This window comes from Corallincola platygyrae (assembly GCF_039544265.1).
Lineage (GTDB): Bacteria > Pseudomonadota > Gammaproteobacteria > Enterobacterales > Neiellaceae > Corallincola > Corallincola platygyrae.
Window position 1 is genome coordinate 57,672 of the sequence record NZ_BAABLI010000033.1, and the last position, 56,483, is coordinate 114,154.

Below are 56,483 nucleotides of genomic sequence, written 5' to 3' on the forward strand. Positions count from 1 at the left end.
AAACGACGCTCCCTGCCCATAAAAGTGCAGATTGCATCTTCAAACAGATCTCGGTTGAAATCCGGCCAAAGAGACTCTGTGAAATACATTTCAGTGTATGCCATCTGCCAGACAAGAAAGTTGCTGATACGACAATCACCGCCAGTTCGAATCATCAGGTCAGGATCACCTTGACCACGTGTCGTTAAACCGTCGCCAATTAACTCTTCCGAGATCTGCTCAGGTGCCAATTCACCATTTGCTACCTGCCTGGCCAGGGACTGTACTGACTGAACAACATCCCAGCGCCCACCGTAGTTGGCAGCAATGTTTAGTGTTAAACCAGTATTTGCAGCAGTGAGCTGCTCAGCAGCATGAATACGCTCCTGCAAGCGGTCACTAAATCGGGAGGTGTCGCCGATGATGCGTAGTCTGACATTGTTCTTATGAAGGCGTTTAGCTTCACGTTGCAGAACACTCAGAAACAGCTCCATTAGCAAGCTGACTTCTTTGTCAGGGCGGCGCCAATTCTCGCTACTAAAAGCGTACAGCGTTAACGCCTTTATCTGCCATTGAGTCGCTAAGCGAACAGTTTCACGAACCGCACCAACACCCGCTCGGTGGCCAAGAATACGGGCCTTATTACGCTGCTGCGCCCAGCGCCCGTTGCCGTCCATGATGATGGCAATGTGCTTTGGTAAACGATCGACACAGTCGCCGAATGGGTTTTCCTCAGACATTCAGACTTTGCACTCTTCCTAAGTGAGGATAAAAAAAGAAAACGCCGTGCCCTTCACGACACGGCGTTAGCCTTGTTACGAAGGAGTTATCGTCTTTAACAGACGATTTAAAACTCCATTAGTTCCTGCTCTTTCGCTTTAAGCAGTTCATCTACCTGCTTAACGTAAGTATCGGTGATTTTCTGAACGTCATCATGACCTTTGCGATCTTCATCTTCAGAGATCTCTTTTTCTTTCAGAAGTTCTTTCAAATCACTATTGGCATCGCGTCGAATGTTACGTACAGCTACACGCGCATTTTCGGCTTCAGCTCTAACTACCTTAATCAGGTCTTTACGACGCTCTTCCGTCAGAGGCGGCATAGGAATACGAATGACCGTGCCTGCTGAGTTTGGATTCAACCCCAAGTCTGACGCCATGATAGCCTTTTCAACCGCGCCAGCGAGTGACTTATCGAATACGGTCAAAGCCAGCGTACGTGAATCCTCAACCGTTACGTTTGCCAGCTGCTTGAGTGGTGTAGGTGCACCGTAGTAAGACACCATGATGGAGTCCAACAGGCTTGGGTGAGCGCGACCAGTACGTACTTTGGCCATCTGACTTTTAAGCGCTTCAATACTTTTAACCATCCGCGCTTTTGCATCTGCTTTGATATCGTTGATCACAGCAAGTTACTCCATCAATCTCTATTATTCTGGTTTTTCTGGTGACTCAGGCTGATGACTGATGAGGGTACCTTCATTTTCCCCCATGATCACCGCTCTAAGCGCGCCAGGCTTATTCATGTTGAATACTCGAATCGGAATGCTATGGTCTCTGGCCAGCGTGAAGGCTGACAAGTCCATTACTTTTAACTCACGATCCAGTACTTCGTCGTAGGTCAGTGCACCGTGCAAGGTCGCGTTGGGGTCTTTTACCGGGTCGGCAGAAAACACACCATCCACCTTCGTACCTTTCAGCACGACATCCGCTTCAATTTCGATGCCACGCAGACACGCTGCAGAATCAGTGGTAAAGAATGGGTTTCCGGTACCCGCAGAAAAGATGACCACGCGGCCAGTTTTCAGCAAGCTGATCGCTTCGGTCCAGTTGTAACTGTCACATACACCATTCAGCGGAATAGCTGACATTAAGCGCGCGTTCACATAGGCACGATGAAGGGCATCTCGCATCGCCAGACCATTCATTACTGTGGCCAGCATACCCATGTGGTCGCCCACTACACGGTTCATACCTGCTTCAGATAGTTTTTGACCGCGGAAAAGGTTACCGCCACCTATCACCAATCCAACCTGAACACCTAACTCAACCAACTGTTTAATTTCGGTTGCCATGCGGTCAAGCACTTTCGGATCAATACCGAACTCTTCATCGCCCATCAGGGCCTCACCGCTGAGTTTTAACAAGATTCGACGGTAAGCAGGCTTTGGATTAATACTCATAGTTCTCTCGGATAATTTGGAGACGGAAAAAAGGCAGCCATTTGGCTGCCTTATCTTACAACGAGTTAGGCTTTCTGTGCAGCTGCAACTTGTGCCTGAACTTCTGCAGCGAAATCATCTTCCGCTTTTTCGATACCTTCACCCACTTCAAAGCGAACGAAAGTAACAACATCAGCATTTGCTGCTTTCAGCAGTTCGCCAACGCTTTGCGAAGGATCTTTCACGAAAGGCTGACCAGTCAGGCTGATTTCGCCGGTGAACTTCTTCATACGGCCAACAACCATCTTCTCAGCGATCTCAGCAGGCTTGCCGCTGTTCATCGCGATCTCGATCTGGATCTGCTTCTCTTTTTCTACAACTTCAGCAGAAACGTCTTCAGGCTTAACGAACTGCGGGTTGCTTGCAGCAACGTGCATGGCGATATCTTTCGCCAGTTCTTCGCTTGCACCGTTTGCAGCAACCAGAACACCGATACGTGCGCCGTGGATGTAGCTAGCTACAACGTCAGCACCTTCAACCAGAACAACGCGACGGATGTTGATGTTCTCACCAATCTTAGCGATCAGGTTAGTACGAGCTTCGTCAACCTTAACACCGTCCAGTTCACACGCAAGCAGCGCTTCCAGAGATGCAGTTTTGTTGTCCAGTGCCAGAGATACCAGCTTGTCACCAAACGCCAGGAAGTTTTCGTCACGAGCAACGAAGTCAGTTTCGCTGTTCAGTTCGATCATTACAGCGACGTCACCTGCGCTCTTAGTCAGGATGATACCTTCTGCAGCAACACGACCTGCTTTCTTAGCCGCTTTCGCTTGGCCAGACTTACGCATGTCTTCAATCGCTTTTTCGATATCACCTTCAGCGGCTGTCAACGCCTTCTTACAATCCATCATGCCAGCGCCAGTGCGCTCGCGCAGTTCCTTAACCATAGCTGCTGTAATTGCTGCCATCTGTCAATCCTCGCCTTGCCGGAGTTCCGGCACAAAATAATCCAGTTCAGTTTAGAAGAAAGGGGCCTAAATGCGGCCCCTTTTCAGCGTTTGTTACCTTAGCGGTAAAAGGGGTGGTTTTATGACCCTAATTACTCAGCTGCTTCTTCAACGAAGCTGTCGCCTTCGGCGCCAGTAGCACCCTGTGAGCGACCTTCAGCTACAGCGTCAGACGCTGCAGTCAGGTACAAGCTTACAGCACGGATCGCATCATCGTTACCTGGGATGATGTAATCAACGCCGTCAGGGCTTGAGTTGGTATCAACTACTGCAACTACAGGAATACCCAGGTTGTTGGCTTCCTTAATTGCAATGTGTTCGTGCTCAGCATCGATAACGAACAGTACGTCTGGCAGGCCAGCCATATCTTTAATACCGCCCAGGCTCTTTTCCAGCTTTTCCATTTCGCGAGTACGCATCAGCGCCTCTTTCTTGGTCAGCTTGTCAAAAGTACCGTCCTGGCTTTGAGTTTCCAGGTCTTTCAGGCGTTTGATTGACTGACGCACGGTCTTCCAGTTAGTCAACATACCGCCCAACCAGCGGTGGTCAACGTAGAACTGGCCGCAACGCTGTGCTGCTTCACGAACAGCTTCGCTTGCTGCGCGCTTAGTACCAACGAACAATACTTTACCTTTCTTAGCAGCAGTGTTGCTGATGAAAGACAAAGCTTCGTTAAACATAGGTACAGTGTGCTCAAGGTTGATGATGTGAACCTTGTTGCGGGCACCGAAGATGAAAGGCTTCATCTTTGGGTTCCAGTAACGGGTTTGGTGACCGAAGTGGACACCCGCTTTCAGCATGTCACGCATAGATACGTTAGGCATATTTCTTTCCTCTATGGGGTTAAGCCTCCACATCCCCCATGTATTCGACCTTTTCAGGCACCCCGAAACATGTGACGGAATGTGTGTGTGGTATTTAGTGCCGTAACCATTTACGACACCTATTTTCGGCGCGCTTTATACCATAAATCTACCCACTCTCGCAATTAACGACGTGTGAAATTGTCAGTTCTTTGGCGTAATGCTCGCAAGACGGTCAATTCAACGTCTGATATACTCTCGCACCGGAATCAAGATGTGTTATTGGACATTGCATGAGTATTGTAATTAAGACCCCGTCTGAAATAGAAAAAATGCGAGTTGCCGGACGCCTTGCAGCAGAAGTATTAGAGATGATTGAACCCCACGTTAAAAAAGGGGTAACAACAGACGAGCTGAATACTATTTGCCACGATTACATAGTGAACGTCCAGCAGGCTATCCCTGCACCACTGAACTACCATGGATTTCCAAAGTCCATCTGCACCTCAATTAACCACGTTATCTGCCATGGCATCCCATCAGATAAGAAACTCAAAGACGGCGATATCGTCAACATAGATATCACCGTGATTAAAGATGGTTACCACGGCGACACCAGTAAGATGTTTGTAGTGGGTAAACCTTCAATCCTGGCGGAACGTCTGATTCGGGTAACCCAGGAATGCCTGTACAAAGGTATCGAACTGGTAAAGCCAGGCGCTTACCTTGGTGATATCGGTTTTGTTATTCAACAGCATGCAGAAAAACACGGCTATTCAGTCGTAAAAGAGTACTGCGGCCATGGCATAGGTAAAGAGTTCCACGAAGAGCCACAAGTACTCCATTACGGTCGCAAAGGCACAGGCGACCAACTTGAGGCTGGCATGTGCTTTACCATTGAGCCAATGATTAATGTCGGCAAACCGCACTCCAAGCTACTGAAAGATGGTTGGACCGCCGTGACCAAAGACAGAAGCCTGTCAGCGCAGTGGGAACATACACTGCTGGTAACTGAAAACGGCTGCGAGGTGCTCACACTCCGCGCCTGTGACACTATCGATCGCATTATCAGTCACGATTAGTTTAGGGAAGTAGTATGTCGACAAAGGAACTGAAGGAGATTATCAACGCCGTAAACGACCTGGCAGATCAAGGCCGGGTTGCAGAGTTTCGCCAGGCCAACACCGACTTCCTGACCTGGCTCAAAGCTCAATATCAAGCCGGCGAATCGGTAAATAATCTGGTTCTTGGTCGATCTCGCTTTGTCGACGCACTTTTATCGGCGCTTTGGCAGCGTTGTGGCTTAGATCAGGTAAAAGACTTAAGTTTGATTGCTGTCGGAGGCTACGGACGCGGCGAACTCCACCCAAACTCCGATGTCGATATTCTGGTATTGGCAAAAAGACAGATCCCCGAATCAGCAAAGTCGCAGATCAGTGAATTTATTACCTGGCTTTGGGATGTTCGACTGGAGATCGGTCAAGCGGTACGCTCAGTCAAAGAGTGCATCCAACTAGGCAAAAGTGATATCACCATTGGCACAAATTTGCTTGAATCCAGGCTTATATGTGGTGCCAGTGAGCCATTTGATAAGCTTCAGGATGCCGTTCAATCAAAACGTTTCTGGCCTTCGGACGCACTCTATCAGGCCAAGTTAGAAGAACAGCTCAAACGTCATGAGCAGTTTCATGACACCGGCTACAATCTGGAGCCTAATGTCAAAAGTAACCCAGGCGGTCTGAGAGATATTCAAACGATTGGCTGGGTAGCCAAGAGCCATTTCAACGCGAACAGCTTGCAAGAGCTAATCGGCCATGGCTTTTTGACCGAAGACGAGCATCAGGAATTGATGGAGTGCCAATCTTTCCTTTGGCAGGTTCGTTTTATTCTTCACATCACCACTGAACGCTCTGAAAACCGCTTGTTATTCGAGCACCAGCCTAAGGTAGCCTCAGCCCTCGGCTATTGCGACGAAGGAAATGTCGCCGTCGAGAAAATGATGAAGCGGTTTTACCAGACCATCCGCCGAGTGAGAGAGTTAAACGACATGCTGATGCAGTTGTTTGACCAGGCTATTCTGGGCTCTCACAACAAAGCGAAGATCTACCCCATTGACCAGGGTTTTCAGCGTCGTGGCGAAATGATTGAGATTCTTGACGATGGCCTTTTCCAATCTCGTCCTGAATCGATGTTAGAGCTGTTTCTTCATATTGCGGACGACCCGGCGATCAAAGGGATCAGTGCCCAGACTATTCGCCAACTGCGCATCGCCCGCCGCAGTTTCTCAGGATACCTGGTCGACCACCCTTCATTTAGAAGGCTGTTTAATCAACTGCTCAAACACCCAAGAGGTATGGGAAGGCCGATAAGCCGAATGCATAAACACTCTATGCTGGCGCTTTACTTCCCGCTTTGGCAGCAGATTATGGGGCAGATGCAATTTGACCTGTTCCATGCCTATACCGTTGACGAGCACACCTATCGCCTGCTGCAGAACATGTATCACTTTCTGCGGCCTCGCGAGCAGCACAACTTCCCGCTGTGCAGCGAGCTGTTGAGGAAGATGCGAAAGCCTGAACTCCTTTTTCTTGCGGGTCTGTTCCACGATATTGCTAAAGGCCGCGGCGGAGACCACTCGGAACTTGGAGCCGTCGATGCAAAGGCGTTCTGCCTTCAGCACGGCTTTCCAGAAAAAGATGCAGATATAGTTGCCTGGTTGGTCGAGAGCCACCTGCTGATGTCTGTTACCGCACAGAAACGGGATATCTACGACCCAGACGTAGTAAAAGAGTTCGCAGAAAAAGTCGGCGATGAAAAGCGCTTAGACTACCTGTATTGCCTGACAGTTGCAGACATAAACGCGACCAATGACAACCTCTGGAATACCTGGAAAGCTGCCTTGCTGCGTGAGCTGTATTTTGCAACTCAATCCTTATTCAGGCACGGACTGGAACAACATTACGATGCAAACGCACAGCAAGTCAGTGCAACACGTGATGACGCCAGGGCCGCACTCATTCAGCGCTTCCCTGAAGGCCGTGTTGATGAGTTGTTGGGAAGGCTATTTGATGACTACTTCCAGCGCCACACGGCGGAGCAGATCGCCTGGCACGGCAGAGAGATTCTGAATCACACTGGTAGCGAACCTCTTATTCTTATCAGCAAACAGATGACCCGAGGTGGGACCGAAATATTCATCTACACCAAAGATTGCCAGGGGTTGTTTGCCAAAACCGTGGGACTGCTCGATAGAAAAGGGCTGAATATTCACGATGCACAGATCATGAGTACCCGTGATAATCACACGTTAGACAGCTTTGTCGTGCTAGAACAGGATGGTGAGCCACTGACAGCTCCACATCGTGTTGAAGAGATAAAAACAGAACTTCTGGAGGTGCTGGTATGCGACTCAAAGAGTACAGAGGCAACCCGGCGGCCACCGCGCGCAATGAGGCATTTCTCTGTGCCTACTCAGGTAAAGTTCCTCGACACTGAGGACCATAGCCGGACCATGTTGGAGCTGGTAGCACTCGATTATCCCGGTTTATTGGCAACCTTAGGGGATATTTTCGAAGAACATGAGGTCTACCTCCAGGCAGCGAAGATCACCACTATCGGCGAACGCGCAGAGGACTTTTTTATATTAACTGGTGCTAAAGGTGCAGGCATGGAAGCGTCAGCCCGAGACGCACTGCAGCAAGCATTAGAAGAAAGAATTAACCAATCAATTGAGTAAATTTTGTTTATAACCGGAGACTATTAATGACTGAACTACAGGCCATTATTGAAGCGGCGTTTGAAGAGCGTGAAAACATCACTCCTTCAAGCGTTGAGCCACAGGTAAAAGCCGCCATCATTGAAGCGATCGAAATGATTGATCATGGTAAGGCGCGTGTTGCCGAAAAGATTGCCGGCGAATGGGTTGTGCATCAGTGGTTAAAAAAAGCAGTACTGCTTTACTTCCGTATCAATGACAATGCAGTTGTTGAAGGCGCTGAAAGCAAATACTTCGATAAAGTACCAATGAAGTATGAGAACTACACAGAAGAAGACTTCAAGCGTGATGGCGCGCGTGTCGTTCCTCCAGCAGCTGTTCGTAAAGGTTCATTTATCGCCAACGATGCAGTACTAATGCCTTCTTATGTAAACATCGGTGCGTACGTAGGTGAAGGTACCATGGTTGATACATGGGCAACTGTAGGCTCGTGTGCTCAGATCGGTAAAAACGTACACCTTTCAGGCGGTGTCGGCATCGGTGGCGTTCTGGAGCCACTGCAGGCTAACCCTACTATCATCGAAGATAACTGTTTCATCGGAGCGCGCTCAGAGGTTGTTGAAGGTGTTATCGTTGAAGAGGGTTCTGTGATCTCTATGGGCGTTTACATTGGTCAAAGCACCCGTATCTTTGATCGTGAAACCGGAGAAATCCACTACGGTCGAGTTCCTGCAGGTTCAGTTGTTGTAAGTGGTAACCTGCCTTCCAAGTGCGGTAACTACAGCCTGTACGCTGCGATTATCGTTAAAAAGGTAGATGCCAAAACTCGCTCAAAAGTGGGCATCAATGCCCTGCTGCGAAGCGCAGAGTAACCATGGAGACTAACGCGTAACTATCCTGAAACGGATCGTTGCACGTATGTTTACCAAATAAAAAAACCGAGCTATTTGAGCTCGGTTTTTTTATTTGGGTATCAAATCACTGTTAGCGGAGATTCTTTACCGACTCGATGAAGATCTTTCTAGCGCTTCTAGAGCCGGCTCTTTCAGCCTCTTCAACAAGCTTCATAGCCTTATCGATCTCATTGTTGGCAACAGCCTTTTCGATCAGCTGATTGTAAAGGTCCTCAGTCTCAGGGAGCATTGATACATTGCCGCTCGCAACATTGGATGTGAGTCCTGGCGTAGGCGAACTGTCGGGCACTTCGTCAGGGTGTGGCACATCCACATATTCCTGCACTTCGCTGTCACCGCCGAACATGTTGGAAAAGAATTGATCGACAGGATCGTCCGTTGCCAAGCTGCCATGGCCAGAGTTTATCGATAAGCTTAACTTGCCTATGGGTGAATGCTTCGCGATGGGATCTGCAACAGCTGGATCGGCTCTTCCCTGGCTTTCAGCAAACACTCGGAGCTGATGTTTCATCTGCGTAAAGCCATTCAAATCAGCCTCTGTAGTAAACACCAAGAGGTAAACTTCAGCCCCCGGGCTTTCTGGAGGCAGGCCATTGAAGCCTATATCCAAACTGACATTATCTGGATCAAGCATTCGTGCGGGTGTGTAGGTAAATGTCTTTGAGGTGAACACCCTGGTTGGCGAAAAGTTTGCGTTTAATACAATAACGTTGGGACTGAATAAAGTAGTTTCTTCGTATACATCACTACGGATACTCAGAGAGTATGCACCGACAACACTTGGCAGTCTGTAAGACTTAACAAAACTCTTGCCTGTTTTAAATTCAAAGATCTGAGCCGATGTATCTACCGTTGTGCGTAAACGAGAGCCAGGTTTAAGCGTCTCGTACCTAAGTTGAGATAAAGATTCACAGCAAGGCTGCCCATTAAACAACTCCCACTTAGCCTGTTCCATGTCAGCAAGAGGCTGTTCAGTATCATCTTTTCCGCTAAACCAATCTAGCCAGTCAGCACTTGCAGATGAGATAGAAAATGAAATGACTAAAACGCCGATAGCCAATGACCGCAAAATACCCATTACGCTTTGTACACCTTAAATTGTGCTAAATAAAAAAAGTTGGATTCGTAACTGAAAACGCACCGAAGAGGGCTCACCGTATATAAAAAGCCCCCGGATAGCAAGCTACCGAGGGCTCGAGTTTTGCACTAAACAGCTAGCTGTTTAGTAACAGGTTGTGCTTACCACCAAGCTTCAACCTGTGCGCCGAAACGGAAGTTACCGTCATCGCCGTCTGCAGTGCGCTGCTCAGCTTGCTCACCCCAGAAAGAACCTGCGTACAGGCGGATTTGAGGACGAGCCCAGAAGCTCTTACCTGCAGACCAGTTCTGAGAAACCATAACTTTGTACAGGTCGTACTCGCCGTTATCGCCTTCCCAAGGATAGCCTTCGTCATCGCTGTAACCGAATTCTACAGCAGTGCTCATTACGTCGTTCCACTTGTAAGTAGGACGCGCAACAATTGACAGACGCTTCAGGTCATCGTAATCGCCATAAGTTTCAGCAACTTGGTACAATACTGAGTAACCCATTTCCAGGTCTTTGGTCAACTTGATTACACCAAAGTCCATGATACGGACTGAAGTTTCTTGCTGACCATCCCACCAAGGGTTGTTCAGAGACTCACCACCGCCGTGGTTAGCCCATGCTGCGTGACCCATTGAGTCAGCACCGTACTGAACAACGATCTTGTTGAAGCCACCCATCAGAGGATGAGAGATTTCAGCAGTCAGGAAGTAACCGTCGTCGTCGCCGTAGTCAGCATCATCTTGGGCGTCAGTCAGGTCAGCGAAGCCGTAGATACCGATCAGTTCTAAGCTTGCGCCAGACCACAGAGGGATACCAGAGAAACGAACGTCAAGTTTGTTGTTCTGGATAGTAGGACCGTTTGCTTCGTCACCGCCTTGGATGCGAGAAGGAGTGTCGAAGTTAGTCCAAGCAAATGACATCTTACCTGGGCCTACATCAACACCTTCAAGACCAACACCGTAGCCAGAGTTGTTCACATAGAACAAATCCAACCAGTGAACGTCTTTACGCTGATAGAAACGCTTACCAGCCCACAGAGAAGCTTCTGGAGCCCAACCGATTACACCCTTACCAGTTGCGAAGAACTGACGCAGAGCGAAGTCGCCTTCACCCCAAGGTTCGTTTTGGTTTTGCAGGTTGCCATTTTCGTCAAGAACAGGCTGACTACGCTGCAGAGACTGGTAGTCATTACCTTGGTTCTGGATGTCAGTTGCCCACATTGCTTCAACACTGAAGACTTTACCGTCGCGGTTGTAAACTTCTTGTTGAAGATCCAACTCGATGTACGTGTCACACTCATCACCCAGACGACCAACCCAGTGGCCACCTGCGCCTGAACCGTAGCAAAGCTGCTCACCGCCGTCACCGGTAGTAGACAGGCCTGCACGAGCATAACCGTGGAATTCAACTGCAGAAGCGCTTGCAGCAGTCAGAGCTGATGCGATCGCTAATGCGATTGGAAGTGCTTTGATTTTAGCCATGAGACTAATCCCTTTTATTTGTTTATTACTTCGTTATTTGAGAAACCAACATTCCCTTGGGAGAGTTAGCTAACTTGCCTCTATGTGCTCGTTTAGTTAATTCTCCGATGTTCAGCTTAAGTGCCTGTCGCTGACCACCTGACTTTAATCACCCCCCGGCGTCCAAAGTCAGGGCAGATGCTAAACCCGGCTACTTAAACTTTCTGTGATTCCCTTCACAAGATAGTTACAAGTGTAGAACCTAATGTGAAAAATGTTACTGAACATTCGCTCTAATGTTCGCCCTTATATACAAATACAGGCCGCATGTTAACTGGGTAAAATGGGTTTATTACATTTTTGTGCGCCATGTATAAAAAAGACAAAAGGCCGCAAAGTGCGGCCTTTTGTCTGTAATATTTTTTCATTTACAGTTTCAAACAGGTGTCCAATTTTCTCGTTCCAGCAGCGCAAGCCAGTTGGCTGTCCATTCGGCCTCGGCTGACACTGTTCTTCCACTCAGCGGATGCTCAAAACTAATACTGGTTGCTCGAAGCAATAGTTCGTGGCATTCAAACTCATTTCTAAACAAACGATTATGTCTACCATCGCCATGGGTTGTATCGCCGACAATGGGGTGTGAAATATGTGCGAGGTGGCGGCGCAATTGATGTTTGCGACCAGTTTTTGGTTTTAATCGAAGCAGCGAATACCTCGCTTCGGGGTATTTCCCTACGGGGATGGGAAGCGTCAGATGTTTTAAAGCGACATAATCAGTCACCGCGGATTGTGCTTCTTTTTCCCCTGAGGAAAAGCGGTCAGCCACCTTATCCACCTTAGGTTTAAGCGCATAGTCTATGGTTCCACTTCCGTTAACATATCCTCTAACAATTGCATGGTATTCCTTGTTTACTTGATGCAACTCAAATAACTGCGCCAGCCTATTTGCCATTTCAGAATTCAGGGCGAAAACCAAACAGCCAGACGTTGGCTTATCTAACCTGTGTACAGGGAAAACATGCTGACCAAGCTGGTTTCGCAAAGTCTGCATTACAAAACGCGTTTCATGTTTGTCCAAAAACGAACGGTGCACCAACATACCAGCGGGTTTGTCGATAATAACGATATCTTCATCTTGGTAGAGTATGGGGAGTGGTCTGTCGTCCATACCTTAAGCACCCTGCCCTTGTAACAAGCTGTCAAGAGACCTTAACTTAGCGACCAGCGCCTGAACATGAGGATTGCTATTGTCCAAAGTATGCTCAGCCATAGGGGCAATATCACAGCGCACAGGTAATGGTTGCTCTTGCTCGATGATATGATTCATCTTGGGCAAAAAGACAAATTGCAGCCATTGTTCAAATGGCATCGAATCACAGCAGAACGGTTGACTGGACTGCAACGCCGCTTCTGAAGGCGCCTCTGAACTCCACAAGTTGGCGTCACGAAGTTGGTGAGCGATCTCTCCCAGATAAATCTTAACCTTCAGTTCCATTAGCCTACCTCCACTTAATGCCATGGATAACACAGCCCTTGAGGCTGCAATGAGGAACTATATAATAACCGCCGCTTTCGCAGAGGAACACAAAACATGGGTGAACTGGATATTTGTTGTACACAGCTTGGCATCAAACTGGCTGCGTATAATCTGGGACGTCGGGTAACACGCCTTTCACAGGCTGATTTCAGCCAGCATCAAATGCAGGCACAGCCCTATCCATATCCATTACAGCAACACGCACTCGTAGCAATCACGTTAGAGCACCCTTCAGCACCTTTTGAGCCTGCGATTTGGTGTTTAAAGTTGCCATTAGATGAGCAGGGGTGCATCGACTTCCCTTCTGTACACCATATTGCCGGCTTGCTGCAAAACAGCTTTAACCATGCAGTGGATGGTGAGGAGCGGGAAAGTATGCTGAAGAACAATCCGTTTGCTATTAGCCCGTCGCAGCAGCAACTTGCTTTACTGACGTCACTTATCCGTAAAGACAAGAAGCAACCCGCCAGTAAATACTATGAACAGGTCGCAGAATATTTTTCCGGCCAAACAGAGATAAGTCAGTGGCAAAACCTTTCGCTGCAGGGTATCGCAGACCTTGCAACACGCCGTGATGCCATGACTTTTATGCAAGCGGAGCAATTGAATCGTTTTCCGCCTGAAGCTATCGCGGGTTTCGCCGCGGCAGCAGAGCAAACAGGCGTATCATCAAATCAAGCGGAGCAAATCTCAATTGCACTCATGGCTGAAAAGGACCTGCAACGTCAACTTCTATATGTGCGCTGCATTCTGCACCCGGAGAATCACAACCTGTTAGAAAAAGCGCTCGATAAACTGTTAACAGGCTCCCTGGGAGCAGAGCCCGACCTGTACATTCTCATAGCAGGGCGAGGCTGGGAGTTGCTAAAGGGCCAAAACCTTAAGATTTATCTGGAACGGTTAGCGGCATTGGAAGACATTCCCCTGTTTGTCAGTCTACTCACCGACTTGTTTGGCATCCCAAGCCTTAAAGCCGAACTGCATATGGCGATTCGCTCACCAGAGCGAAGTGCTGAGCTGGCAAATGCTATCGGACACTTTTTTAAAGCGGTAAGGGGTTAACAACCAGGCATTAGCGGGAGCTGATGCCTTTCATATGTTTGTTTAGTCGCCCGGTCAGGAAATCAAACAGCATCCGCCAATCCCCCAAAAAACTGTACAACGGGTATTGAAAAGTTGCAGGCCGGTTCTTCTCGAAACCAAGATGGCCTATCCAGGCAAATCCATAACCGATTAGCGGCAAAACCAACAACCAAAGCCAGCTGGCAGTAACAATCACCCAAGCCAAGCACACTATCACCAGGCAGCTACCTATATAGTGCAGCGCACGGCACCGTGGGTCCTGATGTTCAGACAGATAATAGGGATAGAACTCGCTAAAGGATTTATATCGACGCGCTGACATTTGATCTCTGATTCTGAGCTTGCACTTATCCTGAGTCTATACTGATTGGACAGTCCGACAAGTTAATCCATGTGATGACAGAGGAGCCACCATGTATACATCACCACATGATCTCAGCGCTCTTTTTAACCAGCTAGGGTTGCCCAACGATAATGACAGCATCAAGGAGTTTGTCGTTAGCCATCGCATTCCGGAAGGGAAAAATATTTCTCAAGCATCGTTTTGGACTCCATCTCAAGCCAGTTTTCTGCAGGAAGCGGTGTCAGATGACGCAGAATGGGCTGAAACCGTGGACCAATTAGACGCCATGCTAAGAGCATAGCGATTGAATGGTTCACTTCATCAACCTATTGCTCGACAATAGGCTGAAACAGCCCATGTAGATGAATAATATGGACCAAGAATTAATCGCGGCTTTGAAAGAGATTTTGACCGCTGGCAAGTCCCCCTCTGTTGCACTGCTTAAGGGGCGTGTGAGCAGACGTTACAATATGCATGATCTTATCTCTGCCGTTCAGGAAGCCAAAGCCTCCCCAGACAAGTTCTTATCAGCGGAGATAACGTCGACCAAAGTCGAAGTGAATAACACACAGACAACTGAACATGATGTCCCTGATAAAGGTGACGTGCACGCTGAGTTAAAAGCGATCCGCCAGGAGCTGGCGGAGATAAAGCGTTTACTGCAAAAACCGAACTGAACTAGCTTCGAAGGCGCAGCTGCGAAACAAACTCAACAAGCGAGTCAGCAAGTACACTTGCGGGCTCGCACCCCACTCTCTCCTTAACAACCCGGCCGGTGTCATTTTCTACGCTGACAATAGTGTCATCGTCGATACAGCCGATGAATAAGGTGATCGACTGGTTCAATCGCTTTTTCATCAACACATGGCCTATCAGGTTTTCCTGCAGTCCTTCAAAATCCTCATCATTCCAGGGCTGAATCAGATCCAGAGCCAGCCCCCCAAACTGGGCGGGTATAATGTTGGAATAATAATTCTGATAAAGCTGCTTCACGTCGACATGAATTGCTAACTCAATCGCATTCTCCACATTATCGAAACTAGCAGGTTGTTCGCGTTTAACCGGCAGCCAACGACACACCTCGCCTGCCTGCTCTGGCTTTCCCTGAATACAGGGTGAAGGCCACTTAGGGTCCCAATGCGTCTGCGGCAACAAATCAGGCTGTTCTATCAGTCGATTAAAAAAGCTGTCGATCGCTTTGTTCATGTCAGACATGCTGCCTGAGTTCCTATAAATGAGTACAATACGGGCATACTAACGAACACCATACCACCATGACCAGTAGCTACGATAATCACCCCGATTTACAAAACCTCTCCTTGGGCGAAAAAACTGACTACAACAGCGGGTATGCACCTGACTTGCTTCAAGCAGTACCACGATCATTAAACCGTTCTCAGATCGGACTGGATGAAGATAACTTACCCTTCGATGGCGGAGATATTTGGACAGGTTACGAGTTGTCCTGGCTTAATAACAAAGGGCTGCCTCAAGTCGCCGTGGCAGACTTTGTACTCCCCTGCCAATCGCCGAGCCTGATTGAGTCAAAGTCTTTTAAGCTGTATCTGAACAGTCTCAATCAACATAAATTTTCAGATTGGCAGCAAGTAGCGGCAACGCTGGAACAGGATCTTTCTAAGTGTGCAGGAGCAAACGTCAGCGTCACACTGCACAAGCTCGATGAGTATGACGGCCAGACAATCCGAGGTTTTGATGCTATCTGTATCGACGAACAGAACATTGAAATAACGGATTACAACTATGCCCCTGATTCACTCAGTTCTGATAACGGCCAAACACCACTGAAGAAAGTCAAAGAAAGCCTTCAGAGTCATCTTCTCAAATCAAATTGCCTGATAACCAACCAGCCTGACTGGGGGTCTGTACTGATCAGGTACGAAGGACAACAAATAGACAGAGAACGGCTGCTTCGTTACCTAATCTCGTTCAGAACCCACAACGAGTTCCACGAACAGTGCGTCGAACGGATCTTTATCGACCTGAAAACACACTTTGAACTTGAAAAACTGACTGTGTACGCCAGGTATACCCGTCGCGGTGGACTGGATATCAATCCTTTTAGAAGTGACTTCGAGCAACTTCCTGACAATTTGAGAATGGCGCGTCAATGATATCGCTCGCAGTGACGAAAGATTCAATCTAACATGCAAGCACTTTATTAAGAGCTGATGTTTATCTTGTTGAGATCTCTAATTTTAGCTTTGGCTTTGCTGTTCCCGTTTTATTCACAGGGCTCAGTCAACGAAAACAAACTAGCGGAAATGCGAAGTGTGCTACCACAACAGCCGCAGATTGCGCGCAAACTCGCAACAGACTGGCTTGATAGCAGCGATACCTCGCTATCCGCGGAACATAAGGCTGGAGCTAACCTCATTATTGCTAGCAGTTATATTGAGGAGAAATTGTCCCCATCTCTTGCCAGAAAGCACTTAATGTTTGCCAGAGAGCAACTTTCTACGACCTTCAACCCACACCTAACGGCGGAATCCCACCTTATCTCGGGGCGCATTTCGGCCTATTTTGATAACAATGTTTCTCTGGCAGTTATCGAGTTCGATAAGGGTCTTGAGCTATTAAACCGCGCGACAACACCCGCGCCAAGGTTACTGAAACACGCGCTCCATGAAGCATTGGGAAGAGCGTACAATGATCAAGCCAAGTACAGCCTGGCCAGTCAGCATATGCTGGCTGCATTAGCGCTTACCCAGAAAGAAGATGACCCAGCCTTAAAAGTCTGGACCAGAGTCTATCTGGCACAATCCTACAAAGGGCTACTCCAATCCCAACAGGCAATCAAATATCTACTGGCTGCGCTGGCAATCTCAGATCGGGCGGAGAATAAAAACCTATCGGCTTACATATACGGAAGGCTCGGGCTGGTATACAAACAACTGTCTAACTTCGCCAGAGCACAAGACTACATTGAGCGCGCAGCGGAGCTCTATCAACAGCTTGGTGACCAATCCAATCTGGCACATACCCTGAACTTTCTCGGTACTGTCTTTGAGCAGCAGGGATTGTATGACACAGCACTACTTCATTATCTGAATGCCCTTGAGCTGACACGAAAGAACCCTTCACCAACGAAAGTCGGCCTGCTTTATCATAATATTGGACAAGCCTACTTGCACTTGAAGGACTATTCGAACGCTCAAAGCTATCTTGACCACGCACTGCTCGAGCTATCCCAGGCTGAGAACGCCCATTATTTAGGAGCGTCTCACCTGCTCATGGCCAAGCTTCAGTTCCAACAAAGGTTCAACGAACAAGCGCTCTTTCATGCAAATGAAGCGCTTTCGCTCTCCTCGGATGGAGATTATCAATACACGCCAGCAGAGGCCCACGAACTTTTGGCGCAGCTGTACGCGGATAAGCAAGACTATGAGCAGGCTTATCGTCACAAAGACAATGCCAGCCGCTTTAAAGCACCACAGCAGGCTTTGCTGCCGCCAGCAGATAACTCTGAAGAGTTCTATCAACAGCAGCAGTTGCAACGTTCGATACAAAACTTGCGTCACCAGCTAGAGGATACAACGGATAACCTCTCCTCATCCCAGAACTGGCTCCGCTTAGCAGTTGTATTCGGTCTGTTATCAGTTTTGTCTTTGATTCCATTAACACAACAACTGTTTAAACGAAGCCGTCAATTGAACCAGGTAAAAGGTGAACAAGACAAGCACCCAACGACCGGACTAAAAGGACGCAAAAAACTGCACGGGTTCCTGCTCGAAAGCGTGCGAAACTCGTTAAAAGAACACGAGCAGTTCTATGTTGATAGCAGCCAACCCATTGAAGGTTACCGGCAGTTTTACTTTCTGATAGAGATGCCGGTTATGCGACAACTCTACTATTCAAAGGGGTTCAACTACGGCCGAGAGTTTGAAGAGAGACTCGGGGCTTGCTTAGCCCAGGAGGAAACTCCAGAGTTAGTCATCTATCACCCCAGGGACTATATTCTGTGCGCAAGCTTAAGCATGGAATCTCATATATCCGAGAAGCAGGCCATCTACCGAATAACCAGTATGCTAGAGCATGTTTTTGACCAGCTTGAACTGAAAGAACAGCAGCGCATTATTTCGATTGGTGCCATTGCAATTCCATTTCTATCCAAGTCAGCAAGAGCCATCGATGGAGAAAACCTGCCTGAATTATTGCTGCTGGCGCTAAGTGGCGCCAATCAACTGCGAGTAATTAAAGGCGAGACTGCGTGGGTTGCCTTACATGCGCTGGATGCGGCTCCTGGCACATTATTCAATAGCAACGCACGCACAGGGTGTCTACTTGGGCTTCGAAAGAATCTGGTCAAAGTATTGGCATCACACAATAAGCAGCTGATTGAATGGCCAAAAGACTGATGTTTGATTTAGAAAAACAAACAGTTGGAAAAAGCGCTATGTTTATAGTTGAATGCTCAGTAAATGTTATAGTCGGCATCCAATAGAGATTCAGGAAGAGTGAGATGACGAGTTCAGCTCAAGGTGGCGCGAACCTTGATTTACTTAACAGAAAGTTAAAGGACTCCCACCAAGCCTATCAAAAGCTGGAAGTTCGTTATAAGCAGGAAGCAGCCACGCTCTATAAGCTGATCAATAAACTCTCGAGAGCCTGCAAAGGACAGAATATTGAGCTGGATAACAAGCTGGCTCAGCTAAGAACCCACCTTGCTGATAATCTGAGTGTCGAAAAAGCAAACAGCCTTATAAATGGCATCGATCAGCTACTGAATAATCATACAAGTCACATTGAGCAGAAGCTCAATCTGACCAGAGACACGTTCGTATCCTCAGGCAAAAACTTACAGCAATGGCGAGGTTTACCCCCTCAGCTCCGCCGAGACTTAAGAGCGCTGCTGGACGAAAGCAACAAGCCCGATCAAACCGTCTACGACTTTCTCCCCCATTTGCAAAAGTTAGTAGAGCTATACAACAGTGCCTATCAAGCTGCAGATGGCAGCCAAGAGGGTCAGGCGGTTGAGACGCTCAAACGTGAATTTACCGATGAGCTGTTAGCACTGACGACAGACATCGAATTTGATGCATCTGCAAATGAGAAGCTCAAGCAACTGAAGCAGAGAATTGGCATAGCTGGCAAAGCAAACGAACTGCTTGCGGTGTGCATAGAACTAATCAAGCTGCTGATTGACGGTATTCAAAGCGAACGTAAATCTTCTGAAGCGTTTCTCACTCAGCTAAACGACGCGCTCAGTACTGTTTACAGTGCAGTTGCCAAGTCACTACAGGACTCACAGTTCATTACGGAGCAGAGCCGTGAAGTCAATGCAGAACTGAAACTGCAAATCGAAAAGCTGGGTCAGGAAGTAGATGAAGCCACAGATCTGGACTTGCTGAAGAAAAGTGTCAGAACCCATCTTGCTGAAATTGCAGATGCGATTGCCCGCAGAGAGAAACTGGCAGAAAAAGAACAGACCCTTAACGAGCTGCTCAAAGGGATGCAGAGCCGGGTAAACACTCTCGAGGTCGAAGCCAAGGAGTATCGGGCGCGACTAAACGAGCAACGCCACAAGCTGTTCCTCGACAGCTTGACCCAACTCCCTAATCGCGCGGCGTTTGATGAACGCCTGGAAATAGAATACCAGCGCTGGAAGCGATATGGCGGCGAGTTATCTATCGCCATTATGGACTTGGATCATTTCAAGCGTATCAATGATACCTATGGCCATGCTGCTGGCGATAAAACATTGCAGGTGGTTGCACAGTTGTTGAACAAAACTGTGCGGAAAACCGACTTTATAGGCCGGTTTGGGGGTGAAGAGTTTGTTTTAATCCTGCCAGAACAGGCATCAAAGAATGCCGCAGCCCCAATGAACAAGTTACGGGTTGCCGTGTCTAAACTTCCATTCAAGTTTAAGGGCCATAGTGTCACAGTAACCGCATCCGTTGGCCTATCTACCTTCAAAAAAGGTGAAGATATCTCCACTGTTTTTGAGCGTGCAGACCAAGCGCTTTATCAGGCAAAAGAAGAAGGCCGTAACAAGCTTTGCATTAAATAGCACGCATTCCTCAGCACCGCCTCTGCGCGGGCTCATAAAAAGAGAGGTGCCTTATGATCACCCAGATTAGTCCCTCAGGCAGCATGGAGCTGCTATCACCGCTGGAAGTGGAGCGTCTGAAAGCCAGCTCCACCAGCCAGCTTTACCGTTTGTACCGAAACTGCTCCCTGGCAGTACTCAATTCAGGTAGTAAAACAGACAGCAGTAAAGAGACACTGGAACGGTATAAAACCTTTGATATCAATGTGCTTCGCCGTGAGCGAGGCGTCAAAATTGAGCTCATAAACCCACCCGATGAAGCGATTGTCGACGGGGAAATCATACAAGGTATTCAAGAACACCTGTTTGCTGTACTAAGAGACATTGTTTACGTCAGTGACAGGTATGCGAGTAATAATTTCCTCAACCTTACGAATTCTCAGCACCTGACCCATGTTGTGTTCGATATTTTAAGGAACGCAGGTGCCCTCCACTCCCAGTCAGATCCCAACATGGTTGTCTGCTGGGGTGGACACTCAATTTCAGATATTGAACACCAATACACACTGGAAGTTGGTCACGCACTTGGCTTGCGCCATCTCAATGTCTGCACAGGATGTGGTCCTGGCGCGATGGAGGGCCCCATGAGAGGGGCAGCTATCAGCCACGCGAAACAACGAGTTAGAAACGGCCGCTACCTCGGTTTGACTGAGCCAAGCATTATTGCGGCAGAGCCACCCAACTCTATTGTTAACGAGCTGGTGATCCTTCCCGATATTGAAAAGCGTCTGGAAGCATTTGTGAGAGTCGCACACGGCATCGTCATATTTCCAGGCGGGGTCGGTACCGCTGAAGAATTACTCTATCTATTGGGGATTTTGCTGCACGACGAAAACAGTAAACAACCTTTCCCCATCGTGCTTACCGGTCCAGAAGAATCAGCTGAATACTTCCATCAAATTGATCAGTTTATTGGTGCAACCCTTGGCCCTGAGGCCCAAAACAAGTACCGCATCGTAATTGGTGACCCCTCTCTGGCCGCAAGAGTGATGAAGGAAGCCATGCCTGATGTCCGTGCTTATCGTAAAACGATTGGAGACGCGTATCACTTCAATTGGTCTTTGAAAATCGAACCAGAGTTTCAACTGCCATTCGAACCCAGTCACGAGAACATTGCACAGCTGAATCTTCACAAAAATCAGAATAAGGCATCCCTGGCGGCGGATCTGCGCCGGGCATTTTCTGCGATTGTTGCGGGGAACGTGAAAGCAGAGGGTATGAAGTCAATCGAAAAGCATGGTCCGTTCGTCATAGACGGTGACCCAGAGCTGATGAAGATGCTAGACCGGCTGTTACGCTCTTTCGTCAATCAGCAGCGTATGAAGCTACCTGGTACCGATTACGTCCCCTGCTATACCGTTCAATCCTGAAGGCCAGCACTATAGTGAAAGGGAAGCTACTGCTAATTGATGGCATGAATCTAATCAGGCGGATCTACGCCGCCTGTGAACGCAGTAACTCATCGCAGCCTGTAGAGCAGGCGATCCAGCGAAGTAAGCAAACGCTTCACCGCTTACTTCAGCAACACCGCCCCAGCCATGCCCTTTGTGTATTCGACGGGCAGGAAAAAAACTGGCGCACCGAGCTACTCCCCAGCTACAAGGCGAACCGCAAGCCCATTCCTCAACCACTCTCCAATGCATTGGATCAGTTCCAACAGGCGTTTTGGCAACTTGGCGTTGATTCTCTGCTATCAGAGTCAGATGAAGCCGATGATCTGATAGCCACAATAACAGCCAAGGCGAGCAATCACCTGCCTGTGGTGATTGTCTCAACCGATCACGGCTATGGTCAGCTAATAGGGGCGGCGATTTCTCAATGGGACTGCTTTTTGCGCCAATATCTTGATGAGCAATTTTATCGCGAAAAGTACGCTATTCAGCCCGGTTTACTTCCGTTGTTTGTGTCACTGGTAGGTAGCCACAGTCATAACATCAAAGGCGTTAAGGGCGTCGGAAAAAAAACTGCCGCAAATCTGCTGCAACATATTCAAGAGCCGTCCGATATTTGGAGAGATGTGATTGATGATCCCAAGTTGGCGCAAAAACTGAGAGAGAGTGCAGATATTATCGATATCAACTTTCGTATTTTGAATTATAAGAAAGATATCCCCTTAGGCTTTTCAATGAGTGAAATACGTTATTCAGGAGCAAAGGATGCTTGAAACAACAAATGTGCTTATCACCGGAGCCAACCGAGGCATCGGCTTGGAGTTTGTAAAATACTATTTGGCTCAGGGTGCTAATGTGATTGCCTGCTGCCGGCATCCATCTGAAGCCCATGAGCTTGTCACGATAAAGCGGGAACAACCAGACAAACTCGCTATACAGACGCTCGATGTAGCAGATCCCGAAAGCATTGAGCAGGCTGCAATGAAATTAGCCAACCTCTCTATCGACATACTGATCAACAACGCAGGAGTATATGGGCCCAAAGGCTATAGTTTTGGAGACGTTGAAGCGGATGTTTGGCAACAAGTACTGCAGGTAAATACCATTGCCCCACTCTTAGTCAGCCAAGCTTTTCTACCCCATTTGAAAGCTGGAAAACTTAAAGTGCTAGCCTGCATCACCAGCAAGATGGGAAGCATGGCCGATAATGGCTCCGGTGGCAGCTATATCTACCGCAGCTCCAAAGCAGGGCTAAATGCGGTGGTCAAAAGCATGGCAATCGACCTGGCTGCTCACCAGATTAAAGTGGTCGCACTCCACCCCGGCTGGGTGAAAACCCAGATGGGTGGCAGCAATGCATTGATCACAACTGAGCAATCAGTCTGCGGCATGACTCAAGTAATTGATAAATTAGATAATGAAACCTCTGGCCTGATGATAAACTTTGATGGAACGGCTATACCTTGGTAGCTGATATTGCGGTAAGTAGACAGTTTGCAGATGTCCGACTCTGATAAATCTTTACATATTAAACATCCAGACACTCTATATCAGGGTGTTTACAAACTGTTTGTTATGGCCGAAGTGCCAGATAGGACAGGCTTTGCAAAAGCCGCATTGGCCCTGGCAAAATCTATCTATCATGGATACCCGGTCGACGCCCCTGTGATGATTGCGCATTTGTCCCTGCACAATCACCGCTACGCCCTGTCAGTCAACGAAGCGCTCAACTGCGCGATCCTTACCTGCGCGCTTTGTTATCAACGCCGATGGCCAGCTCAGCTCAGTGTGCCTTTGATTGCCGCTGCTTTGACCAGAGATATCTCACATCTGGCAATGAGTGATAGCCGATTCGATGGCACACGTTTTACCGATGAACAAGCCAACGTTTGGCTGCAACGGGGCCAACATAGCGCAGAGTGGTTAAAACAAGCGGGGGTCAAATCCTACATTTGGCTGAGATCGGTACAGCTTCATAACACCCGTATGAATGGCAAAGGGACACCAGCGCTTGCCGGCTATCAAATTAACCCTGCGGCACGGTTACTGGCATGGTGCAGTTTTTTTGCAGAGCAGATCTGCCCTAGAGAAAACCGCTCAGGTCTGCGTCCGCGCCAGATTATTCGCTATGCTATCGGCCGTGGCAGGCTTGCGTTTGATAGGGACCTGGTCAATCTAACGGCTAGAATTTTCGCGCCTATTCAACCTGGCGCAGTGATTAAAACCGATGATGAACAGCTGGCAATTGTTATCGGCCGACAGAATCGCAATGAAGCGTTAATCACTTCCATAGAAGCTAAAGACCTTTCTGTCGCGCAGTGTAATGTTGAACAGATCGTTCGTCGCTACCCGACTCAACTAGAAAAAGGGCGCCACTTCCTAGCCCGAATCATTCGGGGCTGGCAGCAGATGCAAGCGCAATCTGTAGTCCTTCTCGACGGATTGAAGTTGCCTCGACAAGATACCCTATCGCCCGAAGAGATTGCAGAAGCGGCGTACTTTTTTAATCAAGAAGAGCCGAGTGTTAATGAGCTCGCCAAACTGCTTGAACGTCATCCTGCACTGCAACGGCGGATGGCCAAACAGGCCAGCCTTATGAGCAAGCGCCAGCGGGACATTACTGACGCCAAACAAACACTGATGATGCTTGGACTAAAACGCGCAGCACCACTTGTCCAGAGAAGTGCCATTTTGATGGCGCTGGACAAAGACTCGGGCCCTTACCTACCCTCGATGTCGACCATTGTCGAAAACTATTCTGGATTAGCCTCTTTACTCGCCGATGCGACCCGGTTTGCAGATCCTGAAAAGATCAGAGTTGCAGCCACGGTTCAGTGCTCTGGCCTGCATTTGGCCCCAGAAATGTACTCTAACAGACCAAAATGGCATGACATAAATGCAGAAAACCCCAGCGGTTGGTTTAAGTCGAATGATCCTCAGCGACTCTCGTCGTTAGGTCTGGCCTTTGCATCTCGGTGGCAGCTGCCAGAATTTACCATTCATGCACTAACGTTGGCGGCAGATCGCGCCAGTCCAAACGCATCACGTAAAGCGATGGGCTATGCCTATCTGCTGCGATTAACCAGTTTACTATTCAGTCAGTTATGGGTTGAAGGCGAGCAATTACAACACGATCGGCTTAGCTCCTTGATGTCTGCTTTACACATCGAGCAATCACAAATTGCTAAGTGTCTGACAATATTCACAGAAAAATATCACCCACACTGTAGTCTCGATTAGCTTGATGATTTTATGAACAGTGGTAGAATCTGGCCTGTCGGATATGGAAGCCGGCAGAGATAGGAGAAGTAGCTTGCTGACATTGATTCGTTGGGTTTTCTGCTTGCTGAGTCTAGCAGCGACCGCCCTTTTTGTAGTTGACGGTGCATTACGTGCTAACCCAACTTTACCCATGGCGATATATATCGCAGTTATCATCTGGGGTATTGCGGGCGCATCGTGCTTTGCCCGCGATTGGAATATTGGTGCAGCTTACGCATTTCGTCCTTTCATGCTCTCAATCCCGGTAGGCTTGGGCCTCTGCATCTGGGGTTTCTGGACCGCAGACCATGAGCCAATGAGGTATTCTGAACTGCCTCGCCTAGCTAATGCTCAGCCTGTTCTGCATGATGAGAGTTATCAACTGCCTGATTACCAGGATCAGCTAAAACCTCAAACCTATCGCCCTAAGTTGCAAGCAGTACCAACACAAAAGCAGCCAGCACAAAAAATTATATCGATTGTGGCCAACGATTGTGACCTGAATACAGATCAGCAACGTTGGTGCCGCGGCTTTTACTTCGATTCAGGGGCTCGCCCAGAGCAAGAGTTGGTGGCACATGTTGCCAAACAGCCCATGCTAGAGATAGGCCCCTGGCCGGAAGATGCCTGCCCCAGTTACAGCGTGTTTGACGGCAAACACAAGTATGGGCAGGTGGTGAACATTCGTAAGGGTGAGGTTGAATGTGGCGTGGCGCCTGCCAAACATGGTCAAGCGCCTGTACAGGTTTGCCTGCAGTGGTATCAATACGATTGCATCGTGCCAGGCGCAAGCGCCTGGGCAGCTAACGATCGCGACGAGGCTCCCGACGTAAGTGTACAGTGATCTCCTCACGGTCATGATATAGATGCTTGGCCGTGACCTGATACCTCACACCCTCATCCCGCAAGTATTGTTTCATCAAATCAAGACAGCGCTCAGCTTCTGAAAACCTCTGTTTCATTGGCAATTTCAAGTTAAAAATTGCCTCTTCACACCAGCGGTTAGCGAGCCATTGGCCCATAAGTCTTGCCACACGGCCAGGCTTCTCAACCATGTCACACACCAGCCAAGTGACATTTTTACGCTTGGGCTCAAAGCCAAAACCATCTTCCTGAAAATGTTTAACCTGGCCGGTATCCATTAAGGCCTGATCCATTGGACCATTATCGACCGCAGAAACCATCATGCCCCTTCGAACCAGCTGATAAGTCCATCCTCCCGGGCTAGCACCTAAATCAACCGCGTTCATTCCAGATGTGACCCTTTTCTCTGTCTCTTCCGGTGGCACAAAGGTTAGAAATGCTTCTTCAAGCTTTAAGGATGAGCGGCTTGGCGCATCCTTGGGATGACGGAGCCTGGGGATCCCCATTTCAAAGCGGCTATTGTTACCCGGAATAGAGTAACCCAGCATCATCTCAGTGCCGCTGAGCACGCACAGGTGCATCACTGGCTTATCGGCTTTAGGTTTATCGGTCAGCTTGTTGTGCTTTCTCAGCTTCTGACGCAGCGGTACTGAAAACTTCCGACAGAATTTGCTAAGCTCTTTCCCTTCATTGGTATCAGTGGGCTCAACAATCAGTTCACCGCAAAGAGGCAGGGACTGGGCCGCTTCAAGTACTTCTGCGACGCGATCATCAACCGATATATCCTTTAAATGTGCCGTACATGCAATCATCTGTCGGGCAAAAATCAGTCGCCAAAATTGCAGACGACGCACCAGGTACTCAGCATCACCTTCAGTAAAACACTTGTATAAAACATATCCGGTGTTCGGTTTTGCTTCTGCATATCCAGCAGCCACGCTCATTGCCCTGTGTTGGATCTCTGCAGCACACTCCTTTTCAAAACCGGGGCGGCAATACAATAACAGTGCGTTCATGACATCTCCTGCCAGATTTTCTTTGCGGATAAAAGCCAGCCCAAAATCATCGCAGAGCCGCCTATGGGCGTCACCATGCCAATGGTACGCACCCCAGAGAGAGCGAGCAGATAGAGGCTGACGCTAAAAATTAACGCGCCAGTGACTAACCAGACGGCTTCAGCTTTCAGTCGAATACCGCTGAAAAGAGAAAGCGCCACCAATACTAATACACCTAGCCCATGATATATCTGATACTGCACTCCCGTTTGGAATGCAGCCAAAAGCTCTGGTTCAAGTCTGGCTTTCAAGCCATGGGCGGCAAAAGCACCTAATGCAATACCGCTCGCCATCATCAATGCACCTATGGTGGCAAGATTCTTCATGCTATCTCATTAATCCTGTTTTATTCCGGATGTTTATCAGCACGCGAGTTTTGACTTGATAAACCTAGCGGTTTGCTCAGCAGCAAACACTATGTTGTCGTCCTGCGTGACACCAGACTTCTTCGTTGGCTTAAAACTGTGTTCACCATCTTTTACGGCGACCAATGAAACATGCTCGGGTAACTGAAAACCAGACCATTCATCACTCCGGCCAAAAGGGTCTCGTTCACCCTGCAAAACGAATATGTCAGCAGCGCTTGCTTCAAGCTCGTCTCTGCGTAAACGCTCTGGCTTACCCGGTGGGTGAAATGGATAACCGTAGGCAATAACACCTCTGGCTGACAGCCCTTCAGCAACCAGACACGCCACTCGGCTTCCCATCGATTTGCCAGCAACAAACAAGGGCAGATTATGATCAAGCTGTTCCCCTACCCGAGTCATACAATCAACCAGCTTGGGCAGACGATCCGGAGGGCGTTTTTTCTGCTGCTCCAGTGCCTGCACCATATAATCAAAATTGAAGCGTACGACCTCAAGATGTTGATTCGACAAGGCCTCAGCCAGCCGTGACATGAAGTCATGAGACATGCCTGCACCGGCACCATGGGCCAACAGCAGCCTTGCTATCGGCTGTTCAGCGCCGTTGACCAGTATGTTAGGGTTTACATCACAAGCTGAGCAGTCAGTCATGATGGCTGCCTGCTACTGCGACTTCCTCTTCAGGCTGCATGCCTGCAAGGTAGTTCTGTTCTGTCGTTACCCTGTCCATGACCCACTCTTTAAACGCCACCACCTTAGGGTTATCCGCATCTTCTTCCGGATAGACCAAATAGTAGGAATCACGGCTGAGCATTGCCGTTTTAAATGGCACAACAAGGCGTCCACTTTCAATATCCGGGCGAGCCAACGTTGTATGTCCCAGGGCAATGCCCTGCCCCAGAATAGCGGCCTGTAGTGCCATGGTTGAGTGACTGAATATTGGCCCTACATTGGCGTTAACCTGTTTGGCACCAGCTTGCCTCAGCCATCGCTTCCAGTCTTGGCGAGAGCCATCGTGCAGCAGGGTCCTGTTGACCAAGTCATCAGGCTCTTGCAGCTTGTCTGCACCTTTGACAAATTCAGGCGCACATACCGGGATGCGGTATTCAGCATGTAACTTACAGGACTCGTAGCCAGGCCATCTTCCACGACCGTAGAAAAATGCCACATCAACATCGTCTTCCAGCGGGCCAGACTCTCTATCAATCGCCTTGATTCGGACATCAATTTCAGGGAACTTTGAACTGAAGTCGCTTAATCGAGGCACCAGCCAACTGATAGCAAAACTCGGTGTCATGCTCACCGTCAGTGCACCGCTGGCACGCCTTGCCAACATGCGTTCGGTTGCCTCAGACAAACTTCGTAATAACGGGCTGATCGCCTGAAAGTAACTCTGGCCCTCTTCTGTCAGTAGCAATGCGCGATGCGCTCTGCGAAACAGGCGGACACCGAGATAGCTTTCCAGCGATTTGATCTGGTGGCTCACCGCAGCCTGGGTAACAAAAAGCTCTTCGGCGGCACGTGTAAAGCTGAGGTGGCGCGCGGCCACCTCAAACGTTCTAACAGCATTGAGCGGGGGAAGTTTGCTACTCATCAAGCAGAGGTATCAATCTCAGGTAATGACTTCACAACCTCATCCACCGCCTTCACGTGGGAGAGGAAGGATTCCAGCTTAGACAAGGGCAATGCGCTTGGGCCATCACAACGTGCATTGTCGGGATCTGGATGAGACTCGAGGAACAGTCCTGCCAAACCTACTGCCATACCTGCACGCGCAAGCTCTGTCACCTGAGAACGGCGACCACCGGATGCTGCCCCCAAAGGATCACGACACTGGAGCGCATGGGTCACATCGAAAATCATGGGAGCGTTGTCACATGCGTCTCGCATCACACCAAAGCCAAGCATATCCACGACCAGATTGTCATAGCCCATGCAGCTGCCACGTTCACACAGAATGACTCGCTCGTTGCCACACTCACCAAACTTCTCGACGATATTCTTCATCTGGCCAGGACTTAAAAACTGGGGCTTCTTGATATTGATTGCTGCTCCGGTTTTAGCCATAGCCTCGACCAAGTCGGTTTGTCGGGCCAGAAATGCCGGAAGCTGAATCACATCGACCACTTCTGCAACAGGTGCAGCCTGAGATGGCTCATGAATATCTGTGATAACAGGCATACCAAAAGTGCTTTTCAGCTCTTCAAAAATCTTTAAGCCTTCATCCAGGCCTGGACCACGATAAGAAAACACCGAGGAGCGATTCGCTTTATCGAAGCTGGCTTTGAATATGTACGGAATGCCCAGCTTCTCTGTCACTTTGACGTAGTGCTCAGCCGCCTTCATGGCTAAATCTCGGGACTCCAGCACATTGATGCCGCCAAACAAGACAAATGGCGCGCGGTTAGCTACTTCAATATCACCAATCTTAACGACCTGTTGTGCCATAACCTTCTCTCTTCTCTTTTTATTCGGGCCAGCGATTTCGCGGACGGAAAACAGTTCTAAGACTAGTGGAACACAACCTGTTCGCTAGCCATTTGACGCATTTGGGTTTTCAACAGCGGTGCCGACGGATCATCTGGGCATTTGTCCAGAAAGAACTCAAAGTCCTTTACTGCTAAAGGAAAGCATTCCAATTGCTGAAGCAAAAAGCCTCGGTCACGAACCTCAAATGGATCATCACCATTCATGGCCAAAAGGCGCTCACTACAAATCAGTGCTTCAGCGAATTTTTCTTCACGGATATAGGCGGCCTTTAATCCCAGCAACAAACGACCCATTGCCTCATCTTCAGAAATGCCTTTAAGCATCTCTGAATCCAATCTTGCCAGGTCGCCCTTGATACCTCGATACCGGGCTTCCATTTCACTAAAAGAGAGTTCACGCCCTTCGGTTGCATCAATATAACGATAGCCTTGCTGGGGATCTGCAAGCTTCACCAATACCGCGCCAGGGTACTCGACCAGTTCGCCACTAACTTCACTGTATTGAAGCAGGTATAGATAGAGCATAGACATGACAATAGGACTGCCCGCCTGTTGCAACAACACCTTATCAACCAGGCCATTGTCAGGACTCAAGCAGTTCTCGGCCTGAGCTTTAAATTCCAATTCGCCATAAAAGAACTCATTGAAAGCGGCCAATCGCGCGTCCAGCGAATCATAATAGGCGGTTCGCTGCGCAACATCCCATGCCCACTTATCTAGCAGCATCAGGGTTTTAGCGGTAACGAATTTACGTTGCAATCGGGAGGACAGTTCAAGGGCCTGTCCGGTCACTGATTTGATATCAAACGTCGCAGTCAAATTTACTTCTCTACTCACGAACGGGTTTAACCAAGAATAAATGGCGCTTTTGTTCTGGCCATATACAAAATGGCGCCAAAGGTAGCCACTGCACAAGCAAAACAGATACGTTTGATGGTGGCAGTTTTACCCCATTTCAAGGCAAACATGCCCAAAACAATATATAGGATCAGCAGCAGGATCTTCTCTGTCAGCCAGGCATGCACAAAGGGGTATTGCTGTATTGCAATGGCAATCATTGCAGCAGAGACCAAAAGCAGCGTATCGTTAATATGAGGCACGACTTTGAGCAGTTTGGCATTGGCAAATCGGGAGTTAACTTGCTGCAATACAAAACGAAGCACAAACAGAAAGATGCTGATCACAGCAAACATCATATGCATATGTTTCAACATCAGGTAGTTCTCAGCCAACATCAACTCATCCCCTTTGTATTCGGCTCACTAAGCGTTAAATTGGGCTAACGTACAACGCGGGTTACCACCCAGATCCTTCTTGGTTTCCACCGAGGTAAATCCGGCCGAGCTCAATAAAGCCCTGACCGCTTCCCCCTGTTGCCAGCCATGTTCGATCATCAGCCATCCATCTGCAAGCAGGTGTTTCTTTGCCTGCTCTATGATGGCAATGATATCTGCCAGCCCAGCGTTTTCGGCAACCAAAGCAGACTTTGGTTCAAATCGCACATCGCCCTCTGACAAATGCGGATCATTGGCATCTATATAGGGCGGATTAGTGACAATCAAATTGAATTTGGCGTCAACGTCAAAAGCCGATAGCCAATCGCTCTGCAAAAAAGCCACCTGGCGCAGGTTCAGCCGGTTTGCATTCCGTTTAGCAAGCTCGACGGCTGACATTACGCGGTCACATCCCCATATCTGCCAGTCCGGTTGTTCTGAGGCCAGCGCCAACGCAATTGCCCCCGTCCCCGTTCCCAGGTCAATTACTCGCGCGTCAGCTGCCAATGGCAGTGCCAACGCCAACTCAATCAACAGCTCGGTATCAGGGCGCGGGATCAGAGTATCGGCCGACACTTCAAATGGCAGACTCCAAAACTCCCGATAGCCTGTAATGTGTGCAATTGGCTCGCCTGCCGCACGCCGCTGCAATAACGCCACAAATGCATCACGCACCTCATCAACAAGCACTTTTTCTGGCCAGGTAAGCAGATAACTGCTGGGCTTACCCAGTAGATGGCAAAGCAGCACATCTACATCCAGCGCGGCCGTATCTGTCAGCCCTTTTAACTGTTCACGCCCCCACTTTCTGAGGGCTGCGATACTATTTTCCGGGCTACTGGTCGCCGAATCGTAATCAGGCATCTTGTGCCAGAGCGGCTAATCTATCTGCCTGATCTTCCTGAATGATCGGCTGTAACACAGCGTCTAATTCGCCTTCCATCACTTCTGCCAAGCGATACAGGGTGAGGTTGATACGGTGGTCACTCACTCGCCCTTGCGGGAAGTTGTAGGTACGGATTCGCTCTGAGCGATCGCCACTTGCAACCAGGCTGCGACGCATGGTGTCCTCTTCCGCCTGCCGCTTTTCATCTTCCGCCGCTTGCAATCGCGCTTGAAGCACGCTCATTGCTTTGGCTCGGTTCTTATGCTGCGAGCGCTCATCCTGACACTCAACCACCACGCCCGACGGGATGTGGGTAATTCGGATCGCCGAGTCGGTTTTGTTCACGTGCTGACCACCCGCCCCACTGGCGCGGAAAGTATCCACTTTCAGATCGGCAGGGTTAATCTCAATCGCTTCGGCCTCAGGGATCTCAGGCATCACAGCAACTGTAACCGCAGAGGTATGAATACGCCCTTGCGATTCTGTTTCCGGTACTCGCTGCACACGATGGCCGCCAGATTCAAACTTCATACGGCCATAAACACCATCACCTGTGACATGGGCGATCATTTCTTTGTAGCCGCCATGCTCACCTTCGTTTGCGGTCACGACGGCGATCTTCCAGCCCATCTGCTCGGCATAACGGCCGTACATGCGGAATAGATCGCCCGCAAAAATGGCGGCCTCATCACCACCGGCACCCGCTCGAATCTCAAGATAAGCGTTGTTATCATCTTTAGGATCACGAGGAATCAGTAGGATCTGTAATGCCTGAGCAAGTTCTTCTACTGCGTCCTTTGCCGCTTTGAATTCTTCCTGAGCCATCTCACGCATTTCAGGATCATCATCCTTGAGCATCTCTTCAGCTGCCTCAAGATCCTGCTCTGCCTGCTGGTAGTCGTTAAAACTCTTGGTGACCTCTTCCAGCTGCGAATACTCTTTCGAGAGTGCGCGGAACTTGTCCTGATCACTAATAACCTCAGGTTCACCAAGAAGGGCCTGAACTTCTTCATGACGCTCAGCAAGCGCCTCTAGTTTTGCGTAGATAGATGATTTCATCGTTTCCCAGAGAGATTAGCCGTGCTTGATCAGATCCAGCCCAAGCACATCTCTTATTAGATTGAGCTTATCCATCTCACCGGCCTGACCCGCATCGGTCAGCGCTCTGGTTGGCGCATGAATAAGTCGATTAGTTAATTTGTAGGCCAGCTCGTTTAGCACCTGCTCTGGTGCACCGCCGCCCTGAAGGTTTTTAAGTGCACGTTCTAACAGCTCATCCCGCGTCTCTTCGGCCAAATGACGATAAGAACGAATAGTGTCAACCGCACTTTGACCACGTAACCAGCCTTCGAATACGTCCACCTGATCCGCGATAATCAGTTCAGCTTCTTCGGCCGCTTCTTTGCGAGAGGCCACATTCTGCTCAACGATACCCTGAAGATCATCGACGGTATAAAGGTACGCGCCGTCCAGTTCTTCCACCTGCGCTTCAATATCTCTTGGAACAGCCAGGTCAATAAGAAGCATAGGTGCCTGCTTTCTTCGAACCAAGGCTTCACTCACCATGCCAGTTCCGATAATAGGCAACGGCGCCGCAGTGGAAGAGATCACAATATCCGCAGACGGCATATGTTCCGGCACCTGACTCAGGGTAATTGCTTCAGCCTGGAACTTGTCAGCGACTTCGAGCGCTCTGGCCACAGTTCTGTTAGCAACCATCATCTGCCCAGCGCCCTGCTCCTTCAGGTGCTGAGCCACCAGTTCAATGGTTTCACCAGCGCCCACTAATAGAACACGGCTTTGTTCCAATGAACCGAAGATATGTTTTGCCAGGTTAACCGCTGCATAGGCAACAGACACAGCACTGGCACCTATTTCAGTTTCAGTACGTACCCGCTTAGCAACACTGAATGACTGCTGAAACAGGCGATCCAGCACCGTGCCCAGTGTGTTGGCAGCGCGAGCTGATGCGTACGCCTGCTTGGCCTGTCCTAAGATCTGCGGTTCACCAAGCACCAATGAATCCAGGCCACTGGCAACGCGCATCAAGTGACGCACGGCCTCATTATTCTCGTGGCGATAGATAACATCAGAGAGCGTTGACACTGGAATATTGTGAAAGTCAGCCCACCAAAGCAACAGCGCATCGGACAGGCCTTGGTCACCGTGGCAATAGATCTCTGTCCGATTACAGGTAGAGACAATGGCTGTTTCGTTCACCCCCTGCATCGCCTGCAACGCACGTGCAGCGTCAATCAGGGCATCAGGTGAAAAAGCCACCTGCTCCCGAAGAGATACTGTTGCTGTTTTGTGGTTTAGGCCGAAGGCGTAAAGCGCCATTTCTCAGTAAAACTGCCATTCATTTTCGTGACTATCGGGCAATTTTACGAGAATAGCGCCTTTCAGGGAAGTCAATCAGTTGCCCAACTAAGTACCAAGGTTATACTGTCCGAAAATTAGTGTGGATTTTGTTGTCAGTAACAAAGTCTCTTTACGTTGTCATAACGGGTTATCTCCCTTGAACATTTCTACCCTATTGCGTCTATCGGCTCTTGTTCTAACCGCCCTTTTGCTCACGGGTTGCCCACAAACCCCAACCATACAACCAGATGATGTTGCCGATCCCGAACAGGCATTTGCACTTCATCAAGCCGACCTCGAACAACTTTCTCATTGGAAGATCCGAGGAAAAGTCGCCATCAAAACTGCGGATGAAACCAATACTGCCAATCTTAATTGGCAACTAGAGCAAGACGTTTATGCCCTGAAGCTCACCAGCTTCATTGGTACTTCATTGATGGAATTGGACGGAGATAGATATCAAGCAAAGCTGAAAGTGGATGGCGAAACCTATGTCTCGCGCGCACCGGAACGTCTCATTTACCAAACCACAGGATGGCGACTACCCGTGAGCACACTTCCGGATTGGGTGGTTGGCAGGCTCAGTGATAGCGCGAGCAAACACACGCTGGATGCCAGCGGTCGCCTGGCAACCCAGTCACTACAGACGGAAGATGGTATGCAATGGAAACTCGACTATCGTGAGTATCAGCAGGTTGACCAGCGATGGCTGCCAAGAAAAATGACCATTAACGGGCCCGAAATCACTATCAAATTGGTCATAAGCAAATGGGAGGTACTCTCTTGATGGCCTCTCAAGAAAACCTGCTCAACGTACCTAGCCCTGCCAAACTCAATCTTTTTCTGCATATAAATGGTCGCCGAGAAGATGGTTACCACGAGCTGGAAACAGTGTTCCAGTTCATTGATTATGGTGACACGCTCAGTTTTTCCGTTCGTCAGGATAGCGAGGTTTCCTTAACGCCGGGCATTGATGGTGTTCCCAACGAGTCCAATTTAATCGTTAAAGCTGCAAGACTGCTGCAACAGACCTGTGGCTGTGACCTGGGCGCAGACATTACTCTGGAAAAACGCTTGCCCATGGGCGGTGGTATTGGTGGTGGGTCGTCAAACGCTGCAACCACCCTACTGGCATTAAACAAACTTTGGGGGTTGGCGCTCGATCAGGATCAGTTAGCAGCCCTTGGCCTGACGTTAGGTGCGGACGTGCCGGTATTTGTAAGAGGTTATGCAGCCCTGGCGCAAGGCGTTGGCGAACATCTAACTCCCATAGAGTTGGCAGAGCCTTGGTATGTGGTGTTAAGGCCAGATTGTCACATTGGTACTGCCGATGTATTTGGCGACGCAAATCTGCCAAGAAATACCGCTAAATTAGAAAAACCACCCAAAGATATGTGGCAGCTCAAAAATGACTGCCAAAAACTGGTGTGTGAAAAGTTCCCTGAAGTTGAAAAGGCCTTACGCTGGTTGCTAGAATACGCGCCGGCTAGGATGACGGGCACTGGAAGTTGTGTTTTTGCACAGTTTGACAGTGAAGATAAGGCGAAAGCCTGCCTGGCTGCGGCAGCCCAAACCTACCAGGGCTTCGTAGCAAAAGGTACTAACCGTTCTCCTCTGCTAAAGTATCTGAACACGCAATAAAACAAATTTTTATTGGGGTATCGCCAAGCGGTAAGGCAGCGGGTTTTGATCCCGCCATTCCCAGGTTCGAATCCTGGTACCCCAGCCAACTCTTTAATCATGCTCCGAGGGTCAAAACGTGCCTGATATGAAGCTTTTCGCCGGTAACGCAACACCGGAACTCGCAGAAAAGATCGCCGAACGTCTTTACATCAAACTGGGTTCCGCCTCTGTCGGCCGCTTCAGTGACGGTGAGATCAGTGTCCAAATTAATGAAAATGTGCGAGGCCTGGATATCTTTATCATCCAGTCCACCTGTGCACCAACCAACGACAATCTGATGGAATTGATCGTGATGGTTGATGCGCTGCGTCGTGCTTCAGCAGGTCGTATTACTGCGGTAATTCCTTACTTTGGTTACGCACGTCAGGACCGCCGTGTACGTTCACAGCGTGTACCTATTACCGCGAAAGTCGTGGCAGACTTCCTATCAAGCGTCGGTGTTGACCGCGTGTTGACCGTTGACCTTCACGCCGAACAGATCCAGGGTTTCTTCGATGTACCGGTAGATAACGTATTCGGTACGCCTATCCTGCTCAACGATCTTAAGCAGAAGCAATATGAAGAGGCGATCGTCGTTTCCCCAGATATCGGCGGTGTTGTTCGTGCCCGAGCGATGGCCAAGCTACTGGAAACCGACCTGGCGATTATCGACAAGCGTCGTCCTCAAGCCAACGTATCTCAGGTAATGAACATTATCGGTGACGTAGAAGGCCGTGACTGTATCCTGGTTGACGACATGATCGACACTGGCGGTACTCTTTGTAAGGCAGCTGAAGCGCTGAAAGAACATGGTGCAAAGCGTGTGTTTGCTTATGCCACACACCCGGTGTTCTCTGGTAACGCCATCGCCAACATCAAAGACAGCGTGATTGATGAAGTGGTTGTCACTGACACTATCCCGCTGCACCCGGACATGGCTAAATTGCCTAACGTTCGTCAGCTGACCATGAGTGGTCTGTTGGCAGAAGCGATCCGCCGCGTGAGCAATGAAGAATCTATCTCGGCGATGTTCAGCTAAGCTTTTCGCTGACCAACGACGAATCATAAAGGAGCCGAAAGGCTCCTTTTTCGTAATTTAATTGAGTGCGGTAGGACTTAGTGTTAGGATACCGCGCCTTTTAAAGGCTGGGTCGATTATTTGGTCGCGAATAATCGACAAATTTTACTTATTTGGAGTGACATAAATGTCTGATATCTATACTTTGGATGCAGAAATCCGTACAGACCTGGGGAAAGGTGCGAGCCGCCGCCTGCGTCACGCGGACAAAGTTCCTGCAGTCCTTTACGGTGGTGACAAAGAAGCCGTATCTCTGACTCTGGATCACAACAAGGTGATCAAAGCGTCTGAAAACGAAGGTTTCTACAGCCACATCCTGACTCTGAACATCGGCGGCGAGAAAGTTGAAGCGCTGCTGAAAGACGTTCAGCGTCACGTGTACAAGCCAAAGATCACTCACTTGGACTTCCAACGTGTTGATGCGACTCACGCTATCCACACTAAAGTTCCAGTGCACTTCCTGAACGAAGAAACTGCAGCTGCAGTTAAAGCCGGCGGCATCGTGGTTCACCACATCACTGAAGTGGAAATCACCTGTCTGCCAGCAGATCTGCCAGAGTTCGTTGAAGTTGACGTTGCTGACATGGAACAGGGCGCTACCCTGCACCTGTCTGACGTAGCTCTGCCTAAGGGCGTAACTTCAGTAGAACTGGCGAAAGGCGAAGGCCACGACCAAGCGGTTGTTAGCATCAATGCTCCTAAGGGCGCAGCTGCTGACGAAGACGACGCAGAAGGCGAAGAAGCCGCTTCTGAGGAATAATTGCCCGGGGACACCTTGAGCAAAGATATCCTATTGATTGTGGGCCTGGGTAATCCAGGCCCCGAATATCAAAAGACCCGCCATAACGCCGGTGAGTGGTATGTTGAAGAACTTGCCCGCACCCACGGCGCCACGCTAAAGGCGGAAAGCAAATTTTTTGGGCGCACAGCTCAAATCTCGCTTAACGGCGAAACCGTTCGTTTACTTATTCCCAGTACTTTTATGAACCGCAGCGGCCAAGCTGTCGGCGCATTGGCGAACTTTTATCGCATCGCGCCCGAGCAGGTGCTGGTTGCCCATGATGAGATGGATATGCCGCCAGGCGTAGCCAAGTTCAAACAAGGTGGCGGTCATGGTGGTCACAATGGCCTCAGAGACATCATCGCCCGGCTGGGAAACAATAAGAATTTTCATCGTCTGCGGATTGGCATTGGCCACCCCGGAGATAAGAACCTGGTAACAGGTTACGTGCTGGGCAAAGCATCCAGCCAACAACAGCAATTAATCGATCAGGCGATTGATGAAGCCACGCGCTGCACCGATATTCTGATCAAAGATGGCCTGGTCAAGGCCATGAATCGACTTCACGGCTTCAAAGCCGAATAACCGGCTCTTTTCAGAGGATTTTCGACATGGGTTTTAAATGTGGCATTGTTGGTCTGCCAAACGTGGGTAAATCTACCCTGTTTAATGCATTGACCAAAGCAGGTATTGAAGCAGCCAACTTCCCTTTTTGTACCATCGAACCCAATACCGGCGTAGTCCCTGTACCGGACCTGCGTTTGGATAAGCTGGCTGCTATCGTAAACCCGCAACGCGTACTGCCAACAACCATGGAATTCGTAGATATCGCCGGTTTGGTAAAAGGCGCCTCGACAGGACAAGGCCTGGGCAACAAGTTCTTGGCCAATATCCGTGAAACTGACGCCATCGGTCACGTGGTCCGCTGCTTTGAAAACGACGATATCGTGCACGTTGAGGGTCGCATCGACCCAGCCGATGACATCGACGTCATCAATACTGAATTGGCATTGGCTGATATGGAAAGCTGCGAACGCGCCATCACCCGTGTTGCTAAAAAGGCAAAGGGCGGTGACGCAGATGCCAAATTCGAGATGCCCATTCTTGAACGGATCTTAGCCCACCTTGAAGAAGGCAAAATGATCCGCGCTTTGGAACTGACCAAGGAAGAAGCTGCCGCAATCCGTTATATGAACTTCCTGACCAGCAAGCCAACTATGTACATTGCTAACGTCAACGAAGACGGTTTTGAGAATAATCCGCATCTGGATAAAGTTCGCGAGATCGCTGAAAGCGAGAACGCGGTTGTGGTACCTGTGTGCGCGTCTATTGAATCTGAAATCGCCGAATTGGACGATGAAGACAAAGCAGAGTTTATGGAAGAGATGGGCTTGGAAGAGCCTGGCCTGAACCGTGTGATTCGTGCTGGTTACGAGCTGCTTCACCTCCACACTTACTTTACTGCTGGTGTGAAGGAAGTTCGCGCCTGGACTGTACGCGTAGGCGCAACCGCACCTCAGGCTGCTGGCGTGATCCACACTGACTTTGAAAAAGGCTTTATCCGCGCTGAGATCGTCAGTTATGACGACTACATCGACAATAACGGTGAGCAAGGCGCTAAAGAAGCCGGTAAATGGCGACTGGAAGGTAAAGACTACATCGTTAAAGACGGCGACGTTATTCACTTCCGTTTTAACGTCTAGTCAAACTTCGACTCCATTCCAAAAAACCCGGCAATGCCGGGTTTTTTATTTCCTATTCCGCAGAGGCTTGCACAACAAAGATACAGCTCCCAATATAGAGCCAAAAGAGGAGAACCTTTGCCAATGGACTACAAAATAAGGGCGATGGAGCCAAGCGATATCCCTTCCATTACCGAAATGCTCTCAGATAGCGCGGTATTCCCAAATACCACGCGTCAGCCTTATAACAGTACAGCTATGGTCGAGCCGCTGTTTGCTAACCAGCAACAAACCCATTTAGTGGTTGAAAGTGAAGGTGAACTGATCGCCAGCGGTAGTTTACTCACTGAAGCTAATCCTCGGCGTAAACACTGTGCCGAGCTTGCGATCACCGTGGCTAACAGCTGGCAGGGTAAAGGGGTCGGCTCTTTGCTTATGACAGCGCTGATCAACCAAGCTGACAATTGGCTTAATCTGCTCCGTATTGAGCTGGTGGTATATGTTGATAACCAGGCAGCTATCGCCATGTACAAAAAATTTGGCTTTGAAATAGAAGGGACCCGACGTGCCGACGCATTCAAGGACGGTCAGTATTGTGACAGTCACTTGATGGCCCGCCTGTCGCCGGCATTACGAACAAAGGTCAGTTAGCAGACTTATGATGAGCGGCAATCGCTATAGAGTGCTTTATGCCGCGACCGTTCTGTTTTTGGGGGCGTTCGGAATGGGAGCCTACACCGGATTTTCGAGTGCTCCCTGTGGAAACGCCAACTACCTATGGTGCAGCGATTTTGAGTCTGGCCTCAAGGGATGGCATAGAGGTATCAACGACCCCAATGTAAAGCTTATCCACTTCCCAGGACCAATGGGTGCCCATCAACAGAATACGGTAATGCAGCTCAGGCTGCCCCCTGGAAAAGGCGGCACGGGAGTTACTCGGCTCTTACCCAGCAGTTACAACAAACTCTTCCTTCGGTGGAATCAGCTTTTTGAGGCTGGCTTTGACTTCCACGCCAATTACCACGGTCAGGGCCTGCAGGCGATAAACCAAAAGGGAAAGGCGGGGTTCAGACCCAAAGGAGATGACTGGTTTTCTGTCAAACTTGACCACACGATTCATCCACAAACAGAGCACCCCTCTCCCTACCTTTATGCTTACTTCCCTGGCATGAATATGGACTGTAAAGATCCTCATGGACGCTGCTGGGGTGAGCACCTCCCCTGCTTTATTAGTCAAAAGCGTTATTGTAGAGATCCTAATTTTCACCCCGCATACTCATTGCCAGAGCTGAGACAACAGCACTGGTATTGCATCGAAATCATGGTGGACATGGGCTCGCCCACGCCAACAGCAGAAGGTGCCGATGGTATGTTGAGCCTGACTATCGACGACAAACTTATCGGTAACTGGAGCGATCTTTGGCTCAGAAGCGACGGCGGTTTAAAGCTCAACCGAATAGTGATGGGGCTGTATCACCACGAAGAACATAGTGAAGCGGGTGTATTGATTGATGATGTGGTCATCAGCAGGCAGCCAATTGGCTGCCTGCAAAAGTAAAGCAACAAAGTTACTTTTTATCTACGGTCACCTCTGCAAATGACTGCCCAGTCCAACTCTCGTATTCGCTTTGCTGAAGTGGCGTCGCCTCTTCCATCTTCACCAACGATAGTTTTCCTAAAGTTTCGCCCAGTTCCATACTGACACGCATCAGCTTGTCACGACGGAACAGGTGCACGACCAACTGCTCGCCTGGCTGATGTTTGCTGATAATGGATTTAGCTGATGCGGCAGATAATCTCTGACCGTTGATTGCTAGTATCTGATCACCCTCGGCGATACCTGCAGCCCATGCCGCTTTGCCTTTACTGGTATGCTGAACCAGCCAGCGGCCTTTCTCTTCCGCCAATTTCCAGCCAGCATCAGCAACCGGCTGCTTATGCTGCCACTGCATCTGCAATCCAAAATAAGCCAGTAGTGAAGCTACATCTAAGGTTTCAGTGCCTTCAACATAGGCAACCCAAGGATGAGAAATATCATCACCGCTCAGATCGCTCAGGATAGCCTGTACATCGGAGACCTTATAACCGCGGCCATCCAGTACAGAGAAGTTTTTGTACAGCGCTCGATGCAGATCATCCCAGCTACTCTCTCCGCCCGTGCTTTGGCGCAAGTGCACATCCCAAAACCAGGAAACTAATGAACCTTCACCATAGATACTGACACTATGGTTATGGCCGCGATGGCCACCACCTTCTACCCACCAATCGAAACTTGCCTCAGCCACTGACATTTCCGACTTGCCTGGACGCTCCAGATATGACTGCACCTCTTTTGCAAACAAGGTCAGAAATTCTTTCTCTTTGACTACGCCAGCCCGTACCGGCAGTAGCAAATCGTAATAACTGGTAGAGCCTTCTGCGATCCAAAGCAGTGGCGTGTAATTTTCAAACTGATAAGCGTAGGGAGTTAAACCTGCGGGTCGATAGTGTTTAACATTCCAAGTGTGGATCAACTCATGTGCAGCAGTAGAGATAAAGCGTATATAGTCTTTACGTTCGTGAAATGCATACCAGGGGAACTGGATAATTGTCGAGTTAAGGTGTTCGGTCGCGCCTCTGGCACCGCTGGTACCGTGAACCATGTAGACATAACGCTCAAAGGGATAGCTGCCCCACAACTCTCCGGCTGCTCTATCTAGTTTCTTAAGATCCTCTATCACCAGTTGGCTGTCGTGGTTTCCTTCCCCCCAAAACAGCAGCTGGTAATGGCGGTCAGCTACCTGAAACTCATGAAACTCATGAATACCGGTTTCTATCGGTGAGTCGACCAGAATGTCGTAGTTATCGGCAACAAAGATATGTTCGCCAAGTTTCTGCATACCACTTCGAGACTGCCAGGCCTCAGGCACATCCAGCACAACTTGCAATGGCAAGTTCCGCCCCTCCTTGGTGTACATAAATACACCCGACGCATCCAGATAGGCATGACTATCATCTATGTGTCTTACACGGTCGCCCAACATATTTGCATATAGTTGGTACTTAACTGTGATCTCCCCGGCTTTAGGTACATTCACTTGCCACTGGCTCTTATCTTCTTTCTCCCAGAATAACGGCTGACCGCTCTGGTCTGTGGCAGAGAACTGACGAATACCATTGGCAAGTGGCAACACACGATATTTACCAGTGCGCCACACAGGTAGATAGAAGGACACATCACCAGCGTTAACGCTTTGCTTGATGGTCACTTCCGCCAGATGGTGGCTTGGATCCGTCATTTTAATCTGATACTGAACCTGCGCAGCCGGTTTAGCCCATCCCCAATGGCTGAAAAATAAAAAGCTAAAAAGAATAAAAATTGCCTGTTTCATTATTTTTATCGACATAACATCTCTGGATTAATAAAAAGCTGGGGTATTTTACCCAAGAAAGAGGTCGCGGATCACAACCGATTAGTCGCTTTTTAACCTGCTACGTGTAGCAGCGCCTCAGTAGCGCATAATTATCGGCTACTTAAGCGCCAAATTGCTCAGAGTGTGTGCAATTAAAAAAAAGTACGAAAATTGGGGTTGACGAGGTAGGGGTGGATTCGCATAATACGCGCCACCCGAGAGGGCCAAGTTAGAAAATTCAGTGGCTATGTAGCTCAGCTGGTTAGAGCACAGCACTCATAATGCTGGGGTCGCAGGTTCAAGTCCCGCCATAGCCACCACTTTCTAATATGCTACGCGGAAGTGGCGGAATTGGTAGACGCGCTGGATTTAGGTTCCAGTGCCTTAGGGCGTGAGAGTTCAAGTCTCTCCTTCCGCACCATTTGTTGGGATATCGCCAAGCGGTAAGGCAGCGGGTTTTGATCCCGCCATTCCCAGGTTCGAATCCTGGTATCCCAGCCATATTCTTCTGGCTATTCAGCCAACCCCAAACAATTGGGATATCGCCAAGCGGTAAGGCAGCGGGTTTTGATCCCGCCATTCCCAGGTTCGAATCCTGGTATCCCAGCCATATACTGAAAACCCGGCATCTGCCGGGTTTTTTGTTTCTAGCGTCCAACACAGCTTAAAACATGGGCAAACCCATGGCATGTTTAAGCGCAGCACGTTTCAAAGGTGTCGGGCGATCCGCCAACCAAAGTCCTACATTTCTCAACAGTCGTACTGGCGCCTTGTCACTAGAGAAAGTCTTATACAAACCATCCATAGTACTCATCATCAACAAGTTTTCCGGGCGACGGCGGCGTTCATATCGTTTACAGGCCGTGATCACATCTGACGCCTGCTCTATCTCCTCGGCAAAACAAAGCACATCTTTGAAACCAAGGTTTACGCCCTGCCCTGCCAGCGGGTTAATCACGTGCGCTGCATCGCCCAGCAGAACTACTCGCCCATTAACATAGTGGTTCGCATGTTGGCGGCGGAGCGGGAAGCTGCCACGACTTAGGATCTCAAACTCAGGCAGTTGTTCAGGAAATGCATTTAGGATCTCATGGCTCAACTGGAGGTCATTTAATTTAAGCAGTTGCGCGACACGTTTTGGCGCATCGTACCAAACCAATGAGGCCTGGTTATTTGGCAGAGGTAACAAAGCTCTCGGACCAGATTCAAAGAATGCTTGCCAGGTGATCTCTGGAGCGCTTTCCTTGAGTCCAACGGAGATAACCATGGCATCCTGCTGATAATCCCAGCCTGTCACACCAATCCCCGATTGCTGACGTATGGCAGATTGCGCACCATCAGTTGCTGCAACCAATGCCGCCGTGAGTTTCGCCCCGCCAGCCAACAAAACCTCAATGTGATCATCGTGCTGGACCAGACCCGTCACTGATTCCGGGACGATGCACTCAACGTCACTTTTTTTAAGCTGTTGCCACAGCGCGAGTTGAACTAACTTATTTTCAGCTATGTAACCCAAGTGCGATGCGCCAATATCGTCAGCATCAAAATCAGTACGTGAACAACCCTGCTGCCATACCGACAAGCGTTTAAATAGGTGCGCTCGCATATCGAGCAAACGTGGCCAGGCCCCAACCGATTCGAGCAGTTGTTGCGAGCTTCGATTCAGGGCTGACACTCTCAAATCACATGGGCTGTCCGGCTGATAGTCATCTGGCTGTTTTTGCTCAACCAAAGCTATGCGTTTACCACTGTCAGCCAATCGTAGCGCCAGTGACGCCCCTACCATACCGCCACCGATGATAATTAAGTCAAACTGCATTTTGCTCCGCTCTGTCACGACTTTTTGTTGGATCGCCATCAGTCTAATTGATCTCGAATAAAAGGAGCAGGATCAATTTTGACTGAGTATTTTTCCACCATTTGTAACTAAACGTGTGGATCTGTCGACAAATACACAATTGATTACATCTTGACCAACACTGACATACATAAAAGGCTAGTCTTCAACCCACTGTTAAGCGGCACTGGCTTTAATTACGGGCAACACGGCGCAGTGCGAATATGGAAGGAATCGGAGTTAATCATGGTTAACAACAAACTGATGGGTATCTTGGCTGTATCGTTTGCCCTTACAACTTCTTCAGCCTGGGCGTCACCAGCAAAGCTTCACTCTGCGCTTGTTTCTGAAACGCAGCAGGAATTGGCAGATCAATTAGCAATGGACATTCGTCGCAGCGCAAGCGTTGCAATAACCAAATCCTCAGGGGAAGCAGAACTAGCTGCACAGCAAGTCACAGATGAAAAGATGCACGCGCGCATGAAGCCGCAAATGCCTGAAGCCGCGCAACTCCCCTGGTCCGAGTGTAATAGTTAAGTACTTCCCACCTATATTGTTTGCATTGGATATTAGTCGCCGCTCCGTTTGGGAGCGGCTTTTTTGTTGCATCCACTAAGGTCTTTAGACCTTAGTGGATGCCCGTTATCTGTCGTGCACGCTCTCGCACTGTGTTGCAGTGCATATGCCAACCAAACGGACTGTTATCGTCAATCTCATTTCGCTTTGCGTGATAAACCACACTCAAATTATCAGCGTCAGGATTGGGTCCAACCAGTGAGCGAAGGTAATCATCATAGGCATCCCTTAACTCAGGGTACCACTCGCTCAAGCAGGAGTTATTGAGTGCCATCTTTCTCACTGCCTTTACATCGCCCTCATTAGCAATGCTTAGGTCAGAGCAGGCGGTAACGATTACGGCGGCAATAGCAACAGTTAAGATTCTCAAAACATTCAACTCGTGACATATCAGACTGAAAATGTAGACCGACAGGTTTACCTAAAGTTCCAGGAAATGTATAACGGATAGTTTACTATTGCATCTGCTGTTACGAGGGAGCGAATGGCTCGCCACAACTGACCGCCAGCCATAGAGGGCCTTTTTCTAGCCACAACCCCCTAATCAGAGTAAAATGCTCGGCCCCGAAATCGGGCGGTACATTTTTTGATTAGATTAGGCGTCACATGAGCAAAAAACTGCATATCAAAACCTGGGGTTGTCAGATGAACGAGTATGACTCGTCCAAGATGGCTGACCTGCTCAATTCGATCGGCGGTTATCAGTTAACGGAAGAACCTGAAGAAGCGGATCTGTTACTGTTAAATACCTGTTCCATCAGGGAAAAGGCTCAGGAAAAAGTGTTTCACCAGCTTGGGCGCTGGAAAGAGCTGAAACAGAAAAAGCCTGATCTGGTCATCGGTGTTGGCGGCTGTGTTGCTTCTCAGGAGGGTGACGCATTACGTGAGCGCGCGCCCTATGTTGACATCGTATTTGGACCACAGACACTCCATCGTCTGCCTGAAATGATCCGCAGCGTACAGAACGAACACGCACCTGTCGTTGACGTTAGTTTCCCGGAGATCGAGAAGTTTGACCGTCTGCCCGAACCTCGTGCCGAAGGCCCTACCGCATTCGTTTCAATCATGGAAGGCTGTTCCAAGTACTGTACCTTCTGTGTGGTCCCTTACACCCGAGGCGAGGAAGTAAGCCGTCCACTGGATGACGTGTTGTTTGAGGTGGCGCAGCTAGCTGAACAAGGCGTACGCGAAGTCAACCTGCTGGGTCAGAATGTGAACGCTTACCGCGGTGAAACAAATGAAGGGGATATCTGCCCATTCTCTGATCTGCTTCGCTACGTAGCTGCTATCGATGGTATTGACCGCATTCGCTATACCACCTCACACCCGGTTGAGTTTACCGAAGACATTATTGATGTGTACGCCGAGCTTCCTGAACTGGTAAGTCACCTACATCTGCCGGTGCAAAGCGGCTCTGATCGCATCCTGACCATGATGAAGCGTGGTCACACGGCATTGGAATACAAATCAAAAATTCGACGCCTGCGCAAAGTTCGCCCAGACATCTGCATGAGCTCTGACTTTATTGTCGGCTTCCCAGGTGAAACAGCCGACGATTTTGAAGCGACCATGAACCTAATTCAGGACATTGGTTACGATATCAGTTTCAGCTTCGTTTACAGCGCACGCCCCGGCACGCCCGCTGCAGATATCGTTGACGATGTCGAAGAAGAAACCAAAAAACAGCGCCTATATGTGCTGCAGGACCGCATCAACCAGCAGGCTCAGCAGATCGCCAGACGCATGCTGGATACCGAACAGCGTATCCTGGTGGAAGGACCATCAAGAAAGAATCCAATGGAGCTTCGCGGACGTACCGAAAACAACCGCGTGGTTAACTTCGAGGGCGACCCCAAACTGATTGGTCAGTTTGTCGATGTGAAGATCACCGAAGTGATGCCAAACTCGTTGCGCGGAGATCTGATCCGCACTGAAGTCGAAATGAACCTGCGAACCGACGTATCACCTGCTGACATTTTGAGCCAGGGCAACGGCGTTGATGAGCTGGGTGTCGCCACCTATACTCCGAAATAGCATTGTGTGAGCCGGCGCTTGCCGCCGGCTCTCCAACAAATATCGAGCACACAAAGTTGAGCACACAAATCAGTACCCACGATATCACTCTCGAACCTGCCGACCATAAACGACTTTCCAGCCTGTGTGGCCCATTCGATGACAACCTGAAACAGATTGAACGCCGCCTTGGCGTCGAGATCAGCTATCGAGAAAACAGTTTTCGTGTCATCGGAACAGCAAATACCGCCCAAGCCACAGGTGAGCTGCTAAAACGGCTCTATGTTGAAACCAAGACCATCAAGGGAAAGCTTTCTGAGCTGGACTCACATCAGGTTCACCTGGCGATACAGGAGAGCCGGATATTAGAGCAAGTATCACCCAAAGATGTCGTAAAGCCAGCGAAAGAGCTCTTTATCAAGACCAAGCGTGGCGTTATTAAACCCCGCAATCCCAACCAGAACAGCTACGTTGCCAATGTATTGCTGAACGATATCAGCTTTGGTGTTGGCCCTGCCGGTACGGGTAAAACATACCTGGCGGTTGCTGCCGCGGTTGACGCCTTGGAACGCCAGGATATTCGCCGTATCTTGCTCACCCGCCCTGCGGTAGAAGCAGGCGAAAAACTAGGCTTCCTTCCTGGGGATCTGAGCCAGAAGGTGGATCCTTACCTGCGTCCGTTATATGACGCCCTGTTTGAGATGTTGGGATTCGAAAAGGTTGAGCGTTTAATCGAGCGCAATGTGATTGAAGTTGCCCCACTGGCCTATATGCGCGGTCGGACGCTGAACGACGCCTTTGTGATTCTGGATGAAGCGCAGAACACCACAGTTGAACAGATGAAGATGTTCCTGACCCGTATCGGCTTTAACTCGAAGGCGGTTATCACGGGAGACATCACGCAGATTGACTTGCCACGCTCTCAAAAGAGTGGTTTGCGCCACGCTTTAGAAGTACTTCAGGGCGTTGAGGGGATCAGCTTCAATATGTTCCAGGCGGCGGACGTCGTGCGCCATCCTGTGGTTCAACGCATTGTACAAGCCTATGACGACTTTGATCGTCAGCAGGAAGAAACCAAGCGCGCTCGCACTCAGGCCTATCAGAACAGTACGACAACGACCGCCAACACCTCTTCAGACACCAGCACCTCGTCAAACAACAGCACCTTGTCAAACAATAGTGCTGAGGAGAAAGCAGAGTGAGCGTCACCCTGGACCTGCAATTAGCCGAGGGCATTGGCCAAACACCAGACCAAACACAGTTTCAAGCCTGGGCGGAAGCCGCCCTTGCGATGCGCAAAGATGACAGTGAACTCACCATTCGCTTGGTCGACGCCAATGAAAGCCAGCAGCTAAATTCCGAGTATCGAGGCAAGGATAAGCCAACCAACGTGTTGTCATTTCCTTTTGATGTGCCAGAACATATTGAGTTACCACTGCTGGGAGATCTGGTGATCTGCGTGCCCGTGGTTGAGCAGGAAGCCGAGCAACAATCCAAACCTTTAGAAGCCCACTGGGCACACATGGTCGTTCACGGATGCTTGCATTTACTTGGATTTGATCATATTGATGATACAGAAGCCGAAGAGATGGAAGGTTTAGAAATTAAAATCTTAACCAAGCTCGGCTACGATGATCCTTATCAGGACACTGAATAAAATTTTCCGTGGCAAAGGAACCACATAAAGCGCTATGAGCGACGACAACCCTCACTCTAGTAACGGCGCTTCTAAGAAGGGCTGGCTCGAGAAACTCGGTCAACTTTTTAAAGAAGAGCCGCAAAACCGCGAAGACCTGGTGCAAGTCATTCAACATGCCCAGGAAAATAACCTCATCGATCAGGATAGCCGCCAGATGCTGGAGGGTGTTCTCGAGGTATCAGACCTGCGAGTCAGGGATATTATGATCCCCCGCGCCCAGATGGTCACCATTGAGATAAGCCAGCCGTTGGACGAATTACTTCCGCTCGTGGTTGACAGTGCCCATAGCCGTTTTCCGGTGATCGGTGAAGACAAGGACCATATCGAAGGCATTCTGCATGCCAAAGACCTGCTGGCTTATTCATACAAGAAGTCAGAGCAGGAGTTCGATTTTGCCAAGATCCTGCGTAAAGCCGTGGTGGTGCCAGAAAGTAAGCGGGTAGATATTCTGCTGAAAGAATTTCGTTCAAAGCGTTACCACATGGCGATCGTCGTAGATGAGTATGGCGGTGTTTCCGGTCTGGTGACGATTGAAGATATCCTCGAGCTGATTGTTGGTGAAATCGAAGATGAGTTTGATGACGAAGATCATCAACATGATATCCGTCAGATCAATCGTAAGGTGTTTGCTATTCAAGCACTAACGCCTATTGCTGACTTTAACGAGTACTTCGACACCGATTTCAGCGATGATGAGTTTGATACCGTTGGCGGTATGCTGGCCAACGCTTTTGGTCATATGCCGCAACGCGGTGAAACCATTAAGGTAGACGGTATCCAATTTAAAGTAGTGCAGTCCGACAAACGTCGAATTCGCCAGCTTCAGGTGCGCATTCCTAATCATGCCAAGAGCGGCGAAAAAGCGGAGATCTAACATGAGTGAAGGCGTTGTTTCCGCGCCGCAACAGAAAGCCAGCTGGCAGATGTTGTGGCAGGTTTTGCAACGCCCCTCACTCGCGTTTGCATTTGGTGCGTTGTCCGTGCTTGCCTTTGCCCCGTGGAGCTATTGGCCAATCGCCATAGCAGGTATCGCGGCATTGTACTTTCTCGTTAAAACTTCGTCACCGAAACAGGCATTCTGGCTGGGATACAGCTTTGGCATGGGTCTATTTGCCTTTGGTATTGCCTGGGTTCATATAAGCATTGATCAATTTGGTGGACTGCCGCTCCCAGTCTCCCTGTTTCTTATGCTTTTGTTAGCAGCATACCTTTCACTTTTCCCAGCCCTGGCATGCTGGCTCACTCAGAAGTTCAAGCATCATTCTATAGCGATAAACGCGCTGTTATTCGCTGCCTGCTGGTGTCTGGCGGAATCACTGAGAGGTTACCTGCTGACAGGATTTCCATGGCTGCTGTTGGGCTACAGTCAACTTGACGGGGTCTTAGCAGGTTGGATCCCTGTTATCGGTATTGCTGGTGTTTCCTTTTTCACGGCTCTCGGTGCCGCTGTTGTTTCATCCAGCCTGACCGACAGAAGCTATTACTGGCTATTGCTCCCAACCCTACTGGCTGGCGTAGGTGTTGGCTTGAATTCAGTGACATGGACAATTCCCAAAGGCGAACCGGTAGACGTGGTTCTGGTGCAGGGCAATATCGAACAGTCGATGCGTTGGCAGCCCGAACAAGAGTGGCCAACCATGCTTAAATACCTGGACCTGACCCGCCCCAACTACGATGCGGATTTAATCATCTGGCCAGAAGCCGCAGTGCCCGCCGTTGAGCCTCTGGCGCAAGAGTATCTGGACAATCTGAATCAGGTGACCAGCCATAACCAAACCACCTTAGTCAGTGGTATCGTCGATTATAATTTCGATACCAAACAGTTTTATAACACCTTGATCGTGGTCGGTGAGCAATCCAAAGCGTTACACCAATATCGCTATCACAACGCCAATCGTTATCAGAAGCACCACCTGCTTCCTATTGGCGAATTCGTACCTTTTGGCGACATTTTGCGACCACTGGCGCCTCTGTTTAACCTGCCTATGTCCTCATTCAGCCGCGGCAGCTACCTGCAGGAAAATCTGGTAGCGAACGAGTACCTGCTGGCACCAGCCATCTGTTACGAAATCGCCTTTGCTGAACAGCTCCGTCGAAACGTTTCAAATGAGACTGACTTCCTACTGACCGTGAGTAATGACGCCTGGTTTGGCGATTCCATCGGCCCACAGCAGCATATGGAAATCGCGCGCGCTCGCGCGATGGAATTGGGTCGACCGCTGCTTCGCGCCACCAATACTGGCGTGACCGCGGTCGTAGATGCATCAGGTCATGAGCTAGACAGGTTAGCGATGTTTGAAGCAGACGTACTGCGCCTGCCTGTGCAGCGAGTTGACGGCATGACACCTTTTGCCAAGGTGGGCCACGTACCTTACTGGGCCCTCGTTGCCTTTGGTTTTTGCCTGACGCTGATCCTGATATTTAGGGGTCGAAAGGCTGCCGATTAAACTCCTGGCCACCGCAATGTGGGCACGCATCGATCTGCTCTGGGTGAGAAAACTCCTGCTTATTGCCACAGCCATGGCATATCAGTATGCCCAAACTGATCCACTCACCCGCTTTATAAACTCCCCGGTGTTTAAGATCGTCTTTAACCTCTGACCACTCGATTTGAGTTCGATCCGTTAACTCCAACAACCAACGCCAAACCCCCTGCTTAAATGAGACGTAACCCGGTGTTTCCTGCCATCGCTCGGGCAGATGAGTTAACGCTTCGGCTGCGCTGGCAAAGTCTCGCTTGAGGTAGTTGGACATCAGTTGCAGCTCATATTTCGACAGCTCACCCGCCGCATGCAGATACGCGGATGCTTTTTCAATCCACTCCTGAACCTCTTCTTCACTGAATTTTTCCGCTTTTTCCAGTTTCTCTTTTAACTCATCAAGTAACTTCTGATAGCCGGAAGAAGTTGATTTTTCTTCACTCATTGCGGCCTCCTGAGGCTGAGTTCCTGAATTTCAGTATAGTCAGCAGGATAATCGCTGTTGTTGGCAGGATCACGGATGCGGTATCCTATGGGGATATCTAAATTTTTTGTCATTAATTAGCGTCGGATCGGCATGCAAGAACAATACAATCCGCAGGAAATCGAACCTCAGGTGCGAGAGCACTGGGAATCTAATAAAACATACGAAGTAAAAGAGGAACCGGGCAAAGAAAAGTTCTACTGCCTCTCCATGTTCCCTTACCCCAGTGGTCGACTGCACATGGGACATGTGCGCAATTACACCATTGGTGATGTGATCTCCCGTTACCAGCGCATGCTGGGTAAAAACGTATTGCAACCCATCGGCTGGGACGCATTTGGTCTGCCTGCTGAAAATGCCGCGGTAAAAAACAAAACCGCGCCAGCAAAATGGACCTACGAAAACATCGACTACATGAAAGGCCAGCTCAACGAACTGGGCTTTGGTTACGATTGGAGTCGAGAGTTTGCTACCTGCCGCCCAGACTACTATCGCTGGGAGCAGTGGTTCTTTACCCGCCTTTACGAAAAAGGTCTGGTGTACAAGAAGATGGCGACCGTGAACTGGGACCCGGTTGACCAAACCGTGCTGGCTAACGAGCAGGTTGTCGATGGTCGTGGCTGGCGCTCAGGCGCGCTGGTTGAACAGAAAAAGATCCCGCAGTGGTTTATCAAGATCACTGATTACGCACAGCAACTGTTGGACGAAATCGAAAACCTGGGCGGCTGGCCTGAGCAGGTTAAAACCATGCAGCGTAACTGGATCGGTCGCTCAGAAGGTGTAGAGATCGAGTTTGATGTGGTTGATTCAGACCAGTCATTCACCGTTTACACTACCCGTCCTGACACTGTAATGGGTGTCACTTACGTTGGTGTTGCCGCAGCTCACCCCCTGGCAGAGTTGGCTGCGAAAGACAATCCTGAGCTGGCAGCATTTGTTGAAGAGTGCAAAAACACCAAGGTAGCCGAAGCAGATTTGGCAACCATGGAAAAGAAAGGCATGGCGACAGGCCTGTATGCCACACACCCGCTGACAGGAAAGCAGGTTCCGATTTGGGTAGCTAACTTCGTATTGATGGACTACGGCACAGGCGCCGTGATGGCTGTTCCAGCGCACGACCAGCGTGACTACGAGTTCGCAACCAAATATGGCCTGAATATAGAGCAGGTGATCAAACCAGCTGATGGTTCTGAACAGGATGTCAGTGAAGCGGCCTACACAGAAAAAGGCCTTTTGTTTAACTCCGGTGAGTTTGATGGCCTTGATTTTGACGGCGCGCTGAATGCTGTGGCCGACAAGCTACAAAGCATCAACAAAGGTCATAAGACGGTTAACTTCCGTCTGCGCGACTGGGGTGTTTCCCGTCAACGTTATTGGGGCTCTCCAATCCCCATGCTGACCACGGCTGATGGTGAAACCGTGCCAGCACCGGCGAATACACTGCCTGTTGAGTTGCCAGAAGATGTGGTGATGGACGGCGTTAAGAGCCCAATCAAAGCCGACCCCGAGTGGGCGAAAACCGAATATAACGGCCAGCCTGCAACTCGCGAAACCGACACTTTCGACACCTTTATGGAGTCAAGCTGGTACTACGCACGCTATTGCTCACCGCATAACGACCAGGCAATGCTTGACCCGGCACAAGCCAACTACTGGCTGCCAGTAGACCAGTACATTGGCGGTATCGAACATGCCTGTATGCACCTGCTTTATGCGCGCTTCATGCACAAGTTGCTGCGTGACGAAGGCTTGGTCGACAGCGACGAGCCGTTCAAGCGCTTGCTTTGTCAGGGCATGGTACTGGCCGATGCCTTCTATTACGAAGACGAGAAAGGCGGCCAGAACTGGGTAAGCCCAGTTGATGTCGAGCTCGAGCGTGATGAAAAAGGACGCATTGTTGCCGCCAAAGAGAAAGCCACCGGACGTGAGTTGGTTTACGCCGGTATGAGCAAGATGTCAAAGTCGAAAAATAACGGCATCGACCCTGGCCTGATGGTGGAAAAATACGGTGCAGATACCGTTCGCCTGTTTATGATGTTCGCCGCGCCACCGGAATTGACGCTGGAGTGGCAGGAATCAGGCGTAGAAGGTGCCATGCGCTTCCTGAAGCGTTTCTGGAAACTGGCTCACGCTCACACCTCGCAAGGCAGTGCACCTGCGCTGGATCCGTCTGCGCTGAACGAAGATCAGAAGACGCTGCGTCGAGACCTGCACAAGACCATTGATAAAGTGGGTGATGACCTGGGTCGTCGTCAGACTTTCAATACGGCTATCGCAGCCATCATGGAACTGATGAACAAGCTGGTAAAAGCGCCGCTGGAAAGTGAGCAAGATCGCGCTCTGATGCAGGAAGCGCTATCTGCTGTCACCCTGATGTTGGCACCTATCACACCTCATGCCAGTCATGTTCTGTGGCAACAACTAGGCAATGAAGGTGACGTCGTTGATGCCTCTTGGCCAACGGCAGATAAAGAGGCCATGGTCGAAGATAGCAAATTGATTATCGTCCAGGTGAACGGCAAGCTTCGCGCACGAGTCACCGTACCTGCAGATGCCGATCAGGAAGCGGTACAGGCCGTTGCGATGGCAGAAGAGAACGTAACCAAGTTCACTGAAGGCAAAACACTGCGTAAAGTGATCTATGTTCCAGGCAAGCTTCTGAACATAGTAGCCAACTAGTCTCTGGCTGGCACCTAAGCTCGGTAAAGATGAGAAGTCAGCCTTGGCTTCTCATCTTGCTTCTCTTCAGGTTGAAAACCTGTGCTAATTCCCTTTTACTGAACAGCAAGCTCATCATATCGAACTCATAATGAACAGACTGACGACACTTCTCCTCTGCTCTGCCCTGGTAATGACAACAGCAAGTTGCGGATTTCGCCTTCGTGGTAGCTATGATATTCCGGCCGATCTAAAACAAGTCCACGTCGCAAGTTGGGACGAATATGCTGAGTTGACTCGGAAAGTAGAAGATCGACTGAAGGTTAACGACGTTAAACTGCTGAAAGACCCGAGCAAAGAGCAGAGTCTGATAATACTCAAACGAGATAACCTCAGTGAACGCACGCTGTCACTTTTCTCTGATGGTCAGGTTGCAGAATACCAGTTGATCTACAGTACCCAATTCGAACTGCTTGTGCCCGGCAAGGAACCACAACGCTATGATATTGAAGTGGTTCGTCAATATCAGGATGACCCAAACAGAGCATTGGCTAAAGAGAAAGAAAAACGACTGTTAGTCAGTGAAATGCGCGCCGAAGCTGCAGATAAGATTCTGCGCACGCTCGCCTCGTCACAGGTCAGATAGCGTCCTCCATGCAATGCTACCCAGAGCAGCTCAGTAATCAGTTGTCACAGGGCTTATCCCCCATATATCTGCTGTTTGGCGATGAGCCTCTCCAGAAACTTGAAGCACTCGCGGAAATCCGGTCGACTGGACAACAGCACGGCATCACCGAACTTCAAAGGTTCTCTGTTGACACCAGTTTTGACTGGCAACAGTTTACGCAGTCGAGCAGCAACCTCTCCCTTTTTTCTCAGGGTGAAATTTTAGAGGTTGAACTAACCACTGGCTCTCCGGGGCGTGAAGGCGGACAGTGGCTGCAAGAATACGCTTCAAACCCGCCTGCAGACCAAGTGTTGGTATTACACGGCCCGCGATTGAACAAAGACAAGCAAAAAGCTAAGTGGTTTAAATCGATCTCAGCTGCCGGGACACAGGTCAGCATCAACCTACCAACGGGCCAACAATGGCAGCGTTGGCTAACAAATCGAGCCAATCGATACTCAGTGACACTGCAGCCCGATGCACTTCAGCTTTTGCTTGGCCAATGTGAAGGAAATTTATTGGCAGCTGATCAAGAACTTCAAAAACTCAGCTTGTTACATGGCCAACAAGCCATCTCCATCGATCTTATTCAAGAAAGCCTGGCGAATCATTCAAGACATAATATCTTTCAGCTCACTGATGCCCTGTTGTCAGGTGATCTGGAACGAGCAACTAACGTCTTGGAAAGCCTCCAGGGAGAAGGTATCGAGCCCGTCGTCATCAGCTGGGCGATCAGCAAGGAAGTGCTGCTGCTGAAGCAATTGAGCCAGCAACCACGCATTGATAGCCGGGAAATGATGAAGCTGGGGATCTGGCAACAACGACAAGCGTTGGTAAAACAGGCCCTGCAACGCCTCCATAGAGATCACCTTAATGAGCTTGTGGCCAGATGCGCAGATTTCGACAGCGGCATTAAGCTGGGCACACTGGAGCACCCCTGGACCTGGTTACATCACTTGGCAGTCATGTTTGGTGGTAGCTGGAAGACTCAAGCCGGCTTTGAGATAACCTCTTAACCATTTTCCGGTTCTTATCTACAAGGAACTGAAACGGTTAAAGTTATAAGTGTGAATAGTAAGGTAAAGAGAGAGTATGAGCTCAGCACTGACAACTATCGGCCTGCTAGGTGGTACATTCGATCCCATCCATATAGGGCATTTAAGGCCTGCATTAGATATAAAGCAGGCGATAGGCCTCGACAAGTTGCTGTTACTGCCCAATCACGTTCCTCCACACAGAGACACACCAAGGGCAACAAGCGCGCAGCGCAAGAAGATGGTGGAACTGGCGATATCAGGCATTGTGGGGCTCAGTGTTGATGATCGAGAACTAAAACACGATAAACCAAGTTACACCGTAGACACTCTTG

The 56,483-nt window shown here is 49.4% G+C and carries 57 protein-coding genes and 5 tRNA genes (2 of these 62 cut by a window edge); 37 read left to right on the plus strand and 25 right to left on the minus strand.

Translation table 11 applies throughout. The annotated features are described in order from the left end of the window. The 5 genes from uppS to rpsB form a co-directional block, all read right to left on the minus strand. A protein-coding gene (gene uppS / locus ABEA14_RS18120) for an undecaprenyl pyrophosphate synthase (protein ID WP_345342078.1) crosses the window boundary here: on the minus strand, positions 1-719 show its 5' portion. Its footprint begins 58 nt before the window's first position; 719 of the gene's 777 nt are visible here — the first part of the coding sequence; it begins with the start codon at positions 717-719; the stop codon falls past the left edge of the window. Between the two features lie 107 nt (positions 720-826). Then, positions 827-1,348: a ribosome recycling factor gene (gene frr / locus ABEA14_RS18125; protein WP_377776259.1), complete on the minus strand. Its 522-nt coding sequence runs from the start codon at positions 1,346-1,348 to the stop codon at positions 827-829. A gap of 60 nt (positions 1,349-1,408) precedes the next feature. Beyond that, complete coding sequence (gene pyrH / locus ABEA14_RS18130) at positions 1,409-2,161, minus strand: UMP kinase (protein WP_345342082.1); 753 nt, start codon at positions 2,159-2,161, stop codon at positions 1,409-1,411. A gap of 65 nt (positions 2,162-2,226) precedes the next feature. After that, positions 2,227-3,108 (minus strand): translation elongation factor Ts, encoded by an 882-nt coding sequence (gene tsf / locus ABEA14_RS18135; protein WP_345342084.1) that lies wholly within the window; start codon positions 3,106-3,108, stop codon positions 2,227-2,229. A gap of 131 nt (positions 3,109-3,239) precedes the next feature. Then, positions 3,240-3,971 (minus strand): 30S ribosomal protein S2, encoded by a 732-nt coding sequence (rpsB, locus tag ABEA14_RS18140; RefSeq protein ID WP_345342086.1) that lies wholly within the window; start codon positions 3,969-3,971, stop codon positions 3,240-3,242. Positions 3,972-4,243: 272 nt separating this feature from the next. Between rpsB and map the strand changes: the two genes are divergently transcribed. From map to dapD, 3 genes are read left to right on the plus strand one after another with little or no spacing between them, the layout of a single operon-like run. Continuing rightward, positions 4,244-5,032 carry a type I methionyl aminopeptidase gene (gene map / locus ABEA14_RS18145; protein ID WP_345342088.1) on the plus strand — a complete coding sequence of 263 codons (789 nt, stop codon included), beginning with the start codon at positions 4,244-4,246 and terminating at the stop codon, positions 5,030-5,032. A gap of 14 nt (positions 5,033-5,046) precedes the next feature. After that, complete coding sequence (gene glnD, locus ABEA14_RS18150) at positions 5,047-7,686, plus strand: [protein-PII] uridylyltransferase (protein WP_345342091.1); 2,640 nt, start codon at positions 5,047-5,049, stop codon at positions 7,684-7,686. Positions 7,687-7,712: 26 nt separating this feature from the next. Beyond that, positions 7,713-8,537 (plus strand): 2,3,4,5-tetrahydropyridine-2,6-dicarboxylate N-succinyltransferase, encoded by an 825-nt coding sequence (dapD, locus tag ABEA14_RS18155; protein ID WP_345342094.1) that lies wholly within the window; start codon positions 7,713-7,715, stop codon positions 8,535-8,537. A 112-nt stretch (positions 8,538-8,649) separates the two neighbouring features. Here dapD and ABEA14_RS18160 read toward each other — a convergent pair whose 3' ends face one another. The 4 genes from ABEA14_RS18160 to ABEA14_RS18175 all read right to left on the minus strand — a co-directional run bounded on the left by ABEA14_RS18160 (position 8,650) and on the right by ABEA14_RS18175 (position 12,621). Continuing rightward, on the minus strand, positions 8,650-9,657 hold the full coding sequence (locus tag ABEA14_RS18160; RefSeq protein ID WP_345342096.1) for a MalM family protein: 1,008 nt from the start codon (positions 9,655-9,657) through the stop codon (positions 8,650-8,652). Positions 9,658-9,818: 161 nt separating this feature from the next. Further along, entirely contained in the window at positions 9,819-11,147 is a 1,329-nt protein-coding gene (gene lamB, locus ABEA14_RS18165; RefSeq protein ID WP_345342098.1) for a maltoporin LamB, read from the minus strand. A gap of 415 nt (positions 11,148-11,562) precedes the next feature. After that, positions 11,563-12,294 (minus strand): tRNA pseudouridine(65) synthase TruC, encoded by a 732-nt coding sequence (truC, locus tag ABEA14_RS18170; protein WP_345342100.1) that lies wholly within the window; start codon positions 12,292-12,294, stop codon positions 11,563-11,565. 3 nt (positions 12,295-12,297) lie between these two features. After that, positions 12,298-12,621 (minus strand): YqcC family protein, encoded by a 324-nt coding sequence (locus ABEA14_RS18175; RefSeq protein WP_345342102.1) that lies wholly within the window; start codon positions 12,619-12,621, stop codon positions 12,298-12,300. Between the two features lie 96 nt (positions 12,622-12,717). Between ABEA14_RS18175 and ABEA14_RS18180 the strand changes: the two genes are divergently transcribed. After that, positions 12,718-13,725, plus strand: coding sequence for a DUF3549 family protein (locus ABEA14_RS18180; protein WP_345342104.1), 1,008 nt, complete (start codon positions 12,718-12,720; stop codon positions 13,723-13,725). Between the two features lie 10 nt (positions 13,726-13,735). Here ABEA14_RS18180 and ABEA14_RS18185 read toward each other — a convergent pair whose 3' ends face one another. Further along, entirely contained in the window at positions 13,736-14,068 is a 333-nt protein-coding gene (locus ABEA14_RS18185; protein WP_345342106.1) for an Mpo1-like protein, read from the minus strand. Positions 14,069-14,159: 91 nt separating this feature from the next. Between ABEA14_RS18185 and ABEA14_RS18190 the strand changes: the two genes are divergently transcribed. Both ABEA14_RS18190 and ABEA14_RS18195 read left to right on the plus strand, forming a co-directional pair. After that, on the plus strand, positions 14,160-14,390 hold the full coding sequence (locus tag ABEA14_RS18190) for a DUF2789 domain-containing protein (RefSeq protein WP_345342108.1): 231 nt from the start codon (positions 14,160-14,162) through the stop codon (positions 14,388-14,390). Between the two features lie 70 nt (positions 14,391-14,460). After that, on the plus strand, positions 14,461-14,766 hold the full coding sequence (locus tag ABEA14_RS18195) for a hypothetical protein (RefSeq protein ID WP_345342110.1): 306 nt from the start codon (positions 14,461-14,463) through the stop codon (positions 14,764-14,766). Between the two features lies 1 nt (position 14,767). Here ABEA14_RS18195 and syd read toward each other — a convergent pair whose 3' ends face one another. Further along, positions 14,768-15,304 (minus strand): SecY-interacting protein, encoded by a 537-nt coding sequence (gene syd, locus ABEA14_RS18200; RefSeq protein WP_345342112.1) that lies wholly within the window; start codon positions 15,302-15,304, stop codon positions 14,768-14,770. A 59-nt stretch (positions 15,305-15,363) separates the two neighbouring features. Between syd and queF the strand changes: the two genes are divergently transcribed. The 8 genes from queF to ABEA14_RS18240 all read left to right on the plus strand — a co-directional run bounded on the left by queF (position 15,364) and on the right by ABEA14_RS18240 (position 25,655). Next, complete coding sequence (gene queF / locus ABEA14_RS18205; RefSeq protein ID WP_345342114.1) at positions 15,364-16,221, plus strand: NADPH-dependent 7-cyano-7-deazaguanine reductase QueF; 858 nt, start codon at positions 15,364-15,366, stop codon at positions 16,219-16,221. Positions 16,222-16,371: 150 nt separating this feature from the next. Continuing rightward, positions 16,372-18,465, plus strand: coding sequence for a tetratricopeptide repeat protein (locus ABEA14_RS18210; RefSeq protein ID WP_345342116.1), 2,094 nt, complete (start codon positions 16,372-16,374; stop codon positions 18,463-18,465). Positions 18,466-18,569: 104 nt separating this feature from the next. Continuing rightward, the gene (locus ABEA14_RS18215; protein ID WP_345342118.1) at positions 18,570-20,120 is read left to right on the plus strand and encodes a diguanylate cyclase; all 1,551 of its coding nucleotides are present in this window, start codon (positions 18,570-18,572) and stop codon (positions 20,118-20,120) included. Between the two features lie 53 nt (positions 20,121-20,173). Continuing rightward, positions 20,174-21,529: a nucleotide 5'-monophosphate nucleosidase PpnN gene (gene ppnN, locus ABEA14_RS18220; protein ID WP_345342120.1), complete on the plus strand. Its 1,356-nt coding sequence runs from the start codon at positions 20,174-20,176 to the stop codon at positions 21,527-21,529. Positions 21,530-21,543: 14 nt separating this feature from the next. Then, positions 21,544-22,323: a 5'-3' exonuclease H3TH domain-containing protein gene (locus ABEA14_RS18225; protein WP_345342122.1), complete on the plus strand. Its 780-nt coding sequence runs from the start codon at positions 21,544-21,546 to the stop codon at positions 22,321-22,323. Next, the gene (locus ABEA14_RS18230) at positions 22,316-23,020 is read left to right on the plus strand and encodes an SDR family oxidoreductase (RefSeq protein ID WP_345342124.1); all 705 of its coding nucleotides are present in this window, start codon (positions 22,316-22,318) and stop codon (positions 23,018-23,020) included. The genes ABEA14_RS18225 and ABEA14_RS18230 overlap by 8 nt, the downstream gene beginning before the upstream one ends. A gap of 30 nt (positions 23,021-23,050) precedes the next feature. After that, complete coding sequence (locus ABEA14_RS18235; RefSeq protein ID WP_345342126.1) at positions 23,051-24,790, plus strand: HDOD domain-containing protein; 1,740 nt, start codon at positions 23,051-23,053, stop codon at positions 24,788-24,790. A 73-nt stretch (positions 24,791-24,863) separates the two neighbouring features. Then, positions 24,864-25,655 (plus strand): hypothetical protein, encoded by a 792-nt coding sequence (locus ABEA14_RS18240; RefSeq protein ID WP_345342128.1) that lies wholly within the window; start codon positions 24,864-24,866, stop codon positions 25,653-25,655. Here the strand turns inward: ABEA14_RS18240 and rlmM are convergent. From rlmM to hemA, 10 genes are all read right to left on the minus strand, one after another. Then, positions 25,615-26,691 carry a 23S rRNA (cytidine(2498)-2'-O)-methyltransferase RlmM gene (gene rlmM, locus ABEA14_RS18245; protein ID WP_345342130.1) on the minus strand — a complete coding sequence of 359 codons (1,077 nt, stop codon included), beginning with the start codon at positions 26,689-26,691 and terminating at the stop codon, positions 25,615-25,617. The genes ABEA14_RS18240 and rlmM overlap by 41 nt on opposite strands. After that, positions 26,688-27,056 (minus strand): DUF423 domain-containing protein, encoded by a 369-nt coding sequence (locus ABEA14_RS18250; RefSeq protein ID WP_345342132.1) that lies wholly within the window; start codon positions 27,054-27,056, stop codon positions 26,688-26,690. Before ABEA14_RS18250 ends, rlmM begins: the two co-directional genes overlap by 4 nt. A 36-nt stretch (positions 27,057-27,092) precedes the next feature. Further along, the gene (locus ABEA14_RS18255) at positions 27,093-27,746 is read right to left on the minus strand and encodes an alpha/beta family hydrolase (protein WP_345342134.1); all 654 of its coding nucleotides are present in this window, start codon (positions 27,744-27,746) and stop codon (positions 27,093-27,095) included. Continuing rightward, the gene (locus tag ABEA14_RS18260) at positions 27,739-28,689 is read right to left on the minus strand and encodes a transcriptional regulator GcvA (RefSeq protein WP_345342136.1); all 951 of its coding nucleotides are present in this window, start codon (positions 28,687-28,689) and stop codon (positions 27,739-27,741) included. Before ABEA14_RS18260 ends, ABEA14_RS18255 begins: the two co-directional genes overlap by 8 nt. Continuing rightward, a complete protein-coding gene (gene kdsA / locus ABEA14_RS18265) occupies positions 28,689-29,543 on the minus strand; it encodes a 3-deoxy-8-phosphooctulonate synthase (RefSeq protein WP_345342138.1) in 855 nt (284 codons plus the stop codon). Before kdsA ends, ABEA14_RS18260 begins: the two co-directional genes overlap by 1 nt. Before the next feature lie 62 nt (positions 29,544-29,605). After that, positions 29,606-30,421 carry a SirB1 family protein gene (locus tag ABEA14_RS18270; RefSeq protein ID WP_345342140.1) on the minus strand — a complete coding sequence of 272 codons (816 nt, stop codon included), beginning with the start codon at positions 30,419-30,421 and terminating at the stop codon, positions 29,606-29,608. 8 nt (positions 30,422-30,429) lie between these two features. Beyond that, positions 30,430-30,819 carry a SirB2 family protein gene (locus ABEA14_RS18275; protein ID WP_345342142.1) on the minus strand — a complete coding sequence of 130 codons (390 nt, stop codon included), beginning with the start codon at positions 30,817-30,819 and terminating at the stop codon, positions 30,430-30,432. A gap of 27 nt (positions 30,820-30,846) precedes the next feature. Then, positions 30,847-31,722 carry a peptide chain release factor N(5)-glutamine methyltransferase gene (prmC, locus tag ABEA14_RS18280; protein ID WP_345342144.1) on the minus strand — a complete coding sequence of 292 codons (876 nt, stop codon included), beginning with the start codon at positions 31,720-31,722 and terminating at the stop codon, positions 30,847-30,849. Beyond that, on the minus strand, positions 31,715-32,803 hold the full coding sequence (gene prfA, locus ABEA14_RS18285; protein ID WP_345342146.1) for a peptide chain release factor 1: 1,089 nt from the start codon (positions 32,801-32,803) through the stop codon (positions 31,715-31,717). The genes prmC and prfA overlap by 8 nt, the downstream gene beginning before the upstream one ends. A gap of 15 nt (positions 32,804-32,818) precedes the next feature. Beyond that, complete coding sequence (hemA, locus tag ABEA14_RS18290; protein ID WP_345342148.1) at positions 32,819-34,084, minus strand: glutamyl-tRNA reductase; 1,266 nt, start codon at positions 34,082-34,084, stop codon at positions 32,819-32,821. 178 nt (positions 34,085-34,262) lie between these two features. On the opposite strand from hemA, the gene lolB reads away from it, so the two are divergent. The 9 genes from lolB to ABEA14_RS18335 all read left to right on the plus strand — a co-directional run bounded on the left by lolB (position 34,263) and on the right by ABEA14_RS18335 (position 40,866). Beyond that, the gene (lolB, locus tag ABEA14_RS18295) at positions 34,263-34,892 is read left to right on the plus strand and encodes a lipoprotein insertase outer membrane protein LolB (protein ID WP_345342150.1); all 630 of its coding nucleotides are present in this window, start codon (positions 34,263-34,265) and stop codon (positions 34,890-34,892) included. Further along, on the plus strand, positions 34,892-35,746 hold the full coding sequence (gene ispE, locus ABEA14_RS18300; RefSeq protein ID WP_345342152.1) for a 4-(cytidine 5'-diphospho)-2-C-methyl-D-erythritol kinase: 855 nt from the start codon (positions 34,892-34,894) through the stop codon (positions 35,744-35,746). Before lolB ends, ispE begins: the two co-directional genes overlap by 1 nt. A gap of 13 nt (positions 35,747-35,759) precedes the next feature. Next, positions 35,760-35,834: transfer RNA gene (locus ABEA14_RS18305), tRNA-Gln, on the plus strand. Between the two features lie 30 nt (positions 35,835-35,864). Further along, entirely contained in the window at positions 35,865-36,806 is a 942-nt protein-coding gene (locus tag ABEA14_RS18310; protein WP_345342153.1) for a ribose-phosphate pyrophosphokinase, read from the plus strand. A 166-nt stretch (positions 36,807-36,972) separates the two neighbouring features. Next, entirely contained in the window at positions 36,973-37,605 is a 633-nt protein-coding gene (locus ABEA14_RS18315) for a 50S ribosomal protein L25/general stress protein Ctc (RefSeq protein WP_345342154.1), read from the plus strand. Positions 37,606-37,620: 15 nt separating this feature from the next. Next, positions 37,621-38,211, plus strand: a complete 591-nt coding sequence (gene pth / locus ABEA14_RS18320; protein WP_345342155.1) for an aminoacyl-tRNA hydrolase — start codon at positions 37,621-37,623, stop codon at positions 38,209-38,211. 26 nt (positions 38,212-38,237) lie between these two features. Beyond that, a complete protein-coding gene (gene ychF / locus ABEA14_RS18325) occupies positions 38,238-39,329 on the plus strand; it encodes a redox-regulated ATPase YchF (RefSeq protein WP_345342156.1) in 1,092 nt (363 codons plus the stop codon). Positions 39,330-39,452: 123 nt separating this feature from the next. Then, positions 39,453-39,959, plus strand: coding sequence for a GNAT family N-acetyltransferase (locus tag ABEA14_RS18330; protein ID WP_345342158.1), 507 nt, complete (start codon positions 39,453-39,455; stop codon positions 39,957-39,959). A 10-nt stretch (positions 39,960-39,969) separates the two neighbouring features. Further along, positions 39,970-40,866: a hypothetical protein gene (locus ABEA14_RS18335; RefSeq protein WP_345342159.1), complete on the plus strand. Its 897-nt coding sequence runs from the start codon at positions 39,970-39,972 to the stop codon at positions 40,864-40,866. Between the two features lie 10 nt (positions 40,867-40,876). Here the strand turns inward: ABEA14_RS18335 and ABEA14_RS18340 are convergent, their stop codons facing one another. Continuing rightward, a complete protein-coding gene (locus tag ABEA14_RS18340; protein WP_345342160.1) occupies positions 40,877-42,694 on the minus strand; it encodes a M61 family metallopeptidase in 1,818 nt (605 codons plus the stop codon). Between the two features lie 249 nt (positions 42,695-42,943). Between ABEA14_RS18340 and ABEA14_RS18345 the strand changes: the two genes are divergently transcribed. The 4 genes from ABEA14_RS18345 to ABEA14_RS18360 all read left to right on the plus strand — a co-directional run bounded on the left by ABEA14_RS18345 (position 42,944) and on the right by ABEA14_RS18360 (position 43,310). Then, a tRNA-Met gene (locus ABEA14_RS18345) sits at positions 42,944-43,020 on the plus strand. 16 nt (positions 43,021-43,036) lie between these two features. Then, a tRNA-Leu gene (locus ABEA14_RS18350) sits at positions 43,037-43,121 on the plus strand. Between the two features lie 5 nt (positions 43,122-43,126). Further along, positions 43,127-43,201 (plus strand) — tRNA-Gln (locus ABEA14_RS18355). 34 nt (positions 43,202-43,235) lie between these two features. Beyond that, positions 43,236-43,310: transfer RNA gene (locus tag ABEA14_RS18360), tRNA-Gln, on the plus strand. Positions 43,311-43,364: 54 nt separating this feature from the next. Here ABEA14_RS18360 and ABEA14_RS18365 read toward each other — a convergent pair. After that, entirely contained in the window at positions 43,365-44,519 is a 1,155-nt protein-coding gene (locus tag ABEA14_RS18365) for an FAD-dependent oxidoreductase (RefSeq protein WP_345342161.1), read from the minus strand. Positions 44,520-44,783: 264 nt separating this feature from the next. On the opposite strand from ABEA14_RS18365, the gene ABEA14_RS18370 reads away from it, so the two are divergent. Further along, a complete protein-coding gene (locus ABEA14_RS18370) occupies positions 44,784-45,074 on the plus strand; it encodes a hypothetical protein (RefSeq protein WP_345342162.1) in 291 nt (96 codons plus the stop codon). A 91-nt stretch (positions 45,075-45,165) separates the two neighbouring features. Here the strand turns inward: ABEA14_RS18370 and ABEA14_RS18375 are convergent, their stop codons facing one another. Beyond that, positions 45,166-45,483 (minus strand): hypothetical protein, encoded by a 318-nt coding sequence (locus ABEA14_RS18375; RefSeq protein ID WP_345342163.1) that lies wholly within the window; start codon positions 45,481-45,483, stop codon positions 45,166-45,168. Positions 45,484-45,719: 236 nt separating this feature from the next. Here ABEA14_RS18375 and miaB point away from each other — a divergent pair, with 236 nt between their 5' ends. From miaB to lnt, 5 genes are read left to right on the plus strand one after another with little or no spacing between them, the layout of a single operon-like run. Continuing rightward, complete coding sequence (miaB, locus tag ABEA14_RS18380) at positions 45,720-47,147, plus strand: tRNA (N6-isopentenyl adenosine(37)-C2)-methylthiotransferase MiaB (protein WP_345342164.1); 1,428 nt, start codon at positions 45,720-45,722, stop codon at positions 47,145-47,147. 56 nt (positions 47,148-47,203) lie between these two features. Beyond that, complete coding sequence (locus tag ABEA14_RS18385; RefSeq protein WP_345342165.1) at positions 47,204-48,328, plus strand: PhoH family protein; 1,125 nt, start codon at positions 47,204-47,206, stop codon at positions 48,326-48,328. Next, a complete protein-coding gene (gene ybeY / locus ABEA14_RS18390) occupies positions 48,325-48,783 on the plus strand; it encodes an rRNA maturation RNase YbeY (protein WP_345342166.1) in 459 nt (152 codons plus the stop codon). Before ABEA14_RS18385 ends, ybeY begins: the two co-directional genes overlap by 4 nt. Before the next feature lie 34 nt (positions 48,784-48,817). Next, on the plus strand, positions 48,818-49,699 hold the full coding sequence (corC, locus tag ABEA14_RS18395; RefSeq protein ID WP_345342167.1) for a CNNM family magnesium/cobalt transport protein CorC: 882 nt from the start codon (positions 48,818-48,820) through the stop codon (positions 49,697-49,699). Position 49,700: 1 nt separating this feature from the next. Then, positions 49,701-51,272, plus strand: a complete 1,572-nt coding sequence (gene lnt, locus ABEA14_RS18400; protein WP_345342168.1) for an apolipoprotein N-acyltransferase — start codon at positions 49,701-49,703, stop codon at positions 51,270-51,272. Here lnt and ABEA14_RS18405 read toward each other — a convergent pair. After that, positions 51,247-51,750 carry a zinc ribbon-containing protein gene (locus ABEA14_RS18405; RefSeq protein ID WP_345342169.1) on the minus strand — a complete coding sequence of 168 codons (504 nt, stop codon included), beginning with the start codon at positions 51,748-51,750 and terminating at the stop codon, positions 51,247-51,249. The two genes, lnt and ABEA14_RS18405, sit on opposite strands and share 26 nt — an antisense overlap. A gap of 132 nt (positions 51,751-51,882) precedes the next feature. Here ABEA14_RS18405 and leuS point away from each other — a divergent pair, with 132 nt between their 5' ends. The 4 genes from leuS to nadD all read left to right on the plus strand — a co-directional run. Beyond that, positions 51,883-54,468 (plus strand): leucine--tRNA ligase, encoded by a 2,586-nt coding sequence (gene leuS / locus ABEA14_RS18410; protein WP_345342170.1) that lies wholly within the window; start codon positions 51,883-51,885, stop codon positions 54,466-54,468. A 130-nt stretch (positions 54,469-54,598) separates the two neighbouring features. Continuing rightward, on the plus strand, positions 54,599-55,093 hold the full coding sequence (locus ABEA14_RS18415; protein WP_345342171.1) for an LPS-assembly lipoprotein LptE: 495 nt from the start codon (positions 54,599-54,601) through the stop codon (positions 55,091-55,093). Positions 55,094-55,101: 8 nt separating this feature from the next. Beyond that, a complete protein-coding gene (holA, locus tag ABEA14_RS18420) occupies positions 55,102-56,130 on the plus strand; it encodes a DNA polymerase III subunit delta (protein ID WP_345342172.1) in 1,029 nt (342 codons plus the stop codon). 76 nt (positions 56,131-56,206) lie between these two features. After that, a protein-coding gene (gene nadD / locus ABEA14_RS18425; protein WP_345342173.1) for a nicotinate-nucleotide adenylyltransferase crosses the window boundary here: on the plus strand, positions 56,207-56,483 show its beginning. Its footprint extends 365 nt past the window's final position; 277 of the gene's 642 nt are visible here — the first part of the coding sequence; it begins with the start codon at positions 56,207-56,209; the stop codon falls past the right edge of the window.

What these genes read in the sequence shown, in the direction of transcription:
- ABEA14_RS18370 (WP_345342162.1), top strand. Translation starts at nt 44,784, where the DNA reads ATGGTTAACAACAAACTGATGGGTATCTTGGCTGTATCGTTTGCCCTT.
- dapD (WP_345342094.1), top strand. Translation starts at nt 7,713, where the DNA reads ATGACTGAACTACAGGCCATTATTGAAGCGGCGTTTGAAGAGCGTGAA.
- ABEA14_RS18235 (WP_345342126.1), top strand. Translation starts at nt 23,051, where the DNA reads ATGTCCGACTCTGATAAATCTTTACATATTAAACATCCAGACACTCTA.
- ABEA14_RS18180 (WP_345342104.1), top strand. Translation starts at nt 12,718, where the DNA reads ATGGGTGAACTGGATATTTGTTGTACACAGCTTGGCATCAAACTGGCT.
- map (WP_345342088.1), top strand. Translation starts at nt 4,244, where the DNA reads ATGAGTATTGTAATTAAGACCCCGTCTGAAATAGAAAAAATGCGAGTT.
- glnD (WP_345342091.1), top strand. Translation starts at nt 5,047, where the DNA reads ATGTCGACAAAGGAACTGAAGGAGATTATCAACGCCGTAAACGACCTG.
- ABEA14_RS18275 (WP_345342142.1), bottom strand. Translation starts at nt 30,819, where the DNA reads ATGTTGGCTGAGAACTACCTGATGTTGAAACATATGCATATGATGTTT.
- ABEA14_RS18195 (WP_345342110.1), top strand. Translation starts at nt 14,461, where the DNA reads ATGGACCAAGAATTAATCGCGGCTTTGAAAGAGATTTTGACCGCTGGC.
- ychF (WP_345342156.1), top strand. Translation starts at nt 38,238, where the DNA reads ATGGGTTTTAAATGTGGCATTGTTGGTCTGCCAAACGTGGGTAAATCT.
- corC (WP_345342167.1), top strand. Translation starts at nt 48,818, where the DNA reads ATGAGCGACGACAACCCTCACTCTAGTAACGGCGCTTCTAAGAAGGGC.
- ABEA14_RS18255 (WP_345342134.1), bottom strand. Translation starts at nt 27,746, where the DNA reads ATGACTGACTGCTCAGCTTGTGATGTAAACCCTAACATACTGGTCAAC.
- pyrH (WP_345342082.1), bottom strand. Translation starts at nt 2,161, where the DNA reads ATGAGTATTAATCCAAAGCCTGCTTACCGTCGAATCTTGTTAAAACTC.
- truC (WP_345342100.1), bottom strand. Translation starts at nt 12,294, where the DNA reads ATGGACGACAGACCACTCCCCATACTCTACCAAGATGAAGATATCGTT.
- rpsB (WP_345342086.1), bottom strand. Translation starts at nt 3,971, where the DNA reads ATGCCTAACGTATCTATGCGTGACATGCTGAAAGCGGGTGTCCACTTC.
- ABEA14_RS18210 (WP_345342116.1), top strand. Translation starts at nt 16,372, where the DNA reads ATGCGAAGTGTGCTACCACAACAGCCGCAGATTGCGCGCAAACTCGCA.
- ABEA14_RS18190 (WP_345342108.1), top strand. Translation starts at nt 14,160, where the DNA reads ATGTATACATCACCACATGATCTCAGCGCTCTTTTTAACCAGCTAGGG.
- syd (WP_345342112.1), bottom strand. Translation starts at nt 15,304, where the DNA reads ATGTCTGACATGAACAAAGCGATCGACAGCTTTTTTAATCGACTGATA.
- ppnN (WP_345342120.1), top strand. Translation starts at nt 20,174, where the DNA reads ATGATCACCCAGATTAGTCCCTCAGGCAGCATGGAGCTGCTATCACCG.
- rlmM (WP_345342130.1), bottom strand. Translation starts at nt 26,691, where the DNA reads ATGAACGCACTGTTATTGTATTGCCGCCCCGGTTTTGAAAAGGAGTGT.
- ABEA14_RS18405 (WP_345342169.1), bottom strand. Translation starts at nt 51,750, where the DNA reads ATGAGTGAAGAAAAATCAACTTCTTCCGGCTATCAGAAGTTACTTGAT.
- leuS (WP_345342170.1), top strand. Translation starts at nt 51,883, where the DNA reads ATGCAAGAACAATACAATCCGCAGGAAATCGAACCTCAGGTGCGAGAG.
- ABEA14_RS18175 (WP_345342102.1), bottom strand. Translation starts at nt 12,621, where the DNA reads ATGGAACTGAAGGTTAAGATTTATCTGGGAGAGATCGCTCACCAACTT.
- ABEA14_RS18250 (WP_345342132.1), bottom strand. Translation starts at nt 27,056, where the DNA reads ATGAAGAATCTTGCCACCATAGGTGCATTGATGATGGCGAGCGGTATT.
- holA (WP_345342172.1), top strand. Translation starts at nt 55,102, where the DNA reads ATGCAATGCTACCCAGAGCAGCTCAGTAATCAGTTGTCACAGGGCTTA.
- ABEA14_RS18185 (WP_345342106.1), bottom strand. Translation starts at nt 14,068, where the DNA reads ATGTCAGCGCGTCGATATAAATCCTTTAGCGAGTTCTATCCCTATTAT.
- lnt (WP_345342168.1), top strand. Translation starts at nt 49,701, where the DNA reads ATGAGTGAAGGCGTTGTTTCCGCGCCGCAACAGAAAGCCAGCTGGCAG.
- ABEA14_RS18335 (WP_345342159.1), top strand. Translation starts at nt 39,970, where the DNA reads ATGAGCGGCAATCGCTATAGAGTGCTTTATGCCGCGACCGTTCTGTTT.
- tsf (WP_345342084.1), bottom strand. Translation starts at nt 3,108, where the DNA reads ATGGCAGCAATTACAGCAGCTATGGTTAAGGAACTGCGCGAGCGCACT.
- ABEA14_RS18340 (WP_345342160.1), bottom strand. Translation starts at nt 42,694, where the DNA reads ATGTCGATAAAAATAATGAAACAGGCAATTTTTATTCTTTTTAGCTTT.
- ABEA14_RS18365 (WP_345342161.1), bottom strand. Translation starts at nt 44,519, where the DNA reads ATGCAGTTTGACTTAATTATCATCGGTGGCGGTATGGTAGGGGCGTCA.
- lamB (WP_345342098.1), bottom strand. Translation starts at nt 11,147, where the DNA reads ATGGCTAAAATCAAAGCACTTCCAATCGCATTAGCGATCGCATCAGCT.
- miaB (WP_345342164.1), top strand. Translation starts at nt 45,720, where the DNA reads ATGAGCAAAAAACTGCATATCAAAACCTGGGGTTGTCAGATGAACGAG.
- ABEA14_RS18260 (WP_345342136.1), bottom strand. Translation starts at nt 28,689, where the DNA reads ATGAGTAGCAAACTTCCCCCGCTCAATGCTGTTAGAACGTTTGAGGTG.
- ABEA14_RS18230 (WP_345342124.1), top strand. Translation starts at nt 22,316, where the DNA reads ATGCTTGAAACAACAAATGTGCTTATCACCGGAGCCAACCGAGGCATC.
- queF (WP_345342114.1), top strand. Translation starts at nt 15,364, where the DNA reads ATGACCAGTAGCTACGATAATCACCCCGATTTACAAAACCTCTCCTTG.
- kdsA (WP_345342138.1), bottom strand. Translation starts at nt 29,543, where the DNA reads ATGGCACAACAGGTCGTTAAGATTGGTGATATTGAAGTAGCTAACCGC.
- hemA (WP_345342148.1), bottom strand. Translation starts at nt 34,084, where the DNA reads ATGGCGCTTTACGCCTTCGGCCTAAACCACAAAACAGCAACAGTATCT.
- ABEA14_RS18215 (WP_345342118.1), top strand. Translation starts at nt 18,570, where the DNA reads ATGACGAGTTCAGCTCAAGGTGGCGCGAACCTTGATTTACTTAACAGA.
- prmC (WP_345342144.1), bottom strand. Translation starts at nt 31,722, where the DNA reads ATGCCTGATTACGATTCGGCGACCAGTAGCCCGGAAAATAGTATCGCA.
- ABEA14_RS18160 (WP_345342096.1), bottom strand. Translation starts at nt 9,657, where the DNA reads ATGGGTATTTTGCGGTCATTGGCTATCGGCGTTTTAGTCATTTCATTT.
- ABEA14_RS18315 (WP_345342154.1), top strand. Translation starts at nt 36,973, where the DNA reads ATGTCTGATATCTATACTTTGGATGCAGAAATCCGTACAGACCTGGGG.
- frr (WP_377776259.1), bottom strand. Translation starts at nt 1,348, where the DNA reads ATGGTTAAAAGTATTGAAGCGCTTAAAAGTCAGATGGCCAAAGTACGT.
- prfA (WP_345342146.1), bottom strand. Translation starts at nt 32,803, where the DNA reads ATGAAATCATCTATCTACGCAAAACTAGAGGCGCTTGCTGAGCGTCAT.
- ABEA14_RS18330 (WP_345342158.1), top strand. Translation starts at nt 39,453, where the DNA reads ATGGACTACAAAATAAGGGCGATGGAGCCAAGCGATATCCCTTCCATT.
- ispE (WP_345342152.1), top strand. Translation starts at nt 34,892, where the DNA reads ATGGCCTCTCAAGAAAACCTGCTCAACGTACCTAGCCCTGCCAAACTC.
- ABEA14_RS18415 (WP_345342171.1), top strand. Translation starts at nt 54,599, where the DNA reads ATGAACAGACTGACGACACTTCTCCTCTGCTCTGCCCTGGTAATGACA.